The sequence below is a fragment of the Thermus sp. KWY1 genome (assembly GCF_057547025.1).
In genome coordinates this window covers 54,400-106,911 of record NZ_BAAJPG010000005.1, presented here as the reverse complement: position 1 = coordinate 106,911, position 52,512 = coordinate 54,400, and the positions used below count along the sequence as shown (strand labels likewise).

General features: G+C 65.0%; 56 protein-coding genes and 3 tRNA genes (2 of these 59 cut by a window edge). 39 read left to right on the top strand and 20 right to left on the bottom strand.

Annotation, left to right across the window (positions count from 1 at the left end):
• The 3 genes in view from AC27GT_RS01685 to AC27GT_RS01675 are tightly spaced (at most 30 nt apart) and all read right to left on the bottom strand, a layout consistent with a single transcriptional unit that may run on beyond the window.
• Positions 1–208: the 5' end (the start) of a TerC family protein gene (locus AC27GT_RS01685; protein ID WP_015716889.1), read on the bottom strand. It extends 467 nt beyond the left edge of the window; the window shows 208 of its 675 coding nt (coding positions 1–208); the start codon lies at positions 206–208; its stop codon lies beyond the left edge, outside the window.
• Positions 205–1,143 (bottom strand): alpha/beta hydrolase, encoded by a 939-nt coding sequence (locus tag AC27GT_RS01680; protein ID WP_487223433.1) that lies wholly within the window; start codon positions 1,141–1,143, stop codon positions 205–207. Before AC27GT_RS01680 ends, AC27GT_RS01685 begins: the two co-directional genes overlap by 4 nt.
• Before the next feature lie 30 nt (positions 1,144–1,173).
• Complete coding sequence (locus AC27GT_RS01675) at positions 1,174–2,010, bottom strand: DUF1517 domain-containing protein (RefSeq protein ID WP_487223432.1); 837 nt, start codon at positions 2,008–2,010, stop codon at positions 1,174–1,176.
• Positions 2,011–2,120: 110 nt separating this feature from the next.
• Here AC27GT_RS01675 and lon point away from each other — a divergent pair, with 110 nt between their 5' ends.
• Complete coding sequence (gene lon / locus AC27GT_RS01670; protein ID WP_487223435.1) at positions 2,121–4,547, top strand: endopeptidase La; 2,427 nt, start codon at positions 2,121–2,123, stop codon at positions 4,545–4,547.
• Positions 4,548–4,621: 74 nt separating this feature from the next.
• On the opposite strand, the gene bshA is transcribed toward lon, so the two are convergent.
• From bshA to AC27GT_RS01635, 7 genes are all read right to left on the bottom strand, one after another.
• Positions 4,622–5,761, bottom strand: a complete 1,140-nt coding sequence (gene bshA / locus AC27GT_RS01665) for an N-acetyl-alpha-D-glucosaminyl L-malate synthase BshA (RefSeq protein ID WP_015716893.1) — start codon at positions 5,759–5,761, stop codon at positions 4,622–4,624.
• A gap of 103 nt (positions 5,762–5,864) precedes the next feature.
• Complete coding sequence (locus AC27GT_RS01660) at positions 5,865–6,362, bottom strand: hypothetical protein (protein ID WP_015716894.1); 498 nt, start codon at positions 6,360–6,362, stop codon at positions 5,865–5,867.
• A 74-nt stretch (positions 6,363–6,436) separates the two neighbouring features.
• Positions 6,437–6,703 carry a hypothetical protein gene (locus AC27GT_RS01655; RefSeq protein ID WP_015716895.1) on the bottom strand — a complete coding sequence of 89 codons (267 nt, stop codon included), beginning with the start codon at positions 6,701–6,703 and terminating at the stop codon, positions 6,437–6,439.
• A 3-nt stretch (positions 6,704–6,706) separates the two neighbouring features.
• Positions 6,707–7,930 (bottom strand): vWA domain-containing protein, encoded by a 1,224-nt coding sequence (locus tag AC27GT_RS01650; RefSeq protein WP_015716896.1) that lies wholly within the window; start codon positions 7,928–7,930, stop codon positions 6,707–6,709.
• Positions 7,911–8,309, bottom strand: coding sequence for an HI0074 family nucleotidyltransferase substrate-binding subunit (locus AC27GT_RS01645; protein WP_015716897.1), 399 nt, complete (start codon positions 8,307–8,309; stop codon positions 7,911–7,913). Before AC27GT_RS01645 ends, AC27GT_RS01650 begins: the two co-directional genes overlap by 20 nt.
• Positions 8,294–8,596: a nucleotidyltransferase family protein gene (locus AC27GT_RS01640; protein WP_015716898.1), complete on the bottom strand. Its 303-nt coding sequence runs from the start codon at positions 8,594–8,596 to the stop codon at positions 8,294–8,296. Before AC27GT_RS01640 ends, AC27GT_RS01645 begins: the two co-directional genes overlap by 16 nt.
• Positions 8,586–9,980: a sigma 54-interacting transcriptional regulator gene (locus tag AC27GT_RS01635; RefSeq protein WP_015716899.1), complete on the bottom strand. Its 1,395-nt coding sequence runs from the start codon at positions 9,978–9,980 to the stop codon at positions 8,586–8,588. The genes AC27GT_RS01640 and AC27GT_RS01635 overlap by 11 nt, the downstream gene beginning before the upstream one ends.
• A 69-nt stretch (positions 9,981–10,049) precedes the next feature.
• Between AC27GT_RS01635 and AC27GT_RS01630 the strand changes: the two genes are divergently transcribed.
• The 10 genes from AC27GT_RS01630 (at position 10,050) to AC27GT_RS01585 (ending at position 19,787) form a co-directional block, all read left to right on the top strand.
• Complete coding sequence (locus AC27GT_RS01630) at positions 10,050–10,433, top strand: HEPN domain-containing protein (protein WP_015716900.1); 384 nt, start codon at positions 10,050–10,052, stop codon at positions 10,431–10,433.
• Positions 10,430–10,810 carry a nucleotidyltransferase domain-containing protein gene (locus AC27GT_RS01625; RefSeq protein WP_038030187.1) on the top strand — a complete coding sequence of 127 codons (381 nt, stop codon included), beginning with the start codon at positions 10,430–10,432 and terminating at the stop codon, positions 10,808–10,810. Before AC27GT_RS01630 ends, AC27GT_RS01625 begins: the two co-directional genes overlap by 4 nt.
• A gap of 46 nt (positions 10,811–10,856) precedes the next feature.
• Positions 10,857–11,399 (top strand): ATP-dependent protease subunit HslV, encoded by a 543-nt coding sequence (hslV, locus tag AC27GT_RS01620; RefSeq protein ID WP_015716902.1) that lies wholly within the window; start codon positions 10,857–10,859, stop codon positions 11,397–11,399.
• Positions 11,396–12,646 carry an ATP-dependent protease ATPase subunit HslU gene (locus AC27GT_RS01615; protein ID WP_015716903.1) on the top strand — a complete coding sequence of 417 codons (1,251 nt, stop codon included), beginning with the start codon at positions 11,396–11,398 and terminating at the stop codon, positions 12,644–12,646. The genes hslV and AC27GT_RS01615 overlap by 4 nt, the downstream gene beginning before the upstream one ends.
• Positions 12,647–12,655: 9 nt before the next feature.
• Entirely contained in the window at positions 12,656–13,723 is a 1,068-nt protein-coding gene (locus AC27GT_RS01610) for a tetratricopeptide repeat protein (RefSeq protein ID WP_015716904.1), read from the top strand.
• Positions 13,724–13,852: 129 nt separating this feature from the next.
• Positions 13,853–16,831 (top strand): formate dehydrogenase-N subunit alpha, encoded by a 2,979-nt coding sequence (gene fdnG / locus AC27GT_RS01605; protein ID WP_487223431.1) that lies wholly within the window; start codon positions 13,853–13,855, stop codon positions 16,829–16,831.
• A 10-nt stretch (positions 16,832–16,841) separates the two neighbouring features.
• A complete protein-coding gene (locus AC27GT_RS01600; protein ID WP_487223430.1) occupies positions 16,842–17,618 on the top strand; it encodes a 4Fe-4S dicluster domain-containing protein in 777 nt (258 codons plus the stop codon).
• Positions 17,615–18,391, top strand: a complete 777-nt coding sequence (nrfD, locus tag AC27GT_RS01595) for an NrfD/PsrC family molybdoenzyme membrane anchor subunit (protein ID WP_015716907.1) — start codon at positions 17,615–17,617, stop codon at positions 18,389–18,391. The genes AC27GT_RS01600 and nrfD overlap by 4 nt, the downstream gene beginning before the upstream one ends.
• A gap of 60 nt (positions 18,392–18,451) precedes the next feature.
• Entirely contained in the window at positions 18,452–19,063 is a 612-nt protein-coding gene (locus tag AC27GT_RS01590; RefSeq protein WP_015716908.1) for a formate dehydrogenase accessory protein FdhE domain-containing protein, read from the top strand.
• Positions 19,050–19,787, top strand: a complete 738-nt coding sequence (locus tag AC27GT_RS01585) for a formate dehydrogenase accessory sulfurtransferase FdhD (protein ID WP_015716909.1) — start codon at positions 19,050–19,052, stop codon at positions 19,785–19,787. Before AC27GT_RS01590 ends, AC27GT_RS01585 begins: the two co-directional genes overlap by 14 nt.
• Here AC27GT_RS01585 and tatA read toward each other — a convergent pair.
• Complete coding sequence (gene tatA, locus AC27GT_RS01580; RefSeq protein WP_038030191.1) at positions 19,777–19,941, bottom strand: twin-arginine translocase TatA/TatE family subunit; 165 nt, start codon at positions 19,939–19,941, stop codon at positions 19,777–19,779. The two genes, AC27GT_RS01585 and tatA, sit on opposite strands and share 11 nt — an antisense overlap.
• A 72-nt stretch (positions 19,942–20,013) precedes the next feature.
• Between tatA and AC27GT_RS01575 the strand changes: the two genes are divergently transcribed.
• The 7 genes from AC27GT_RS01575 to AC27GT_RS01545 all read left to right on the top strand — a co-directional run bounded on the left by AC27GT_RS01575 (position 20,014) and on the right by AC27GT_RS01545 (position 24,926).
• Positions 20,014–20,090, top strand: a tRNA-Pro gene (locus AC27GT_RS01575).
• A 1-nt stretch (position 20,091) separates the two neighbouring features.
• Positions 20,092–20,167: transfer RNA gene (locus AC27GT_RS01570), tRNA-Gly, on the top strand.
• Between the two features lie 37 nt (positions 20,168–20,204).
• Positions 20,205–20,280 (top strand) — tRNA-Arg (locus AC27GT_RS01565).
• A gap of 154 nt (positions 20,281–20,434) precedes the next feature.
• Entirely contained in the window at positions 20,435–21,904 is a 1,470-nt protein-coding gene (locus tag AC27GT_RS01560; protein WP_487223429.1) for an ABC transporter ATP-binding protein, read from the top strand.
• Positions 21,901–22,950 carry an ABC transporter permease gene (locus AC27GT_RS01555; RefSeq protein WP_135255789.1) on the top strand — a complete coding sequence of 350 codons (1,050 nt, stop codon included), beginning with the start codon at positions 21,901–21,903 and terminating at the stop codon, positions 22,948–22,950. Before AC27GT_RS01560 ends, AC27GT_RS01555 begins: the two co-directional genes overlap by 4 nt.
• Positions 22,950–23,783, top strand: a complete 834-nt coding sequence (locus AC27GT_RS01550; RefSeq protein WP_487223428.1) for an ABC transporter permease — start codon at positions 22,950–22,952, stop codon at positions 23,781–23,783. The genes AC27GT_RS01555 and AC27GT_RS01550 overlap by 1 nt, the downstream gene beginning before the upstream one ends.
• 3 nt (positions 23,784–23,786) lie before the next feature.
• On the top strand, positions 23,787–24,926 hold the full coding sequence (locus AC27GT_RS01545) for a BMP family ABC transporter substrate-binding protein (protein WP_487223427.1): 1,140 nt from the start codon (positions 23,787–23,789) through the stop codon (positions 24,924–24,926).
• Between the two features lie 156 nt (positions 24,927–25,082).
• On the opposite strand, the gene AC27GT_RS01540 is transcribed toward AC27GT_RS01545, so the two are convergent.
• From AC27GT_RS01540 to AC27GT_RS01530, 3 genes are all read right to left on the bottom strand, one after another.
• Positions 25,083–26,381: an acetyl ornithine aminotransferase family protein gene (locus AC27GT_RS01540; protein WP_487223426.1), complete on the bottom strand. Its 1,299-nt coding sequence runs from the start codon at positions 26,379–26,381 to the stop codon at positions 25,083–25,085.
• Between the two features lie 67 nt (positions 26,382–26,448).
• Positions 26,449–26,997: an NUDIX hydrolase gene (locus tag AC27GT_RS01535; protein ID WP_273104168.1), complete on the bottom strand. Its 549-nt coding sequence runs from the start codon at positions 26,995–26,997 to the stop codon at positions 26,449–26,451.
• A complete protein-coding gene (locus tag AC27GT_RS01530; RefSeq protein WP_487223425.1) occupies positions 26,994–27,380 on the bottom strand; it encodes a GatB/YqeY domain-containing protein in 387 nt (128 codons plus the stop codon). Before AC27GT_RS01530 ends, AC27GT_RS01535 begins: the two co-directional genes overlap by 4 nt.
• A 31-nt stretch (positions 27,381–27,411) precedes the next feature.
• Between AC27GT_RS01530 and purH the strand changes: the two genes are divergently transcribed.
• Genes purH through AC27GT_RS01515 form a run of 3 tightly spaced genes read left to right on the top strand, consistent with a single transcriptional unit; the run spans position 27,412 to position 29,499 of the window.
• Positions 27,412–28,902, top strand: a complete 1,491-nt coding sequence (gene purH, locus AC27GT_RS01525) for a bifunctional phosphoribosylaminoimidazolecarboxamide formyltransferase/IMP cyclohydrolase (protein WP_487223424.1) — start codon at positions 27,412–27,414, stop codon at positions 28,900–28,902.
• Positions 28,903–28,927: 25 nt separating this feature from the next.
• Positions 28,928–29,167, top strand: coding sequence for a hypothetical protein (locus AC27GT_RS01520; protein ID WP_015716926.1), 240 nt, complete (start codon positions 28,928–28,930; stop codon positions 29,165–29,167).
• Positions 29,158–29,499 carry a type II toxin-antitoxin system PemK/MazF family toxin gene (locus tag AC27GT_RS01515; RefSeq protein ID WP_015716927.1) on the top strand — a complete coding sequence of 114 codons (342 nt, stop codon included), beginning with the start codon at positions 29,158–29,160 and terminating at the stop codon, positions 29,497–29,499. Before AC27GT_RS01520 ends, AC27GT_RS01515 begins: the two co-directional genes overlap by 10 nt.
• Before the next feature lie 44 nt (positions 29,500–29,543).
• Here the strand turns inward: AC27GT_RS01515 and AC27GT_RS01510 are convergent, their stop codons facing one another.
• The 4 genes from AC27GT_RS01510 to AC27GT_RS01495 all read right to left on the bottom strand — a co-directional run bounded on the left by AC27GT_RS01510 (position 29,544) and on the right by AC27GT_RS01495 (position 32,772).
• A complete protein-coding gene (locus AC27GT_RS01510) occupies positions 29,544–30,578 on the bottom strand; it encodes a fatty acid desaturase (RefSeq protein WP_487223423.1) in 1,035 nt (344 codons plus the stop codon).
• 63 nt (positions 30,579–30,641) lie between these two features.
• The gene (gene dtd / locus AC27GT_RS01505; RefSeq protein ID WP_487223422.1) at positions 30,642–31,100 is read right to left on the bottom strand and encodes a D-aminoacyl-tRNA deacylase; all 459 of its coding nucleotides are present in this window, start codon (positions 31,098–31,100) and stop codon (positions 30,642–30,644) included.
• Positions 31,101–31,103: 3 nt separating this feature from the next.
• Complete coding sequence (locus AC27GT_RS01500; RefSeq protein WP_487223421.1) at positions 31,104–31,946, bottom strand: DegV family protein; 843 nt, start codon at positions 31,944–31,946, stop codon at positions 31,104–31,106.
• Positions 31,930–32,772, bottom strand: a complete 843-nt coding sequence (locus AC27GT_RS01495; RefSeq protein WP_487223420.1) for a DegV family protein — start codon at positions 32,770–32,772, stop codon at positions 31,930–31,932. The genes AC27GT_RS01500 and AC27GT_RS01495 overlap by 17 nt, the downstream gene beginning before the upstream one ends.
• A 99-nt stretch (positions 32,773–32,871) precedes the next feature.
• Here AC27GT_RS01495 and serA point away from each other — a divergent pair, with 99 nt between their 5' ends.
• The 7 genes from serA (at position 32,872) to AC27GT_RS01460 (ending at position 39,610) form a co-directional block, all read left to right on the top strand.
• Positions 32,872–34,437 carry a phosphoglycerate dehydrogenase gene (gene serA / locus AC27GT_RS01490; RefSeq protein ID WP_487223419.1) on the top strand — a complete coding sequence of 522 codons (1,566 nt, stop codon included), beginning with the start codon at positions 32,872–32,874 and terminating at the stop codon, positions 34,435–34,437.
• Between the two features lie 157 nt (positions 34,438–34,594).
• A complete protein-coding gene (locus AC27GT_RS01485; protein WP_015716933.1) occupies positions 34,595–35,038 on the top strand; it encodes a GbsR/MarR family transcriptional regulator in 444 nt (147 codons plus the stop codon).
• Positions 35,035–36,225: an ABC transporter permease gene (locus tag AC27GT_RS01480; protein WP_015716934.1), complete on the top strand. Its 1,191-nt coding sequence runs from the start codon at positions 35,035–35,037 to the stop codon at positions 36,223–36,225. Before AC27GT_RS01485 ends, AC27GT_RS01480 begins: the two co-directional genes overlap by 4 nt.
• A 1-nt stretch (position 36,226) precedes the next feature.
• Complete coding sequence (locus AC27GT_RS01475; RefSeq protein WP_015716935.1) at positions 36,227–36,922, top strand: outer membrane lipoprotein-sorting protein; 696 nt, start codon at positions 36,227–36,229, stop codon at positions 36,920–36,922.
• A 1-nt stretch (position 36,923) separates the two neighbouring features.
• Positions 36,924–38,120, top strand: coding sequence for an ABC transporter permease (locus AC27GT_RS01470; protein ID WP_015716936.1), 1,197 nt, complete (start codon positions 36,924–36,926; stop codon positions 38,118–38,120).
• Between the two features lie 9 nt (positions 38,121–38,129).
• Positions 38,130–38,813 (top strand): ABC transporter ATP-binding protein, encoded by a 684-nt coding sequence (locus AC27GT_RS01465; protein ID WP_015716937.1) that lies wholly within the window; start codon positions 38,130–38,132, stop codon positions 38,811–38,813.
• Between the two features lie 26 nt (positions 38,814–38,839).
• The gene (locus AC27GT_RS01460; protein WP_015716938.1) at positions 38,840–39,610 is read left to right on the top strand and encodes a hypothetical protein; all 771 of its coding nucleotides are present in this window, start codon (positions 38,840–38,842) and stop codon (positions 39,608–39,610) included.
• A gap of 4 nt (positions 39,611–39,614) precedes the next feature.
• Here the strand turns inward: AC27GT_RS01460 and AC27GT_RS01455 are convergent, their stop codons facing one another.
• Positions 39,615–40,046 (bottom strand): hypothetical protein, encoded by a 432-nt coding sequence (locus AC27GT_RS01455; protein ID WP_126165643.1) that lies wholly within the window; start codon positions 40,044–40,046, stop codon positions 39,615–39,617.
• 9 nt (positions 40,047–40,055) lie between these two features.
• Positions 40,056–41,432, bottom strand: coding sequence for a PucR family transcriptional regulator (locus AC27GT_RS01450; RefSeq protein WP_015716940.1), 1,377 nt, complete (start codon positions 41,430–41,432; stop codon positions 40,056–40,058).
• Positions 41,433–41,576: 144 nt separating this feature from the next.
• On the opposite strand from AC27GT_RS01450, the gene hpaI reads away from it, so the two are divergent.
• From hpaI to paaI, 11 genes are all read left to right on the top strand, one after another.
• Positions 41,577–42,467: a 2,4-dihydroxyhept-2-ene-1,7-dioic acid aldolase gene (hpaI, locus tag AC27GT_RS01445; RefSeq protein WP_015716941.1), complete on the top strand. Its 891-nt coding sequence runs from the start codon at positions 41,577–41,579 to the stop codon at positions 42,465–42,467.
• Positions 42,464–43,204, top strand: coding sequence for a fumarylacetoacetate hydrolase family protein (locus tag AC27GT_RS01440; RefSeq protein ID WP_015716942.1), 741 nt, complete (start codon positions 42,464–42,466; stop codon positions 43,202–43,204). Before hpaI ends, AC27GT_RS01440 begins: the two co-directional genes overlap by 4 nt.
• On the top strand, positions 43,201–44,751 hold the full coding sequence (gene hpaE / locus AC27GT_RS01435) for a 5-carboxymethyl-2-hydroxymuconate semialdehyde dehydrogenase (RefSeq protein ID WP_126205133.1): 1,551 nt from the start codon (positions 43,201–43,203) through the stop codon (positions 44,749–44,751). The genes AC27GT_RS01440 and hpaE overlap by 4 nt, the downstream gene beginning before the upstream one ends.
• A 4-nt stretch (positions 44,752–44,755) precedes the next feature.
• Positions 44,756–46,207, top strand: coding sequence for a 4-hydroxyphenylacetate 3-monooxygenase, oxygenase component (hpaB, locus tag AC27GT_RS01430; RefSeq protein ID WP_487223418.1), 1,452 nt, complete (start codon positions 44,756–44,758; stop codon positions 46,205–46,207).
• Positions 46,208–46,257: 50 nt separating this feature from the next.
• Entirely contained in the window at positions 46,258–46,707 is a 450-nt protein-coding gene (gene hpaC, locus AC27GT_RS01425) for a 4-hydroxyphenylacetate 3-monooxygenase reductase subunit (RefSeq protein ID WP_126165651.1), read from the top strand.
• Entirely contained in the window at positions 46,695–47,651 is a 957-nt protein-coding gene (hpaD, locus tag AC27GT_RS01420; protein ID WP_126165638.1) for a 3,4-dihydroxyphenylacetate 2,3-dioxygenase, read from the top strand. The genes hpaC and hpaD overlap by 13 nt, the downstream gene beginning before the upstream one ends.
• A 117-nt stretch (positions 47,652–47,768) precedes the next feature.
• Positions 47,769–48,941, top strand: a complete 1,173-nt coding sequence (locus AC27GT_RS01415; RefSeq protein WP_126165637.1) for an ABC transporter substrate-binding protein — start codon at positions 47,769–47,771, stop codon at positions 48,939–48,941.
• Positions 48,942–48,944: 3 nt separating this feature from the next.
• On the top strand, positions 48,945–49,922 hold the full coding sequence (locus tag AC27GT_RS01410; protein ID WP_038069047.1) for a branched-chain amino acid ABC transporter permease: 978 nt from the start codon (positions 48,945–48,947) through the stop codon (positions 49,920–49,922).
• Positions 49,922–51,676, top strand: coding sequence for a branched-chain amino acid ABC transporter ATP-binding protein/permease (locus AC27GT_RS01405; RefSeq protein ID WP_015716949.1), 1,755 nt, complete (start codon positions 49,922–49,924; stop codon positions 51,674–51,676). Before AC27GT_RS01410 ends, AC27GT_RS01405 begins: the two co-directional genes overlap by 1 nt.
• On the top strand, positions 51,673–52,434 hold the full coding sequence (locus AC27GT_RS01400) for an ABC transporter ATP-binding protein (RefSeq protein ID WP_487223417.1): 762 nt from the start codon (positions 51,673–51,675) through the stop codon (positions 52,432–52,434). Before AC27GT_RS01405 ends, AC27GT_RS01400 begins: the two co-directional genes overlap by 4 nt.
• Positions 52,435–52,437: 3 nt before the next feature.
• Positions 52,438–52,512, top strand: partial view of a hydroxyphenylacetyl-CoA thioesterase PaaI gene (paaI, locus tag AC27GT_RS01395; RefSeq protein ID WP_487223416.1) — the 5' end (the start) only. The gene runs 363 nt beyond the window's last position; 75 of the gene's 438 nt are visible here — the first part of the coding sequence; the start codon lies at positions 52,438–52,440; its stop codon lies off the right edge, out of view.

Genomic DNA, 52,512 nt, shown 5'->3' with positions numbered 1-52,512 from the left:
CCCACCATAGCCGGATCACGTACACGGCGAAAAGTAGGGCCAGACCCCTTAGCAGGTAGGCCCCCAGGACCCCGTAGAAGAGGGCCTTGCGGCGCAGGTGGGTGGGCAGGGGTCTGACCATCACCGCCAGGACCAAGGCGTTGTCCCCGGAGAGGAGGGCCTCGAGGGCCGCCACGGAAAGGAGCACCAGAAAGGTTTCCGGATTCATGCCTCCCCCAGCAGGTAGCGAAGCCCTGGGGCCAGGGCTTGCTTCCACGTTACCCAGTTGTGCCCCGAGGCCCTTTCCCGGTAGGCGTGGGGAACCTTGCGGTCAGCGAGGAGGGCGGCAAAGCGGCGGACTGGGGCCAGGAGCCATTCCAAGAGGCCTACCTCCAGGTAGATGCGGGGTAGGGTTGGCGCCTTTGCGTACTCCTCCAAAAGCCACTCCCGGTCCCGGTAGGCGTCGGTGCCCCCTGGGTGGGCCTTTAGGGCCGGGGAGAGGGCGAGGACCTTTGGGAAGCGGTTCGGGTGGCGCAGGGCCTGCCACAAGGAGAAAAGGCCTCCCAGGGAAGCCCCCACCAGAACGATCTCCCCCAAGGGGCCCTTGCTGCGTTCCACTTCCCCTAGCACCCGGTGGAACTCCTCCTCGTAGGCTTCCGAAAACCGGTACTCCTGGTTCCGGTCTATGGGCTCCACAAAAACCAGGCGTACCGGAGGGATTTCGCCTGCCTCCACCAGGGCCTGGGCCACCTTGTGGAGGCCCGCGGTGCGGTAGAAGGCCACCCCATCCTGGGCCACCAGGGTGGCCTTGGGACTTGTCCCGGTTTCGGCCACGTAAAAGCGCCTTTCCCCCAGGCGGTGCCGCTCCACTTTGGGTTCTTCCCTGGGCTCGGGAGGTGCTTCAAAGCGGTGCCCGGGAAGCCGGACAGCCCGGGGGTAGGTCCACCAGGGATTGTCCGCTCGCTCAGGGTTTTCGGGGTCGGGGAAGGGCCTACCCCGTTCGTCCAGGAAGGCGTATTCCACGTAAGCCCCTTCCGGGAACTCCAGGGTGACGGGGCCTTGGAGGGGGATGGGGTTCCTTTCCCAGTCGGTGAAATCCCCAATCAGGGCCCTGGCCTGGGCCGGGGGGAAGAAGGTGACGGTGCGCTTGGAAACCCGTACCACGGGAATACTCTACCCGGGCCTAGGCCGGACCTAAAGCTTCTCCAGCTCCGGGTAGAGGAGAAGGAGCTCTTCCTCCGTCAGGGCCTCGCCTTCCCTTTCGGGGGTCCAGGAAAGGTAGGCCGCCAGGAGGGTGAAGGCACTGGATCCCGCCAGATCCATGAGGGCTTGCCTGGCCCGGGACCGGGTCAAAGGCGATTGGGGAGGAAGGAGCCTGCGGTCGGCGAGGAGGAGGCTTACCACCAGATAGCGCCCGCCGGGCTCCACCCGGGCCTGGTATGCCTCCAGCGCGTGCTTCTTGCCCTCAAAGTGGCGGAAGGTTTCCTGGTACTTGCTCCGCTCCTCCAGCATCCAGGCGTCGAACCGGGCCAGGACCTCTTCCTCGGAACCCGCCGCCACCTGGTAATCCCCAAAGCGCCAGGCGGGCTCCTCCCTGAGGAGCAAGAGGGCCGCCTCGTCCAGCAGGTCGGCGAGGCCTTTGGCCGAGGTGGTGTCCGCTTCCTCGGCCAGCTGCCTTAGCGCCTTTTGCACCTGGGGGCGGGCCAGGAGGGCCAGGCGCAACCTGGCCACGCTGGCGGTGGGCCCTTCCCCCGCTTGGCGGAGCCCCCGCACCATGTAGGCGGTCACCAAGACCAGGCCTAAGACCACCAGGACGGGTACAATGCCTAGGCTTCCCCCTCCCCCGGGGTAGACCACCACCGGGCCAGGATACGAGGGATAGGAGGGGGCCGGGCTTGGGAAGACCGGGGCTGGCCCCGGGCTCATGGGTGGTGGGCTGGGGCTGTAGGGACGCCCACCTGCGCCGCCCCCGCTCTTCTGGGCCAAGGCCAGGGCCAGTACCAGAAGCAAAGCCCAGAGGAAGCGGCGCATGGCTTTAAGCTTACGCCAAGGGTGGGGCCTTTGTGCTAAAGCCCATGATGCAGTAAACTTGACATAGGTAGGCTTAGGATATGGACGAGATCAAGGAAAGGAGGGAAACCATGCTACCAGAAACCCTGCCCGTTTGCCCGGTGAGGGGCTCGGTCATCTACCCCACCATGGTGATGCCCATCGATGCCGGTAGGCCCATCTCCATCCGGGCCATCGACGAGGCCTTGGCCCGGGAGAGGGTGCTTCTCATCGTGAGCCAGAAGGACAAGGAGGTGGAAAACCCCAAGCCCTCAGACCTCTACGAGGTGGGGACCGCCTGCAACATCCTCAAGATGCGCAAGAACCCGGACGGCTCCGTCCAGGTGCTGGTCCAGGCCTTTGCCCGGGTGCGGGTGAAGGAATGGCTGGACCTGGGGGACCACCTCGAGGCCAGGGGGGAGGTTCTCTCCGATGAACCCGCTGACCCCACCTTGGTCAAGGCCCTGGTGCGGGAGGTGAAGGACAAGTTCCAGGCCCTCCTTAAGGAGGGTAAGTACCTGGCTCCCGAGGTGGCCCAGTTCGTCTTGAACCTGGAAGACCCGAGCCAGCTCGCCGATTACATCGCCTTCCACATGGACTTCCGCTTGGAGGACAAGCAGAGGGTTTTGGAAACCCAAAATGTGGCGGAGAGGCTAAAGCGGGTTTTGGTTCTCCTCGAGGCGGAGCTGGAGCTCATCGAAACGCAAAGGCGCATCCAGCAGCAGGTCAAGGAGGAGATCGACCGTAACCAGCGGGAGTACTTCCTGCGGGAGCAGATGAAGGCCATCCAGCGGGAGCTCCATGGGGAGGAGGGGGCCGAGGAGGTGGAGGAGTTCCGCAGGAAGGTGGAGGAACTCAACCTGCCCCCCGTGGTGCGGCAGGAGGTGGAGCGGGAACTGAACCGCTTCGCCCGCATGCACCCCGATTCCGCCGAGGCCAGCGTCATTCGCACCTACCTGGACTGGATCGTGAACCTCCCCTGGAACATCCGCACCGAGGACAACCTGGATCTAAACCGGGCCAAGGAGATCCTGGAAAGGGATCACTACGGTTTGGAGAAGGTAAAGGATCGGGTTCTTGAGTACCTGGCGGTGCGGAAGCTCAAGGCGGAGCGGGCCAAGCGGGGGGAAATCCCACCGGACGAGGTGAACAAAGGGCCCATCCTCCTCTTCGTGGGGCCCCCTGGGGTGGGGAAGACCTCCATCGCCAAGAGCATCGCCGAGGCCCTGGGCCGCAAGTACGTGCGGATCTCTTTGGGCGGCGTGCGGGATGAATCCGACATCCGGGGGCATCGGCGCACCTACATCGGGGCCATGCCCGGACGCATCATCCAGGGCCTGCGCCAGGCGGGCACCAAGAACCCCGTCTTCCTCCTGGACGAGGTGGATAAGCTGGGCATCTCCTACCAGGGGGACCCCGCGGCGGCCCTCTTGGAGGTGCTGGACCCCGCCCAGAACAAGGAGTTTGTGGACCACTACCTGGGGGTGCCCTTTGACCTCTCCGAGGTGATGTTCATCTGCACCGCCAACTTCCCCCAGAACATCCCCGCCCCCCTCTGGGACCGGATGGAGGCCATCGAGTTCACCAGCTACATCGAGCAGGAGAAGCTGGAGATCGCCAAGCGCTACCTCCTGCCCCGGCAGATGCGGGAAACCGGCCTCCTCGAGGGCCAGGTGGTGATCACGGAGGCAGCCCTCATGCGCCTCATCACCCATTACACCCGGGAGGCCGGGGTGCGCCAGCTAGAGCGGGAGATCGGGTCCCTTTTGCGCAAGGCGGCCCGGCAGATCCTGGAGGAAGGCAAGAAACGGGTGCGCATCACGGAGAGGGACCTGGAAAAGTACCTGGGCCCGCCCCGCTACTTGCCGGAAACCGAGGCCCGCGAGCCCCAGGTGGGGGTGGCCACGGGCATGTACTACACCCCGGTGGGCGGGGACATCATGTTCGTGGAGGTTTCCGTGATGCCCGGAAAGGGGAACCTGATCCTCACCGGGCAGCTTGGGGATGTGATGAAGGAATCCGCCCGGGCGGCGCTTTCCTACGCCAAGCGGAACGCCGAGCGCTTCGGCATCCCCTTGAAGCGCTTTGAGGAGTCCGACATCCACATCCACGTGCCGGCGGGGGCCATCCCCAAGGAAGGGCCTTCGGCCGGGGTGGCCATCGTGAGCGCCTTGGTCAGCGCCCTCACGGAGGTGCCCGTCCGCCACGACATCGCCATGACCGGGGAGATCACCCTCACGGGCAGGGTGCTTCCCATCGGGGGGGTCAAGGAGAAGGTGCTGGGGGCCAGGCGAGCGGGGATTAGGGAGGTGATCCTTCCCAAGCAGAACGAAGCCGACCTCAGCGACATCCCCAAGCCCCTGCGCCAGAACATGACCTTCCACTTCGTGGAGCATCTGGACCAGGTCCTGGACCTGGCCCTGGTGGGCGGGCTCAAGGCCTTGGAGCATAGGGCCCGGGAGGCCAAGGCCAAGGGGTCCAGGGCACGGTCCAAAAAGGAAGTGGTGGCCCATGCCTAGGGGTGGCCTCTAGCGGGTTAAGGGGTGCCCTTTCTCCCCGCCGGGCAAGCCACCCGGCGGGGCTTGGTTCCTCTTCAGGGGGAGTCCTCCAGGGCCTTTTGGTACACCTCCAGGTAGGCCTGGGTGATCCTTTCAGGGTGAAAGCGGGCGATGGCGTACTCCCGGGCGGCCTTGCGCATGCTGGGGAGCTTGGGATGGGCAAGGAGGTCCAGCACCGCCTGGGCGAAGCCTTCCAGGTCCCCAAGCTCCACCAGCCGACCCACCTCGGGCCGTACCAGCTCGGGAACCCCTCCCACGGCGGTGGCCACCACGGGAACCCCGCTGGCCAGGGCCTCGAGGGCCGCCTGCCCGAAGGATTCTTCCTCCGAGGCCAGCAGGAAAAGATCGGCGGCTCCCAGGATCTCCTCGGGATGGGGAGTGGGGGGATGGAAGGTGACCCAGCGTTCCACCCCGAGTTCTTCCGCAACCCGCTTCGCCTCCCCTTCCTCCGGTCCCTTCCCCAGAAGAAGGAGCCTGGCCTGCACCTTCCTCCGCACCTTGGCGAAGGCCCGCACGATATCCGGCACCCTTTTGATGGGGCGGAAGTTGGAGGCGTGCACCAAAAGCCACTCCCCTTCCTCCGCGTAGAGCTTCTTGCGGTCCGGCCTGGGGTAGAAGCGGTCCGGGTCCACGGCGTTATGGATGACCACGGGGCTGACCCCAAAGGCCTTCTGCGCCTCCTGGGCTAGGGCCCGGCTCACCGCCGTGGTGGCCTTGGCCCTTTGGAGGGCCTTCCGGGTGGGTCCGTGGAAGGCCGGGTCCATCCCCAGCACCGAGACATCGGTGCCGTGGAGGGTATGCACCAGGGGGAGTTCCTCGCCAAGCCCCAGGTAGGCGGCGGCGGCGTGGGGGATGGCGTAGTGGGTGTGAACCAGCTCCAGGCCGAGCCGCCTGGCCTCCCGCTCCAGCACCCCGGCCAGGGAGAGGGTGTAGAGGGGGCCGGGGAAGACAGGGTAAAAGGGCAGGTCTACGGGGATGTAGACCACAGGGCTATCCTTGGGCAGGCGGAAGGGCCTTTCCGTGGCGAAAAGGTAAACCCGGTGGCCCATCTGGGCCAGGCGGTGGGCCAACTCCGTGGCCACGATGCCGCTACCCCCGAGGCCGGGGTAGGCCACCAGGCCCAGCCTCAGCACCCTCACGCCCAAACCCGCAAAAGGGGAGAGGAGAGAACCCATCCCCCCGGACCCTTGCCCATGGGAGACGCACCTTTAGGATGTTCCCCGATTGGTTGGCCAAAGAAGGTCATGCCCCCAGTTTACCGTAGGGGACGGGGAGCGCTCAGGGCCGCCAGCCTGAGGGGCTTGCGGGATAAGGGGGATTGGCCCCGCGGGGAACCTCGAGGCGGAATAACCGCGATAGAAGGACCACGCCCCCGGTGGTTTGAGCCTGGGTAAGGGCCTGGTGCAGGAGTTGGGAAAGCTCCAGGAGGAAGCGGTCTTGCCGTTCCTTGGGCACAGGAAGGGCTCCAAAGGTGAAACAGGCGGGGTTCACCGCCGGGCAGTGGGGTTCAAGCCTTAGCTTCCCCCCCAGGAAGTAGACCCGCCAGGCCCCGAGGTCCACCCGGTATCCCGCGCGCAGGTGGTCCTGGTACTGACTGGAAAGCTTGCGCCAAAGCTCCTGGGCTTCCTTGCCCGAAGGGCCAAGGGTGTACCGCCACTCCCGGGCCCCCGCCTGGGTTAGGGTTTGGCTGCGGGTAAGCCGCCAGTCTTGGGCCAGGGCCCCAGGTAGGGCCAGGAGGGCCAGGATTGCTAGCCACCTGGATATCCGCGCGCCCATGCCTTCAGGGTGCCATGACAGGGGCAAAGGGCATGTGAGGAATGGGCCTGAGCCTTGGGATGCCCATAGCCTCCTCAGAGGTTTCTTAGAATTTCCTCCCCCTCCTCCATGTAGGCATCCCAGGGAATCAACACGTACTCCTGGCCTGAATGGGCGGCGTAGTAGGGGAGGTCCAGGCGGAGGGGTTGGCGCACCTGCTTAAGCTCCTGCACCAGGGCGGGAGGGGGTTTTAGGTAAACACGAGGACGGAGCCTTTCCAGAAGAAGGCTCAAGCGGAAAACCCAGAGGGTTTTCCCGTTCCCCTTCCGGTGAGAGGCTCCCTGGCGCTTGAGGGGCTTCATGGCTCAGTTCCTTTGGACCTTCTTGTTCAGGAAGTCCAGGAGCAGGTACCGGCCGATGTTGCCAGGGTGGGTGAGGTAGGCCTTGCCCCGGGTAATCTGGGAAAGCTTCTTCACGAAGGCCAGGAGTTCCGGTTCCCGGGCCAGCATGAAGGTGTGGATGGGGATGCCTTCCTTACGGGCCAGGGTGGCTTCTTTTAGGGTTTCCGCCAGGATCAGGGGATCGAGGCCCCAGGCGTTTTTGTAGATCTCCCCGCTGGGAAGAGTGATGGCCGAGGGCTTGCCGTCGGTGATGAGGATGATCTGCCGCATCTCCCCGCCCATCTTTTTCAAGAGGGTCCTGGCCAGCTCCAGCCCCGCCTTGGTGTTGGTGTGGTAAGGGCCCACCTGGGCCAGGGGGAGCCGGGAAAGGGGGATCTCCTCGGCGGTGTCGTGGAAGAGGACGAAGCGCACACGGTCCCCGGGGTACTGGGTGCGGATCAGATGGGCCAAGGCCAGGGCCACCTTCTTGGCAGGGGTGAAGCGGTCCTCCCCGTAGAGGATCATGGAGTGGGAGCAGTCTAAGAGGACCACGGTGCTCATGCTGGCTGTGTACTCGGAGAGGTCGATGACCAGGTCCCCGTGGGAGAGTTCCGTAAGTCCCTTGGCCATAGCCTTTTTGAGGGTTTCGGGCACGTTGAGCTCCAAGGGGTCTCCCCACTCCCACTCCTTGGTTTCCCCTGTCTTCTCCACCCCTGGGGCGTGGTGGGGGGTGGGGTGGAGCCCAGGAGCGTTTCGGCCCAGAGCCCCCAGGAGCTCCCGGAGGCTTTTAAGGCCCAGGAAATCCGAGGCCTTTTCCGTGAGCTCAAAGCGGGCCTCACCTGCCTCGCCCTTGTACCCGCTTCGGGCGGGGTTGGTGGGATCCTCTCCGGGAAGGCGGATATACCCGGCTTCACGGAGCTTTTCCATCAGGCGGGTAATGGCCTGATGGAGCCGGGTTTCCTCCTTGCGGTCGGCGAAGCGGGCTTCCCTAAGCCAGTCCTCCGGTACCAGCTCGTTTTTGAGGAGGGCCTCGAGGAGCGCATCGTAGAGATCCTCCAGGGTGGGCTGGCGCTCGGGGTCAGGGTCGTAGCGCTGGAAGGGATCGGAAAACCCGGAGTCCAGGAGGAAGTCCTCGAGGAGGCTCAGGATCTCCTCGGGGGAGAGGTCCTCGAGGCTTCCCTCGTAGCGGCTATAGCGAATGGCCTTCATCCATCCTCCTCAGCACCCGGCCCATAAGCTCCGCATAGCTTCTTAGCCTACGGAAGATGGCTTGGGCCAAGGCCTCGTTGTAGGTGTGCACCGTTAAGTTGCGGTCATCGGCCATGGCCAGGGCGAGACGGGCTTCTTCCTCCGCCATAAGGCCGGTTTCGTGGGCCAGGCGGAAGGCCCGCTTGGGGCTTGCCACCTCCAGACCCTCCCTTTCCCGCAAGAAGGCTTGGAGTGCCTTCCAGAAGGCCTCATAGGTGTACTCAAACCGCTGGATGGCGGCATCCCGCTCTAGGGGGCTCGGCTCCTCCAGGTAGGCCACCTCCTCCAGCGTCCTGAGAGCCCGTCTGGCTACCTCAAGGCGTTCTAAAACTCGGCCCATACCACCCCCTCCCGCAGGACCCTTTCCCGGAAGGCGGGGTCCACCTCCCCTAGGTCCACCAGGTCCACCCGCCTTAGCACGGGGGCCTCCTCGAGGGCCTCCCTGAGAAGGGGAAGAAGCTCCCCAAGAGGCTTGGGCCCGAGGAGGGCCAGGTCCAGGTCCGAACCCCGCCCCGCCTCTTGCCGGGCATGGGAGCCGTAGAGGATAAGCTTTACCCCTCGCCCCTGAAGGTAGGGTGCCAGGGCTTGGAGCACCGCCTCCTTGTCCCGCTCCAGGCTAGTTGCCATAGCTCCGCGTCCTCTCCGCTGCCTGGTAGCTCATTTCTCCCCGGGCGAGCTTCCTCCTCCCCACGAGCCCCTCCAGGACGAACTCCGCCGCCGAAAGGAGCACCTCAGACTCCTGGCTTTCCGCCAGGCTCCTTGCCGCCTCCAGGAGGCCCGGCACCTCCTCCATGGCGTTTAGGGCTTCCTCCACGCTTCCCTCGGGCAGGGTGAGGAGGTTTCCCTCTTCAAAGTAGGCCACGATGGTGTCGGTCCGCGGGCGGTAGCGGGGGAGGACCATGCCAAAGGCCCTTTGCACCAGGTCCCGGGCCACCTTTTCCGCCCCTTGGAGCTCCCCCTCGTACTCCAGCTCCAGCTTGCCGGTGATGGCGGGAAGCCCCGCATAGAGATCCAGGGGGCGGGCCACAGGCCTGGTGCCCTGAATAAGAGCCCGCCTTTCGGCGCTGGCGGCCACCACCTCCAGAAGGCTTATGGAAAGGCGCTGGGAAACGCCGGCCGTCTGGTCCACCCGGCGGTCCTCCCGGGCGGCGAAGGCCACCGCTTCCACGGAAAGGCGGATCCACTCGGGGAGTACCACCTCTTCCGGCACGTAGGCCTCCTGGGCACTGATCCTAAGGCCCTCCTCGAGGGTTTTGGGGTAATGGGTGCGGATCTCGCTGCCGATGCGGTCTTTGAGGGGGGTAACGATCCGTCCCCTGGCCGTGTAGTCCTGGGGATTGGCGGTGAACACCAGCCAGACATCCAGGGGAAGTCGGATGGGGTAGCCCCTTATCTGCACGTCTCCTTCCTCGAGGATGTTGAACAAGGCCACCTGCACCTTGGGGGCTAGGTCGGCCAGCTCGTTCACCGCAAAGATCCCCCGGTTGGCCCGGGGCAGAAGGCCAAAGTGGATGCTTTCCAGGTCCGCCATCCCCGTTCCCTTGCGGGCTGCCTTAATGGGGTCCATGTCCCCCAGGAGGTCGGCCACGGTGGTGTCGGGGGTGGCCAGTTTCTCCACATAGCGCTCCTCCCGGGTTATCCAGACGATGGGAGCCTCGTCTTTGGCCTCCTCCAGAAGCCGTTTCCCTTCCGGCGAGATGGGTCTTAGGGGGTTGTCCCTAAGCTCGGTGGCCAGGGCGGGGATCTCCTCGTCCAGAAGGTTAACCAAGCTGCGAAGGATGCGGCTTTTGGCCTGGCCCCGGGTGCCCAGGAGGATGAAGTTTTGCTTGGCCAGGATAGCCTGGACCAAGGCGGGGATGACGGTGTCCTCGTACCCGTGGATGCCCGGGAAAAGCCGCTCTCCTTTGCGGAGCTTTTCCTTAAGGTTTTCCCGGGCCTCGTCCTTGACGGTGCGCTTAAGCTTACCCAAGGGATAGGTGCGCCGGAGTTCGCCGAGGGTCTTGGCCTTCACCCCTCCAGTTTAGGGCCAGAGGGAGTTAGGGATTTGTGGCGGAGGGTGGCAAGGGATTAGCATGGGGGCGTGAACCGGGCGAGGGACTGGGTGGAGCAAGCCAGGTACAACCTGCGCCATGCCATAGGAAGCCTGGGCCTCGAGGACTACGCCTGGGCTTGCTTTGCTTCCCAGCAGGCTGCGGAAGCAGCGCTGAAAGGGCTCCATCTCGCCCGAGGCCAAGTGGCTTGGGGACACTCTATTCAGGATCTCCTGGCCGGGTTGCCGGGGGAGATAGAGGTGCCGGAAGAGCTCTTGGAGGCGGCCAAGGTTTTGGACAAGTATTACATCCCCACCCGGTATCCCGACGCCCACCCCGCAGGACCCGCCGCCAGGGCCTATACCCGTGGGGAGGCGGAGGAGGCCATCCGCTTGGCAGAGAAGGTTCTCAGGTTTGTGGAGGAGGTGTTGTGATGCGGATTTTCACCTTTGATCCGCAGGCCCGCCGTGCGGAGTTGGAACAGGCGACAGCCAGGTTGGCTGAGCGGCCGGAGGTCCTGGCGGTGGTCCTCTTCGGCTCCTTAGCCCGGGGGGAGGCCACGGCCATGAGCGACGCGGACCTCTTTGTCCTTTTGGAAAGCTCCCCCCTGCCTTTCCCCGAGCGCCTGGTCCTCTACCGGCCGGAGGGGATCCGGGGGGTGGAGGTCTTTCCCTACACCTGGGAGGAAGCGGTAAAGGGTCTTTCGGAGGGGCATGGCCTGGTTCATGCGGCTTTGAAGGAGGGTATTCCTCTTTTCGAACGGGAGGAGGCCTGGGCTCGCCTGAGGGGGCTGGCATCCTTCCCCTCATAACCCTCGCCTAACGCCCTTCTCATCCCCTAGGGGTAAGGTGCCTCTCGTGGAGATCCATGGCACTACCATCTTGGCCGTGCGCAAGGATGGGGTCACCGCCTTGGCCGGGGATGGCCAGGTTACCTTCGGCCAGACCGTTCTCAAACGGGGGGCGGTGAAGGTGAGGCGCCTCGAGGTGGGGGAGGGCATCCTGGTGGGTTTTGCCGGTGGGGTGGCGGATGCCTTAAGCCTCCTGGAGCGCTTTGAGGAGAAGCTCAAGGAGGCCAAGGGCAACCTGCTCAAGGGGGCGGTGGAAACCGCCAAGCTCTGGCGCACCGACCGGGTGTTGCGCCACCTCCAGGCCATGATCATCGCCGCCGACCGGGAGGGGATGGTGCTCCTCTCCGGGAGCGGTGAGGTCATCACCCCGGAAGAACCCCTTTTGGCGGTGGGGTCTGGGGGTCCCTACGCCTTGGCGGCGGCCAAGGCCCTCTACCGGCACTCCAGCCTTTCCGCTCGGGAGATCGCCGAGGAGGCCCTTAGGATTGCGGCTGAGGTGGATCTTTACACCTCGGGCCAGGTGACGGTCCTCACCCTGGGGGAAGCATGAACCTCACACCTGCGGAGATCGTCCGGGAGCTTTCCAAGCACATCGTGGGACAGGAGGCGGCCAAGCGGGCGGTGGCCGTGGCCTTAAGAAACCGGTACCGCCGGAAGAAACTTCCGCCCGAGGTGGCCCGGGAGGTGACCCCCAAGAACATCCTCATGATCGGGCCCACGGGGGTGGGCAAGACGGAGATCGCCCGCCGCCTGGCCCGCCTGGCGGGGGCTCCTTTTGTCAAGGTGGAGGCCACCAAGTTCACCGAGGTAGGCTATGTGGGCCGGGATGTGGACGCCATCGTGCGGGACCTGGCGGAGGCCAGCTACCAGCTGGTGATGGAGGAGATGAAGAAGAAGGTGGAGGAAAAAGCCCTGGCCTTGGCCGAGGAGGAGCTGGCCACCCTTCTGCGCGCCTCCGTGGCCGAGGTGCGTGCGGGGCGGCTGGATAGCCTCTCGGTGGAGGTCCAGGTGGAGGAGGAGATGAGCCTGCCCTTCATGGGCGTCCTTGGGGGTGAGGGCTTTGGCGGCATGGGGGAGATGCTCAAGGGCCTTCTTCCCAAGCGGCCGGTGCGCAAGCGCATGACGGTGAAGGAAGCCCGGGAGGTCCTCAAAAACCAGCACGCCGAGCGCCTCATCGACAAGGAGGAGTTGAAGGAGGAGGCCAGGAGGCGGGCCCAGGAGGACGGAATCGTCTTCATCGACGAGATCGACAAGGTGGCCCGCCGGGAGGGTACGGTGGGGCCGGATGTATCTGGCGAGGGGGTCCAGCGGGACCTCCTGCCCATCGTGGAGGGCACGGTGGTTTCCACCCGCATCGGTCCGGTCTCCACAGAGCATGTGCTCTTCATCGCTGCGGGAGCGTTCCATGTGGCCAAGCCCTCGGACCTGATCCCCGAGCTCCAGGGCCGGTTCCCCATCCGCGTGGAGCTTTCTCCCTTGGGCCCGGAGGAGTTTTACCGCATCCTGAAGGAGCCGGAAAACTCCCTGATCCGCCAGTACACGGAGCTTTTGAGGGCAGACGGCACGGAACTCGTCTTTCACGAGGACGCCCTAAGGGCCATTGCCGAGGCGGCCTACCGGGCCAATCAGGAGCTCGAGGACATCGGAGCCAGGAGGCTGGCCACGGTCTTGGAGCGGGTGCTGGAGGAGGTCAGCTTCCAGACGGACCTGGGCCGGGTGGAGATCACCCGGGCCTACGTGGAGCAAAGGCTGGAGGCGGTTTTCGCTTCCCCGGACCTGACGCGGTTTGTGCTCTAGGAGGGAAAGATGCGCTGGATCCTTTTGGCTTTGGGTTTACTGACTGTACCTAGTCTAGCCCAGACCCCCCCACCCCCGTCCAACCAGGTGGAGAAGCAGGATGCGTTCCGGCTTGGGGTGCAGCTTTACGCCCTGGGCCGGTACGAGGCGGCCTTGGAGCTCTTTGAGCGGGCCTTGAAGGAGAAGCCCCAGGACCCGGATGTCGTCTACTGGCTGGCCCGGGCCCAGCTCAAAGTGGGGCTGCTTAACCCCGCCTTGGAGAACGCCAAGGGGCTGGTGGCCAGGAACCCCCGGTACATCGGGGGGTACATGGTCCTCTCCGAGGCCTACGTGGCCCTCTTTCGCGCCTCGGAGGATCGGGAGAAAGGTAAGACCTACCTGGAGCAGGCCCTTACCGTGTTGCGCGATGCCGAGCGGGTGAACCCCCGTTACGCTCCCCTGTACGCCCAAAGGGGTTTGGTCTACGCCTTCCTGGGCCAGGCGGACAAGGCGGAGGAGGCCTTTAAGAAGGCCCTTAGCCTGCAGGATTCCGCAGAGGTGAGGGCGGCTTTGGCTGAGCTTTATCTGGCAGCAGGCCGCTTGGATGAGGCCCTGGAGCAGTACGGCAAAGCGGTCCAGCTTTCACCCCAGGATGGGAATCTAAGGGTTCGCTATGCCTCGGCCCTCCTGGTGAAGGGCCGGGCGGAGGAGGCGGCGAGGGTTTTGGAGGAAGGCCACCGCCTCAAGCCCTTGGACGCCGAGGGCTGGTACACCCTGGGCCAGGCCTATTTCGTCTTGGGCCGCCATAAGGAGGCAGGGGTGGCCCTGGAGAATGCGGTGGCCCTGGCTCCCTTGCGCTTCCCGGTGGCCTACTACTACCTGGGTCAGATCTACTTGGCCCTGGGGGATGCCCAGAAGGCCAAAAGCCGTCTTACGGTGGCGGTGCGCCTCGAGCCCAAGCGGGCCGAGTACCGATACCAGCTCTGCTTGGCCAACGAGAAGCTGGGGGACAAGGAAGGTGCCCGCTACCAGTGCCAGGAGGCTTTGAAGCTGAAACCCGGCTACAGGGAGGCGGAGGAGGTGCTTAAGCGCCTTTAGGGGGTATTGCCAACCTGGTAGTGAATGAAATCACTTAAAGGGCATCCCGGACGGGGTGCCCTTTAAGGACTTTTGCCCCTGGACAGCCTAACGGGGCGGGGGTATAAGGGGTGAGAAGGAGGTGAAGAAATGCTCACCCGCCGCAAGTTTATCGGCTTGGCGGGCGCGGTCACGGGAGGGGCCCTTTTCCTCGAACGGGGGATGGCCCAAGGTGCCCGGCCTGTGTTGCGCAAGCCCATCGGGGAAAAACCTCTTATCTGCCCCTACTGCGCCACGGGTTGCGGGATGATCGCAGCGGTGCAGGGGGGGAGGTTAGTAAACCTCGAGGGCGACCCCGACCACCCCATCAACCAAGGGGCCCTTTGCTCCAAAGGCCAGGCGGCCCGGGGGTTTGTGCAAAGCCCATACCGGGTCACCAAGGTCCTCTACCGTGCCCCGGGCTCGGACCGCTGGGAGGAGAAGGACTGGGAATGGGCCCTGGGCAGGATCGCCCGCTTGATCAAGGACACCCGGGACCGGGGCTGGGTGGAGGTGGACGACCAAGGCCAGGTGGTGCGGCGTACCGAGTCCATCGCCACTTTGGGCACCAGCGTGGGCTCCAACGAGGAGGCCTACGCCATGAGCAAGCTCTTCCGGGCCCTGGGCATCGTCTACATTGAGCACCAGGCCCGCATCTGCCATTCCTCCACGGTTCCCGCTTTGGGCACCAGCTTTGGCCGCGGGGCCATGACCAACCACCCCATTGACTTCAAGAATGCCGATGTGATCTTGGTGCAGGGTGGGAACCCAGCAGAACAGCACCCTCTCACCTTCCGCTGGATCCTCGAGGCCAAGGAGCGGGGGGCCAAGCTCATCGTGGTGGACCCCCGTTTCAACCGCACGGCCTCCAAGGCCGATATCTTCGCCCAGATCCGCCCGGGCACGGACATCGCCTTCATGGGCGGCATGATCCGCTATATCCTGGAAAACAAGCGCTACGACGAGTTCTATGTCAAGCACTACACCAACGCCTCCTTCCTGGTGAACCCCGAGTTCAAAACCGCCACCGAACTGGATGGGCTCTTCTCTGGGTACGATCCGGAGAAGCGCACCTACGACACCAGCACCTGGGCTTACCAGGTGGACGAGAACGGCCAGGTCAGGACCGACCCCACCCTGCAGGATCCCCACTGCGTCTTCCAGCTTTTGAGGAAGCAGTACGAGCGCTACACCCCCGAGGTGGTATCCAAGATCACCGGGATCCCCGTGGAGAAGCTCTTGGCCATTTACGACCTTTACTCCTCCACGGGCCGCCCGGACCGGGCCGGGACCATCACCTACGCCATGGGGGCCACCCAGCACACCTATGGTACCCAGCACATCCGCACCTACGCCATTGTGCAGCTTCTTCTGGGCAACATCGGCCTGCCCGGGGGTGGAGTGAATGCCCTCCGGGGCCACTCCAACGTGCAGGGCAGCACGGATTTCGCCCTTCTTTACCACGATCTCCCCGGATACCTGGGCCTGCCTACCGGGGACAAGCCCACCCTGGAGGAGTGGATTGCTTCCAGGGTACCCAAGGCCAACTACGCGCCTTCCGCCAACTGGTGGCAGAACTATCCCAAGTACTTCATCAGCCTGCTCAAGGCCTGGTGGCCCGAGGTGGATCCCAAGGAAGCCTACGGTTACCTGCCCAAGCTTTCGCCTCACAAGGGAGGGATTCCGGATAAGAGCGCCGATTATTCCCACTACGCCATTTTCCACGCCATGTTGGCCGGGCGGATCGAAGGGCTCATCGCCATTGGTCAGAACCCGGCCAACTCGGCGGCCAACGCCAACCTGGCCCGCAAGGCGCTGGACAGCTTGAAGTGGCTGGTGGTGGTGGACCCCATGGAAACCGAAACCGCTGCCCACTGGAAGCGGCCCGGGGTTAATCCCAAGGAGATCCAGACCGAGGTCTTCCTTCTGCCCTCGGCGGTGTGGGCGGAGAAGTCCGGGAGCATCACCAATACCGGCCGCTGGGCCCAGTGGTACGACAAGGCTCTGGATCCTCCGGGTGAAGCCAAGGAAGAACTCTGGATCCTCACCGAGCTGGTACAGCGCCTGAAGAAGCTCTATGCGGAGGAGGGTGGGCCCAACAAGGAAGCCATCCTGAACCTCTCCTGGTGGGAGCACTCCGAGCATATGGCGGAGGAGGTGGCCAAGGAGTACAACGGCTACGACCTCACCACCGGTAAGCTCATGGCCAAGTTCGCCGACCTCCGGGACGACGGCACCACCGCCTGCGGCAACTGGCTTTACTGTGGAGCCTTCACCGAGGAGGGGAATAAGATGGCCCGGCGCGATCCCAGGGATACCCATCCCCTGGGCCTGGGGCTCTTCCAGAACTGGGCCTACGCCTGGCCCGCCAACCGGCGAATCCTCTATAATCGGGCTTCCACCGACCTTAAGGGCCAGCCCAGAAACCCTGCCAAGTGGCTGGTGCGTTGGAATCCCAAGGAGGAGAAGTGGGAAGGGGATGTGCCCGACGGCGTAGCCCCGCCCGATAAAGCCCTTCCCTTCATCATGCTTCCCGAGGGGGTGGGGAGGCTCTTCGCTGCCCAGCTTAAGGACGGCCCCTTCCCCGAACACTATGAGCCTTGGGAAAGCGCCTTGGCTAACCTGATCTCCGGCCAGGACAAGAACCCGGTGTGCAAGGTCTGGGTGGGCGACCTGGACGTCTACGGCACCCCCGAGGAGTACCCCATCGTGGCCACCACCTACCGCCTCACCGAGCACTGGCACACGGGGATGATGAGCCGCAACGTCCCCTGGCTTTTGGAGATCCAGCCTGACCCCTTTGTGGAGATGGACGTGGAGCTGGCCAAGAACCTGGGGGTCAAGAACGGGGAGTGGGTGCGCATCAAAAGCGCCCGCGGCGAGATGAAGGCGGTGGCCCTGGTCACCCCCAGGGTCCAGCCGGTGAAGGTGGGGGACAAGACCCTGCACCAGGTGGGCATCGTGATCCACTGGGGTTACCAGGGCGGGAACCCCGGCGACTCCGCCAACCAGCTCACGCCCCAGGCCCTGGACCCCAACAGCTTTATCCAGGAGACCAAAGCCTTCCTGGTGAGGATCGAGAAGATCTAGGAGGTGGGGGATGCCTAATCCGAAGGACTATGCCATTTTGTTTGACGCCAGCCGCTGTATCGGCTGCAAGGCCTGCCAGGTGGCCTGCAAGCAGTGGAATGACCTCGAGGCGGAAAAAACGGAGAACCGGGGAAGCTACGCCAACCCCCCCAGGCTTACGGCCCATACCTGGATCTCCATGCGCTACTACGAGGGCTTGAGGCCGGATGGCGACCCCTATTTTGACTTCATCCGCGGGTCTTGCATGCACTGCACCCACGCCCCTTGCGTGGCGAGCTGCCCCACCGGGGCCATGGCCCACCGGGAAGGTGGGGTGGTCACGGTGGACGAGGAGACCTGCATCGGCTGTCGCTCCTGCGTTCAGGCCTGCCCCTATGAGGCGGTCCACTTTGACGAGGCTCGAGGGGTGGTCCACAAGTGCACCATGTGCTACGACCGCATCTCCAATGGCGACCAGCCGGCCTGCGTCAAGGCCTGCCCCACCGATGCTCTGACCTTTGGGACGTACCAGGAGATCCGGGCTATGGCGGAAGAAAGGGTGCGGGTGCTCAAGGAGCGGGGTTATGCCAGGGCCAATGTTTACGGGCTAGCGGAGCTTGGAGGCACCCACGTCCTCTATGTGCTCACCGAGCACCCGAGCCAGTACGACTTACCTAAGGCGGTCCGGGAGGCGGAGAAGCGGGCGGCTACGGGCTGGCTTTCTGCTGGCATCGCCGCTGCGGCCCTGGGGGCGGGGCTTAAGTTTATCGTGGAGCGGCGCGAAGCCCTCAAAGGAGGCGGTCAATGATCACCATAAACCTTCCTAACCCTATGGGCGAGGAGCACTGGGGTCTTTGGATTGCCCTTTACTTCTTCCTAGCGGGAACCACAGGGGGGGCTTACCTGCTCAGCGTCCTCTTCTACGGAAAGGACCAGGGCTTGGTGCGTCGTAGCGCCCTGTGGGCGTTCCTGGGGGTGGCGGTGGGCGCTGGCTTGCTGGTCATAGATCTAGGCCAACCTTTGCGGTTTCTCAACCTTCTTTTGAACGGCTTTCACCCGGCCTCGGTCATGTGGCTGGGCAGTTGGTTCTTGGTCTTGGCTGGGGCTGGGCTTTTGTGGGTCTACCTTAAGCCCACCTCTAGGGGAGTGCAGCAGGGAGTGGCGGTGCTGGTGGCCTTGGTGGTGGGGTACACTGCGGTGCTCCTGATGCAAACCGCCAAGCCCTTCTGGAACGCCTCCCCCCTGCTCCCCTGGCTCTTCTTAGCCTCGGCCGCCACGGCGGGAGGGGCGCTCTTGCAGCTTTGGTATCCCCATGAAAAGCTGAGCCGTTTGGTCATTGCCTCCGCCCTCGTGGAAGGGGCAGTCTTGGCCTTGCACCTCATCTGGACGTATCCGGCTGCGACTCCTGGCGTTTTGGCCCTCCTGGTAGGTCCTCTGGCTTGGGCCTTTTGGGGGTTTGTGGTAGTAGGGTGGGGTCTGCCCCTCTTCTTGGAGCGGAGGAACGTGGCCCTGGCGGCCCTTCTCACCCTGGTAGGGGCTTTCCTGCTCCGCTACTTCGTGGTGATGGCAGGCCAAGTGTAACCTTAAAGCCCCCGCCCCTTTAGGGGCGGGGGTATCCTTTACCCTGTAGGAGGTAAGCCCGTGGAAACCCTGGAGGCGGTGCACCGTAGGTTGAGCCAGCTTGCGAGGCGCCGCGAACCCTGGCCGGAAGCTTTAAAAGAAGCTCTGTTGGATGTGCAGCAGGCGGTGGAGCAGGTGGCCCCGGGTCTACTTTCCGGCGTGCGGCTTCCTACCCAAGACGAACTCTTGCAGGATGCGGAGCGCTTGCGAAGGGGTGAGGTTCCGGAGGATCCAGCTTATGCTTTTTGGCTTCACCAAGCCTTGCGGCTTATCTCCTGGCCGGAAGAGGGGGATGGTGGCCTCCCGGGAAAGGATTGGGCGGAGCGTTGCCCTGCGTGTGGAGGTTTTCCAGATGTGGGATACCTCGATGCGGAAGGGCGTCGCTTTCACGTCTGCGCCTTTTGCGATACGAGCTTCCGGGCCTTGCGCTTAGCCTGCCCTTACTGCGGAGAGGCTCGAGCGGACCACCTGGTGTACTATGAGGAGGGTCCTTACCGGGTTTATGTGTGCCGTTCCTGCGGGGAGCGCTTTGTGGTTCAGGACCTGAGGCTGAAAGCGGAGCTGGATCTACCTGTCCTTAGGGCCCGGGCTGCTTGGTACGCCCTGGCGGAGGAAGAGGATGTGGAGGTTTGAAGGGGGCCGCTTTCAGGAGGAGGCCTATTCCTTGCCGGAAGAGGAGCGATTCCTCCTCTTGGTGAACGGCAAGCCCTGGGCTTCCTTCAGCTATACCCCTGGGGATGAGGTCTACCTCGCCCTAGGCCATCTCTTCCTGAGCGGGGTGCTTTCGGGCCTCGAGGGGGTGCGGTGGCTGGTGGGCGAAGGGGTGGTGGCCGTGGACCTACCCGGGGATCCCGAGAAGGGGGTGGGGGTGCGGGATAGCGGTTGCGCTGCGGGGCTACGCTACGGTGAACCCAGGCTTTCCCCCTTGCCGAAGGTACCCCTGGATCCCGAACTGCCCCTGGAGCTCATGGCCCAGCTGCGCCAGCATGCGGTGCGCTACGCCCGGACCCGAGGCATACATGGAGCGGCCCTCTTTGACCTTTCCGGACGGCTTCTCTACCTCAACGAGGATATCGGCCGCCACAACGCCGTGGACCGCCTGGCAGGGTACATGCTCCTGGAGGGCGTGAGGCCTCCCGTGCTCTTGGCAGTAACCGGCAGGGTAAGCCAGGAGATGGCGGGTAAGGCCATTGGCATGGGAGCGGTGCTCCTGGCAAGCCGCACGGGGGCAACTGCCCCTGCGGTGAGCCTAGCCCAGCGCTACGGCCTAGCCCTGGCGGCCTACGTGCGTCCAACAGGCTACCGCCTCTACGCCCCAGGCGGTATGCCGGTGCCCGAGGGAGTCCTCAGGCCTTAGGCTCTTCCTTCTTCTCCTCGCCTTCCTGGAGGCCCTTTTTGAACTCCTTGGCCGACTGGCCAATGCCCCGGGCCAGCTCGGGAAGCTTCTTGGCGCCGAAGAGGAGGAGGATGACGAGAAGGATGAGGAGGATTTCCACCGGACCTAAGCGCATGGGGCCATTGTAGCACGCCTTGACCCTCTTGAGGTCAAGTGTTATCGTGGCCTCTGGGGTGGCCTTAGGCCCCGGGGCGTAGCGCAGGCCGGTAGCGCACCTGCTTTGGGAGCAGGGGGTCGCCCGTTCAAATCGGGCCGCCCCGACCACGCGGGAGTAGCTCAGTTGGTAGAGCATCGGCCTTCCAAGCCGAGGGTCGCGGGTTCGAGTCCCGTCTCCCGCTCCAGATGGCCGGGGTGAAGTTTCACCCCGGCTTCGCTTATGGGCCCGTAGCTCAGGGGACAGAGCAGCCGCCTTCTAAGCGGTAGGTCGGGGGTTCGAATCCCTCCGGGCCCGCCAGTTCCAGGACGCAATGCTTTACCCCCCGGTAGCATGGCCGGGGGGTCTTTGGTACGGTTGGGGTACTGCTTTTGCCGGCGGTTCCCCTTGCCGAGGGGGCCGGGAAGGGGTCTCAGGCGTGGTATCCTCAAGGCCGGCCCTTGTGGCCCGGTCCATGCTGAAACTGGAGAACATCACCAAGCGCTTTGGTTCCGTGGTGGCCAACCGCCGGATCACCCTCGAGGTGGCCCGGGGGGAGGTCCTGGCCCTTCTGGGGGAAAACGGGGCGGGGAAGACCACCTTGGTGAGCATCCTCTACGGCCTTTATGCCCCGGATGAGGGGAGGATTTTGCTGGAGGGCAAAGAGGTGCGGATCCCCTCCCCCAAGGCCGCCCAGCGGCTGGGCATCGCCTTGGTGCCCCAGCATCCTGAGCTCATTGAGGCCCACACCGTGGCCGAGAACCTGGCTTTGGGCCTGGACCTGCCCCTGGCTTTTTCCCGCCGGGCGCTGGTGCGGCGGCTTGAGGCGCTTTTGGAGGGGCATCCTTTGGGCGTGGACCTCGAGGCGCCCGTGGCCCGTCTTTCCGCAGGGGAGAAGCAAAGGGTGGAGCTCCTTCGCGCCCTCCTTAACCGCCCCCGGGTGCTCGTCCTGGACGAGCCCACCAGCGTCCTTACCCCCAAGGAGGTGGAGGGGCTCTTCCAGGAGATCCGGCGCCTCAAGGCCTTGGGCCTGGCGGTGATCTTCATCAGCCACAAGCTGGAGGAGGTCCTGGCCATCGCCGAACGGATTGCGGTGCTTAGGGCCGGGGAGAAGGTGGGGGAGGTTTGGCGCCAGGAGGCGGACAAGGACCTCCTGGTGCGCCTCATGGTGGGCCGGAGCCTGGCCCCGCCCCCCAAGGTGCCCCCGCCCCGGGAGGAAGTGGTCCTCGAGGTGGAGGACCTTCTGGTGCCCCGGCACGGTTTCCCCGTCCAGGGGGTTTCCTTCGCCTTGCGGGCAGGGGAGGTGCTGGGGATTGCGGGGGTGGCGGGAAGCGGGCAGGCGGAGCTCGTGCAGGCCCTGGCGGGTCTCAGGCCCCACCAGGGCCGGGTGCGGTTCCTTGGCAAGCCCTGGCCCCGGGACCCCATGGGCCTCTTCCGCCAAGGGGTGGCCCATATTCCCGAGGAGCGGAGCATGGGGGTGGTGGGGGGCATGAGCGTGGCCGAAAACCTGGCCCTTAGAACCTACCCTCGCTTTGTTCGCAGGGGCTTGCTGGATTACCGGGCCATGGAAATGGAGGCGGAGGGCTTGATCCAGCGCTACGGCATCCGCACCCCCTCCCCCCGCACCCCGGTGCGGTTCCTCTCGGGAGGAAACGTGCAGAAGGTGATCCTGGCCCGGGAGCTCCAGGGGGGGCCTCGCCTTCTCTTGGCCATGCACCCCACCTACGGGCTGGATGTGGGGGCCACCGAGGAGGTTCACGGGCGTATCCTGGAGCTTGTGCAAGGCGGTGCGGCCGTGCTTTTGGTCAGCGAGGACCTGGACGAGATCCTGGCCCTCTCCCATAGGGTGGCGGCCCTGTACCACGGGCGCTTCGTGGGGCCCGTTCCCCGGGAGGAGGCGGACCGGGAGCGGCTGGGGCGGATGATGACGGAGGGGCGGGTATGAGGTGGGAGCTGGATCCTAGCCCAAGCCCCTGGAAGGTGTTCTTGGCCTATAGCCTGGTCGTGGCCCTGGCCTTGTTGCTTTTAGGCCTTCTTTTCCTCCTCTATGGGGTATCCCCGCTAAAGGCCTACGGGCTTCTTCTCTCCCCTCTGGGGGATTCCTTGGGCCTGGCCGAGGTAGGGCGGCGCACCATCCCCCTCCTCCTTATCGGGGCAGGCTTGGCCCTGGCCTTTAGGGTAGGGTTTTTCAACATCGGGGCGGAGGGGCAGCTTCTCATGGGGGCGGTGGGAGGAGGCTACGTGGCCCTTTTCCTGCCTCCCGGACCCTGGACCCTGCCCCTCATGTTCCTTTTGGGGGGCGGTCTGGGGGCGGTTTGGAGTGGGCTTGCCGCCTGGCTTCGGGTGCGCTTTGGGGCCAACGAGATCCTAACCACCCTCATGCAGAACTACCTGGTCTACTACCTGGTGGTCTACCTGGTGGCGGGACCCTGGAAGGGGCAGATGGTCTTTGGCTTCCTCTACACGGACCGGTTTCCCCCGGAGGCCCAGCTTCCCCGCCTGGGGGATACCCTGGTGCACTGGCCCACCCTGCTTCTTGGGATTGCGGCGGCCTTGGGGCTTCAGCTCCTGCTCTTCCGCACCCCCTTGGGCTTTGAATGGCGCATCCTGGGGGAAAACCCGGAGGCTGCCCGGTACCTGGGCCTTAAGGGGGGCAGGCTGATCCTCTTGGCGGCGCTTCTTTCCGGTTTCCTTGCGGGCCTGGCGGGGGTGGGGGAGGTGGCGGGCATCCACCTGAGGCTTTTGGAGCCCGCCCAGATCTCCCTGGGGTACGGCTTCACCGCCATCCTGGTGGCCTGGCTGGCCCGGGGAAGGCCCCTTTGGGCGCTCTTTACCGCCCCCCTTCTCGGCCTCATCCTGGCCGGGGGGGATGCCTTGAAGCTTGCCCTTTCCATGCCCTTTCGGGTGGTGGACGTGGTGGCGGGGCTTTTGCTCCTCAGCCTCATCGGAGCCGAGGCCTTGAGCCAACGTCGCTTGGTCTGGAGGCGCTGATGGAAGAGGCTCTGGTGCGCGCGGTACTTTTCGGGACGCCCATACTCTTGGCCTCCCTGGGGGCCCTTCTTTCCGAGCGGGGAGGGGTGGTGAACCTGGGGGTGGAGGGCATGATGGCGCTTTCTGCCCTGGCCGCCTTTGCCGCGGCCCTCGAGGCCGGGCCGGTTTGGGGGGTTCTTTGCGGGGTTGGGGTGGGTTCCTTGCTGGGCCTTTTCCTGGGCGTCTTCGCCGTGTTTCTCCGGGCCAACCAGTTCGTGGCGGGGCTTGCCCTGGCCGCCTTGGGCCTTGGGGCCTCGGGGCTGTTGGGGAAGCGGTACGAGGGAACCCCCTTGCCCGACCCCCTGCCGGAAGGGGTGTTGGCCGGGCTGGCTTTGACCCTGGCCCTGGGCCTCCACCTCCTCCTTTCCCGCACCCGCTATGGCCTTTACCTGAGGAGCGTGGGGGAGAACCCCAAGGCGGCGGACCTCTTCGGGGTGAGCGTGGATGGGGTGCGGTACCTGGCCTTGGCCCTGGGGGGCGGGATGATCGGCCTGGCTGGGGCCTACCTTTCCCTGGCCTACCGCCCCTCCTGGACGGACGGCATGACCTCGGGGCTGGGCTGGGTGGCCATCGCCCTGGTGATCCTGGCGGGCTGGCAGCCTTTAAGGGCCGTGCTGGGGGCTTACTTTTTTGGCCTCCTGTTCTTCCTGCAGTTCCGTTTGCAGGGCAGTGTACCTATACCGTCGGAGGCCTTTGCCGCCATGCCCTACCTTTTGGTTATCCTGGTCCTGGCCCTCTCGGGCCGCGCCCGGGCCCCCAAGGCCCTGGGCCAGCCCTTTGACCGGGGGAGGTGAAGGATGAGGAGGATTCTGGGTTTGCTGCTATTGGCGTTGGGGTTGGCGTGGGCCCAAGGGGATAAGCTCAAGGCCTGCTTTATCTACGTGGGGCCCATCGGGGATGCGGGCTGGACCTACGCCCACGATCAAGGGCGGAAGAAGGCGGAGGCCGCCCTTCCCTGGCTGGAAACCCGGTATGTGGAAAGCGTGCCCGAGGCCCAGGCCCTTCCGGTCATCGACCGGTTTGTGAAGGAGGGGTGCCAGGTGATCTTCGCCACCAGCTTCGGGTACATGGAGGCGGTCCTCGAGGGGGCAAAGAAGTATCCGAACGTCATCTTTGCCCACGCCACCGGGATCAAGCGGGCTCCCAACGTGGCCACCTACATGGCGGACTTCTACCAGGTCTACTACCTGAACGGCCTGGCCGCCGGGGCCCTTTCCAAGACGGGCAAGGTGGGGTACGTGGCCGCCTTCCCCATCCCTGAGGTGAAGCGCCACATCAACGCCTTCACCCTGGGGGTTAGGGCGGTGAACCCCAAGGCCCAGGTGCTGGTGCGCTGGATCAACGCCTGGTACGACCCGGCCAAGGCCCGGGAGGCCACGGAGGCCCTTCTGGCCCAGGGGGCGGACGTCTTCGCCTTCACCGAGGACACCCCCACGGTGATCCAGACGGCGGCCAAGAAGGGGGCCTACTCCTTCGGCCACTACACCCCCATGCTGAAGTTCGCTCCCGACCACGTGGTCTCCGGCCAGATCGTCCACTGGGAGGTGATCTACATTGACTTCCTCAAGAAGGTGAAGGAGGGGGTCTACACCGCCAAGAACCTGGAGAATGTGGATTACTTCTGGCTCCTCCAGCACAAGGCGGTGGAGATGGGGGCGGACTACGGGGTGCCCATAAACCCCAAGCACGTGCCCCTGTTGCAGAAGGCGGAGATGACGGTGGGCGGGAAGAAGGTGAGCGTCTACGACCGCATCATGAGCCTGCTTAAGGACATGCAGAGCCCCAAGCCCACCTTTGACCCCTTCACGGGTCCCATCCAGGACCGGAAGGGAGTGGTGCGGATCCCGGCGGGGAAAAAGGCCACCCTCCAGGAGCTCCTCACCATGGAGTGGGCGGCGCCGGGGGTGGTGGGGGACTGGCCCGGGGAACCCAAATAGAACCCGAAGGTTTGGGGCCAGGGAGGTCCTTCCTGGCCCATTTTCCATCTCCTGGCCTTTGACCGAACCGCTTCGCTGGGTATTGCGCCCTGTAGCCCTTCCAGTATGGTCCCGGAGAAGGGTCTTCTGGACCCCTTGCCCTGGGGCAGGAGGGCGCTAGAGCGCCTGGAAGACCTCCTCGAGGATCTCCAGACCCAGGGCCGCCTCCGGTTCCGTGAGGATGAGGGGCGGGGCGATGCGGAGGGCGGAAGGCCCGGCGGGGAGGAGGAGAAGCCCCTTCTTGAAGGCCAGCTCCACCGCCTTGTCCCTGAGGTCGGGCCGCTCCTCCGTTGGGGTGCCGAAGTCCAGGCCGATCATGAGCCCCCTCCCCCGCACATCCCCCAGGAAGGGGAAGCGGCCCTGCATGGCCTTGAGCTCCCTGAGGAGGTAGGCCCCCACCTGCCTGGCGTTTTCCATGAGGCCTGCCTCCAGGAGGTCCAAGGTGGCGTGGGCGGCGGCGGCGGCCACCGCCTGGCCGCCGAAGGTGGTGCCGTGGGCCCCGGGGCGCCAGCTTGCGAGCTCCTCCCGGAAAAGAAGGGCGCTCAGAGGGTAGCCGGAGGCCAGGCCCTTGGCCAGGACGTAGACGTCCGCCTTGACCCCCTCGTGCTCGAGGGCGAAGAAGAGCCCGGTGCGGCCAGCGCCCGACTGCACCTCATCCGCCACCAGGAGGATGCCGTAGCGTTCCAAAAGAGCCTTGAGCTCGGGGATGAATCCCGGCGGAGGCACCAAATATCCCCCTTCGCCCTGGATGGGCTCCAGGAAGAAGGCGGCCACCTCCTCCGGGGGCACCACGGTGCGGAAAAGGTGCTCCAGATGTTCCAGCACCGCTTTCCCCACCTCTTCCGGCCTTGCCCCCAGGGGGGGGCGGAAGGGATTGGGGAAGGGGACGTGCACCACCCCGGGAAGGAGAGGGGAGAAGCCCTTGCGGTAGGCGCTTTTGCTGGCGGTGAGGGAGAGGGCGCCCAGGCTCCTGCCATGGAAGGCCCCGGTAAAGGCCAGAAGGTAAGGCCTTCCCGTGTGGTGGCGCACCAGCTTGATGGCGGCCTCGATCCCCTCGGTGCCGGAGTTGCCGAAGAAGACCCGATAGCCTCCGCCGAGCCTCCGCACCAGCCTTTCCGCCAGGGAAAGGGTGGGCTCGTGGGTGAAGTCGGAAAAGCACACGTGGGCGAAGCGCTCCGCCTGGGCCCGCACGGCTTCCAGCACCCTGGGGTGGGCGTAGCCGGTGGTGTTGACCGCTATCCCCGCCATGAAGTCCAGGAAGATGTTCCCATCCACGTCCTCCAGGAACACGCCCTGCCCCCGGGCGGGGACAAAGGGGTAGGGGCGGATGTAGGAAGGGGAGAGGACCGCCTGACCCCTTTCCAGGAGGGCCTTGGCCTTGGGACCGGGAAGCGGAGTGTGGATGCTGGGTTTCATACGGGGCCAGTCTACCAAGCCCCTGGCCCCTTTCCCAGGCACACTTTATGCAGCAGAAGATGGCTTTTTACAGGAGGCCTTCGGCTTCCAGGTGGGGGCGGGCGTAGAAGAGGGTGAGGGCGGTGGAGGCGTCCTGGATCTCCCCGGCCTCCAGGAGGCGGTAGACCTCGGGAAGGGGGAGTTCCACGGTTTCCAGAAGCTCCCCGTCCTCGAGGGCCGGCTTGGCCACCACCTCCGCCTGAAGGGCCAGGAAGGGGTGGAAGACCACCGCGGTGAAGGAGGGCTGGGGGTGGAAGGGGGGAAGGGGGAAGAACCGCCTGGCTTCGGCGCCCACCTCCTCCAGAAGCTCCCTTTGGGCGGCCTCCAGGGGGGTTTCCCCGGGATCCACCTTGCCCGCAGGGATCTCCAGGAGGAACTTGCCCGTGGGGTGGCGGTACTGGCGGATGAGGAGGGCGGTGGCCTTGTCGGTCACGGGAAGGACGAAACTCGCCGCCACCGGCCCCGGGCGGTAGATGTAGGTGAGCTCCTTGCCGGTGTGGGTGCGCAACCTTTCCCGCACCAGCCTTACGGGCTCGGAGAGGATTTCTTCCAGCTCGAGGCGCTTCCAGGGGCTCATCTCGCCAAGCGCTCTATCACCCGGCGCACCTTCTCCCCGGGGGCCCTGGGGCCCAGGGCCTTGGTCACCACGCCTATGGCCGCTAGGGGGGTCTTGAACTGGGACAGGTCTATGTTTTCCCGGATCCAGGCCTCGATCTCCTCCTCGCTCATCTCCTTGGGAAGGAAGCGGTCCAGGAACTCCACCTCAAAGGTGTTGCCCTGCTCCAGGGCGATCTCGCGCAGGGCCTTGAGCACCTTCACCGCCTCGGCATCGGGCAGGGGTTTGCCATCCCCTTTTCGGTCCAGCTCCGCCTTCACCACCCGGGCGAAGTCCAGGGTCTTCTGGTCCCGGGCCTTCATGGCCTCCTTGATGGCTTCCTTGATGGCCTCGTAGATGCTCATCCCCCTTAGTGTAGCCGGTAGAATGCGCCTTATGTGGGCGCTTCTTTCCGTTTCCGACAAGAGGGGGCTCGTGCCCTTCGCCCAAGGGCTTTTACGGCTGGGTTATAGGCTCTTGGCCACCGGGGGTACCCACAGGGCCTTGGTGGAGGCGGGGCTTCCCGTCACCTACATCTCGGACTTCACGGGTTTTCCCGAGGTCCTCGAGGGCCGGGTCAAGACCCTCCACCCCAAGGTGCATGCGGGGCTTCTCGCCCGGCCCGACCAGGAGGAGGAGCTCAAGGCCCTGGGCTTTGAGCGGATCGGGGTCCTGGCGGTGAACCTCTACCCCTTCCGGGAGACGGTGGCCAGGGGGGCGGATTTCGCCGAGGCCCTGGAGCAGATCGACATCGGGGGCCCCGCCATGCTCCGGGCGGCGGCCAAGAACCACATGGCGGTCCTGCCCGTGTGCGACCCTGAGGACTACCCTCGGGTGCTTCAGGCCCTCGAGGAAGGCCCTTCCCTTGAGTTCCGCAGGGAGCTTGCCCGCAAGGCCTTCGCCCACACCGCCAGCTACGACGCCGCCATTGCCGAGTGGCTTGCCGGGGAGAAGTTCCCCCCCGAGAAGTTTTTGGTCCTCAGGCGGGAAAGCCCCTTGCGCTACGGGGAAAACCCACACCAGGAAGCGGCCCTTTACCGGGTTTATGAGGAAAGGGGGCCTCTTTTGGAGGCCCGGGTCCTCCAGGGCAAGGCCATGAGCTTCAACAACTACCTGGACGCCGAGGCCGCCTGGAACCTGGTCTCGGAGTTTGAGGGCCCTGCCTGCGTGGCCATCAAGCACCAGAACCCCTGCGGGGTGGCCTTGGGGGAAGGTCCTTTGGAGGCGTACCGGAAGGCCTATGAGGCGGACCCGGTTTCCATCTTTGGGGGCATCGTGGCCTTTAACCGGGAGGTGGACGGACCCACGGCGGAGGCCATGAGGGAGGTCTTTTTGGAGGTGGTCCTGGCCCCGGGCTTCACCCCGGAGGCCCTGGCGGTCTTTTCCCGCAAGAAGAACCTCCGGCTCCTCGAGGTGCCCTTCCCCGCCCAGGGAGCCTACCTGGACTTGAGGCGCCTTAGGGGTGGGGTGCTTCTCCAGGATGCGGATACCCTGGATCCCATGGAGCCCAAGGTGGTCACGCAAAAGGCCCCCACCCAGGAGGAGTGGCAGGACCTCCTCTTTGCCTGGAAGGTGGTGAAGCACGTGCGGTCCAACGCCATCGTGGTGGCCAAAGGGGGCCAGACCCTGGGCATTGGGGTGGGGCAGACCAACCGCTACGCCTCCGCCAAGCATGCCCTGAAGACCGCCAAGGAGAAGGCCAGGGGGGCGGTATTGGCTTCGGATGCCTTTTTCCCCTTTGACGACGTGGTGCGCCTGGCGGGGGAGTTTGGCATCAGCGCCATCATCCAGCCCGGGGGAAGCGTGCGGGACGAGGATTCCATCCGGGCGGCGGACGAGCTGGGCATGGCCATGGTGTTCACCGGGGTGCGGCACTTTAAGCACTAGGCGCACATGGAGTATGATGTTACGTGTGAAAGCCCATGTGCGCTACACCATAAGCCTGGATCCTATCCTGGCGCAGTACGTGGAGGAGATGCGCACCCGCCTGGGCCTTACCAGAAGCGAGGTGTTCGCCTTGGCCCTGAAGCGTTTGAGAGAGGTGGAGCTTGCCCAGGGGTACCGCGACCTAGCCAAGGATGCTGATTTTCTCCAGGATCCCCTCCTGGACTCCGGCTTGGAGGAAACCCTGGCAGAGACCTCGTGGAGCTGAGAAGGGGCGACATCCTCCTAGTAGACTTTGACCCGGGAAGTCCCGGGGAGGCCGCCAAGGTGCGGCCCGCCATCCTGGTGACCAACGATGTGGCCAACGCTTACTCCCCGGTTCTGGTGGTGGTGCCCTTAACTTCCAACATTTCCCGGATTTATCCCTTTGAGCTATTCCTTCCTGCAGACCGCACCGGTTTGGACCGGGACAGCAAAGCCCAGGTCCAGCTCATCCGCCATGTTCACCGCAGAAGGGTTAGGGCGCACCTGGGGACGCTTCCTGGGGATCTTCTAGAGGCTTTGGACATTCGGATTCGGGAGCATTTGGGTCTTGAGTAACCAAAAAGGAGCCCCGCAGGGCTCCTTTAAACCCAAGGGAGCGCTTAGTAGGCCTTCTTGCCTTGGGCTTCCCGCAGGCGCTGGTGAGCCTCCTTAAAGCCCACCAGCTTCCGGCTTTCCTCATCGTAGAGGTGCATGTCGGCGAAGGCGATTTTGAAGGCATCCTTGAGGGTAACCGTGGGGGCCACCTTCACGAGGTCCACCTCCTCCTGCACCTTGGGCAGGAGGTAGTTGGGGATCTTGGGGGCCAGGTGGTGGATGTGGTGGAAGCCGATGTTCCCGGTGAGCCACTGGAGGACCCTGGGAAGCTTTAGGTAGGTGCTCCCCTCCATGGCGGCCTTCAAGTGCTCCCAGCGAGGGTCGTGCTCCCAGTAGACATCCTCAAACTGGTGCTGCACGTAGAAGAGGAAGATGCCGATCATTCCCGCCAGGTACTGGATGGGCAGGTAGACGAAGAGGAGGGTCTTAACCCCGAAGAAGACCACGATTCCCGCCAGCAAGAGGGCCAGGAAGAGGTTGGTTAAGGCCACGGAGTTGCGCACAGAAGGCTTGTCCGAGCCGTAGCCCAGAGGAAGCCGGTAGGAGAGCATAAAGACGTAGATGGGCCCCAGGAAGAACATGATCCAGGGGTTCCGGTAAAGGCGGTACTTGAGCCTGTCCCAGGGGCTGGCCTTGAGGTACTCCTCCAGGGTCATGGTGTAGATGTCCCCCACCCCCCGTTTGTCCAGGTTGCCGCTGGTGGCGTGGTGCCGGGCGTGGGATAGCTGCCAGTGGTGGTAAGGAACGAGGGTCAAGACCCCGGCGAGGAAGCCCAGGAGGTCGTTCATCCACTTCCTGGGGAAGAAGGAGCCGTGGCCGGCGTCGTGCTGCAGGATGAACAGGCGGACCAGGAACAGGGCGGCTGCGAAGTCCAAAAGGAGGGTCAGGGCCAGGGAAACGGAAAGGGCCTTGTGGGCCAGGTAAAAGAGGAGGAGAAGGGGAAGAAGGGTGTCCGCCACCTGGCGCAGGCTTCTTAGGGTGTTGGGCTTGGCGTAGGGCTTGATGAGGGGGATCCAGTCTTTGGGTTCTATCTTTTTCATCTTTACCCCGTGCCCGGGAGCACGCCCCATTCTCCCCGGGGCCAGGGTGAGAGGGGTGAGAGGCTACCTCGGCCTAAGGCGCTCCTCCGAGTCCAAAAGGAGGGTGACGGGGCCGTCGTTCACCAGGTGGACCCGCATGTGGGCCCCGTAGATGCCGGTTTCCACGTGGACCCCCTGCTGGAGGAAGGCCTCTATGGCGGCCTCGTAGAGCCTTTTCCCCACATCGGGGGGTGCGGCCTTGAGAAAGGAGGGGCGGTTTCCCTTACGGGTGTCCGCGTAAAGGGTGAACTGGCTCACTAAAAGCACCTCCCCCCCCACCTCCTTGAGGGACCGGTTCATCTTGCCGGCTTCGTCCTGGAAGATGCGCAAGCTTACGATCTTGCGGGCCAGGTAGTGGGCGTCCTCCACGGTGTCCTTTTGCCCCACCCCCAGGAGGACCAGAAGCCCGAGGCCGATCCTGCCCACCTCCTCGCCTTCCACCTCCACGAAGGCCTCGGAAACCCGTTGCACCACCGCCCGCATGCTTCACCCCCTGGGCCCGGCGAAGAGGGCCACGGTGCCCGGGCCTGCGTGGACGCTCACCGCAGCCCCTGCCCGCAAGGTGCCCAAGACCTCCACGCCTTCCGCCCTCACGGCCTCGCCCAAGCTCCTGGCGCCCTCCGGGTTGCCCGCATGGGCCAGGTAGACGGGGCCCCCATCCGGGAAGTCCCGGCGGAAGAGCTCCACCAGCCTGCGCAGGCCCTCCTTGAAGCCCCGCACCCGGGGGCCAGCCAGGACCCGGCCCCCCTTGACCTCCAGCACCGGAAGGATGCTGAGAAGCCCGCCCATGAACCTCTGCAGGCCGGAGATCCGCCCGGAGCGGTGCAGGTAGATAAGGGTTTCGGGGAGGACATAGCCCCGCACCCTCTCCCGGTAGGGGGCAACGGCTTCCTCCAGGTGTTCCCAGGCCACCCCTCTTCCCAGAAGCCGGCGGGTTTCCTCCAGCACCAAGAGGAGGCCCCCGTTCAGGGACCAGGAATCCAGCACCTTGACCCTTTCCCCGAACTCCCGAGCCACCGCCATGGCGGTGGCCACGGTTCCCGAGAGGTGGCCGGACACGTGGACGGAAAGCACCCGCTCGTGGGTTTGCAGAAGGGTTTCGTAGGTGGAGCGCAGGTCCTCGAGGGCCACCTGGCTGGTGGAAAGCCGCTCCCCTCGGCGCAGGAGGTCCAGGACCTCCTCGTCGGTGATGTCCAGCTGGTCGCGGAGGGTTCTATTCCCCCAGATCACCTGCTGGGGCACCACGTGAATACCCTGTTTTAAGGCCTCTTCGGAGCTCAGGCCTAAGGTGGAGTCGGCCACGAAGGCTACTTTAGAGGCTGTAGGCATAGAACCCGTAGGTGCCGGGCCCGGTGTGGCTGGCGATCACCGCTCCCAGCTCGCTCACCAGGGCTTCCTCCACGGGAAGGCTCGAGGCCAAAACCATCTCCTTAAGCTCCCTTACGGCGTTTTCCTCAGCGCTATAAAGGAAGAAGGCCCGGATGTGCTCCCTTCCCCTGGCCCAGGCCTGGAAGTCCTTGAGGATCTCCTCCCTGGCTTTCCTTTCCCCCCGGGCCCGGCCCGCCGCCTCCACCCGGCCTTCCTTCAGGGTCAGGATGGGCTTGATGCCCAGGAGGGTGCCCAACAGGGCCTGGGCTCCGCCGATGCGCCCCCCTCGCTTCAAAAACTCCAGGGTGGCCACGCTGAAGCGCACGAAGTGATCCTGGCGGATGCGCTCAAGCTCGCGGATGACCTCCGGCAGCGCCTGGCCTGCTTGCAAGAGCTCGTGGGCCCGCAGGACCATCATGCCTATCCCCAAGGAAGCGGCCTGGCTGTCAAAGACGGTGATCCGCTCGGGAAAGTTTTGTGCCGCAAGAAGGGCGGACTGCACGGTGCCCGAGAGCTTGGCCGAGATGTGGATGGAAAGCACGTGGTCGGCCTCCTGCAGGGCCTCCTGGTAGGCTCGCTGGAAGTCCTCAGGGGAAGGCTGGCTGGTGGTGGGAAAGGCCTCCCCCTCCCGCACCTTCTTGAAGATCTCCTCGGGGGTGATCTCCTCCCAGTCCCTGTAGATGCGTCCTCCCAGGTTCACGTAAAGGGGCACCACCCTTACCCCCAGGCGTTCCCTTAGGGGCCTGGGTAGGTCAGAGGTGGAGTCGGTGATCAAGGCTACCTTCATATCTCCTCCTTATGCTCCCGGACAAGATACCACAGGCTTGTGGTGTAGTGTAGCGGGCTTGTTGCTCTTAAAGGGGCTTTCTGCTAGGGTCAAGGGTATATGTGGCGGGTCTTGGTGTCCGACGAGATGCGGCTTGGGGATGTGAAGTACCCAGGGGTGCTTTTGGACTACCGGCCGGGGATCGGGCGGGAGGAGCTTTTGGAGATCATCCCCGCCTACGATGCCCTCATCACCCGGAGCCGAACCCAGGTGGATGCCGAGCTACTGAAGCGGGGCAAGCGGCTCAAGGTGGTGGGACGGGGCGGGGTAGGCGTGGACAACGTGGACCTCGAGGCGGCAAGCCGCCTGGGCATCCTGGTGGTGAACGTTCCCGAGGCCAACACCCGCTCGGCGGCGGAGCTGGCCTTTGGTCTTCTCTTGGCGGCGGCCCGGGGCATCGCCCTTTCCGACCGCAAGATCCGTGCCGGGGAGTGGGACCGGAAGTTCCTGGGCCTGGAGCTTAAGGGGAAAACCCTGGGCATCATCGGCCTGGGAAGGATCGGAAGCCAGGTGGCCCGCTTCGCCAAGGGGTTTGAGATGCGGGTCTTGGCCTACGACCCCTACATCCCCCGGACCCGGGCGGAGAGCCTGGGGGTGGAGCTCCTGGAGGACCTTTCCGACCTCCTTCGTCAGAGCCACTTCCTCACCGTCCACACTCCCCTCACCGAGGAAACCCGGGGGATGATCGGGCGGAGGGAGCTCTACCTCCTCCCCCGGGGGGCGGTGGTGGTGAATGCCGCCAGAGGGGGCATCGTGGACGAGAAGGCCCTGTTGGAGGTGTTGGAGGAAGGCCACCTGTTCGCCGCGGGCCTGGACGTGTTTGTCCAGGAGCCTCCCCCCAAGGACCACCCGCTTCTTAACCACCCGAAGGTGGTCCTCACCGCCCACCTGGGGGCCAACACCTTTGAGGCCCAGGACCGGGTGGGGGAGGCGGTTTTGGAGCGGGTGGTGCGCACCCTGGAGGGGGATCTTTCCTATGCCCTGAACACCGGGTTTGATCCCGAGGCCCTCGAGGCCCTGAGGGGGTTCCTGCCCCTGGGGGAGGCGTTGGGGAAGCTTCTTGCCCAGATCACCCGGGGCCGGCCCGAGGTGCTGGAGGTAAGCTTCCTGGGCCGGTTTGAAAAGGACCCCGAGCCCGTGGCCAGCGCCGTGGCCAAGGGCTTCCTCTCGCGGGTGCTGGGGGAGGAGATGGTGAACCTGGTTTCCGCCAGGCCCCTCCTTAAGGACCGGGGCATCCGGCTTGTCACCCGCAGGCAGGAGGAGGCGGGGGAGTACACCAGGCTTCTGGAGGTGCGCCTTGCCACCGACCAGGAGGAGCGCCGGGCCCGGGGGGTGGTGATGGCGGGTAAGCCCCGCCTGGTGGGGATTGACGACTATGCCCTCGAGGTGGTGCCGGAGGGGTACATGCTGGTCTGCATCAACTACGACCGCCCGGGGGTGGTGGGCCAGGTGGGAACCCTCCTGGGCGAGGCCGGGGTGAACATCGCCGGGATGCAACTGGGCCGGGATGTGCCGGGGGGAAGGGCCCTTTTTGTTCTCACCGTGGACGAGAAGCCAAGCCCGGAGGTCCTGGAGGCCCTTAGGGCCTTGCCGGTGCTGGAGAGGGTGGATCTGGCGGAGCTTTAAGCGCTGGATGGGAATCCTGCGGAGATGGGTGCAAGAGGAGAGAGGTAGCACAAGCGATTTTAATCGTGAAAAATAGTCCATACATGCTTAGATCTCAGGGTCTGAACACCCAAAGTTCTGACTTTACAGAACAAGCCGATCAAACTATCCTAAGGCTATGGACTCTGCCCTGAAGCGCTGGGTGGAGGAAACCGCCCTCCTTTTTGAATCGGCGGGCCTTCCCCGGATGGCGGGCCGGGTCCTCGCCTACCTCCTGGTGGCCGAGCCCCCGGAAAAGAGTGCCAGGGAGATCAGCGAAGCCCTTTCCGCCAGCAAGGGGGCCCTGAGCCCTGCTTTAAACCTTCTTGTCCGGCTACACCTGGCGGAGCGCCTGCGTCGTCCAGGGGAGCGTGCAGACCGCTACGCCGTGCACCCCGGGGCCTGGAAGCGGCTTCTTATGGAAAAGGCCCGGGCCCTTGCCCTCTACAGGGAGCAGGCGGAAAAGGGACTGGCCCTGGTGGGGGAGGAAAGGGGGGTAAGGCTTAGGGAGATGCGGGACGTTTATGCCTTCTTTGAGCGAGAGCTTCCCAAGCTTTTAGAGAAGTTTGCGGAGGAGGCATGAGCCTTCTTAAGCTGGCCTGGCGCAACGTGCTAAGGCAGCGGCGGCGCACGGCCCTCTTGTCCCTGGTGGTGGTCTATGTAACTGTGGCCGTCCTTTTTTTGTTCGGCTTTCTGGATGGGTACGGGGAAAGCCTTGTAGAGGCTTACGCTCGATATGTGGAGGCCCCGGTGGTGGTGGCCAAGGCGGCCTGGTGGGAGGATCCCGATCCGGAACATGGGCTTGAGGACTTTCCCGACCTTACCCATCCCTGGGTCCAGGCGCAAAGCCCCAGGTTTTCTCAGTACGCCCTTCTCCGGTCCCCTTACCGCCTGGAGGGAGGGGTTTTCCTGGGGGTGGATCCCGAAGGGGAGAAAAGGCTTTCCCAGGTACCCTACAAGGTGGTGCAAGGGCGCTGGCTTCAAGGGCCGGGAGAGGTGGTTCTGGGCTACCGCCTGGCGGAAAGGCTGGACGTCCGGGTTGGGGAAAGGTTGGTGGTGGAAACAGGGAAGGGGGCCTTGGGCTTCAGGGTGGTGGGCCTGGTACGGGCCGGGGTGGGCAACGTGGACTTCACCGGGGTTTACGGCCACCTGGAGGATGCCAGGCAGCTTGCGGGGAGGAAGGTCCAGGCCACCCACCTGGCGGTGGGAGTTCCTAAGGGCAAGGAGGAGGTCGCGGCCAAGGCTTTAAACCGCATCCTGCCCCAGGACCTCTTGGCCAAGGGGGTTTGGGACCTTATGGGGCCTATCCGGGCGGACTACGAGGGGAGCCGCCTCTTCTATGTACCCTTGATGGGGCTTTTCATGGTGCTAGCGGCCATCGCCGTGGTGAGCACCACCTATGTGAGCGTACGGGAGAGGCTGAGAGAGTTCGCCGTGGCGGAAAGCCTGGGCCTGACCCCGGCCCGATTGGCAGGGCAGGTGGCCCTCGAGGCGGCCTTGACCAGCGGCGTGGGCTTGGTTGCCGGGCTCCTCCTCGGCTACGCCCTTCTTTGGTACACGTCCACCCACGATGTCTTTGGCCCCCTCATGCGCCTTTCCGTGGAGCTTTTGCCTGAAGCGGGCCTTTCCGAGCACCTGTACACCTCCCTCAGGCCCGTCTACGCTCTTTACGCCAGCGCCCTGGTGGGAGTTTCCGCCCTTTTGGCCCTCCTTTTCCCGGGTAGGTTGGTCCTGCACCTGGATGTTTCCCGGTACGTGAAGGGGGAGTGAGATGAAGCGGATGGCTTTCCCGCTCCTGATCCTAACCGCCTTGGCCGTGGCGCAAGGCCCGCTGGAAAAGTTGAAGCTGGCCCTGGACCACCTGCGGGGGCCGGCCCATCAAGGGGTGTACCTCTTGCAAGTGGAAAGGCCCGGCTCGGTGCGCACCTACCGGCTTAAGGTTTACGCAGATGGCGACAGGGCCCACCTACGGGTCCTGGAGCCCAAGAGCGAGGCAGGCCAGGCGTTCCTTTCCCTGGGGGAGGACCTCTACTTCTACGACCCGCGGTTAGGGCGGACCTTGCGCCTGCCCCCCACGGGCCGGGGTGAGCGGTTTTTGGGTTCGGACCTCACCTACCAGGACCTCTTGGGTCGGGACCTGGAGGAGCTATTCCAAGTGGGCGAGGTCCAGGGGGTATTGGTGCTTACGCCCAAACCCACAGCCCCTACCCCTTACGGCAGGGTGGAGGTGTACTTAAAAGACAGCTTGATTGAACGCATCCTCTACTATGACCAGCGGAACCAGGCGGTACGGGAGCTGAAGCTTTCCGCCTATCACCGCCTGGACGGGGCCTACCTCCCCAGGGAGATGGAGTTACGGGATCTGCAGAGGCCCGGGTATCGCACCCTCTTGCGGATCGCCGAGGTCCAGGCGGGGCCCGTGCCGGAACGGTGCTTTAACCCCCTTTACCTGGAAAGGGGGTGTTAGGGTGCTGAGATTGGCTTGGCGGAACCTCCTCAGGACCCCGGGGCGGAGCCTGGTCACGGGGGGTGTGGTGGCCCTGGTAGTCTTCTTGTCCTTGGTCTTCCTCTCCGTGTACGCCGGGGCCTTTGACGCCTTCTACCGCCTGCTCTTGGAGAGAACAGGGCACCTGGTGGTGCGGGTGGAGGGGTACAAGGAGAAGGAGGATCTGGAAGGCCTGGCCTTTTTCCCGCCGGAGCTACCCCTACCCGCCGGGGCCAGGGTGGAGGGGGTGATGGAGGGCGGGGCCCTTCTTATCGCCGGGGAAAGGAGCCGGGCGGTGGTCCTGACAGGGCTGGAGGCCGAGGGCCTTGCCCGGCAAAGGTCCCTGCTCCGGTCGGGGCGCCTGCCGAGGGCTTCGGGGGAGGCCCTTTTGGGCGAGGCCTTGGCCAGGGCCCTCAAGGTGGGGTTAGGGGATGAAGTGGTGGCCTATGCCCCTGGGAGCCTGGGCCTCGGGGCCTATGCCTTCCGGGTGGTGGGCCTGGTGGACCTGCCGGAAACCCACCTCGAGGCCCGGACCCTTTTGGTGCCCCTCAAGGACGCCCAAGCCCTCCTGGCCCCGGGCCGGGTCACCCGGCTGGAAATCCGGCTTTCCGGGCTGGGGCTTTATGACCTGAAACCCCTGGAGGAGGTCAAAGCGTCCCTTAGCCCGCACCTGGAGGGGCTTTGGGTGGAAACCTGGCTGGAGGCCAACCCCATTTACGCCGCCCTCCTGCCCCTATACGACGCCATTATGGCCGTGTACGTGGGCATCTTCTTCGTTCTAGGAGGGCTTATCCTCCTCAATGCCCTTTACCTTTCCCTGGTGGAAAGGGTGCGGGAGTTTGGGCTTCTTGCGGCCTTGGGGCTTGCGGGAGGGCGGGTCATGGGCTTGGTCTTTTGGGAAAGCCTTCTCCTGGTGGGGGTGGCGGGCTTGGTGGGGATGGGGTTGGGGCTCCTTATGCATTTGGAGCTGGCCGATGGTTTCCGCCTGCCCCTGCCCCAATGGATCCTGGAGCAGTACCGGGAGTTCGGCTTGCCGGAGGTGCTTTACGGGCGGCTTGGAGTTAGGGAGATCCTTCTCACCTGGGCCTACGCCGTGGGGGTGGGCATCTTGGCCGCCCTGTGGCCAGGGTATCTGGCCTCGAGGCTGGAGCCTGTGGAGGCCATGCGCTATGTGCCTTAGGAGGAGGGTATGCCCATCATAGAGGCCAAAGGGGTTTGGAAGGTATACCGGGGCGACGGGGTGGAAACCGTGGCTCTGAGGGGGGTGGACCTGGCGGTGGAGGCGGGGGAGTTCACCGCCTTGGTGGGACCTTCAGGTAGCGGCAAGAGTACTCTTCTTCACCTCCTGGCGGGTCTCGACCTGCCCACGGAAGGGGAGGTTTGGCTTGGCGGGGTCCTGCTTTCCCGGCTCTCCCGGGGTAAAAGGGCCCGGATGCGTCTGGAAAAGATTGGGCTAGTCTTTCAAGCGTACAACCTTTTGCCCGTTCTCACCGCCCTGGAAAACGCCGCCTTCGTGTTGGAGCTTAGAGGGGTTTCCCGGGCCGAGCGGGAGAGGAGGGCCCTGGCAGCCCTGGAGGCTCTGGGCCTTAAGGATAAGGCGGGCCGCTTTCCCCGCCAGCTTTCGGGAGGCGAGCAACAGCGAGTGGCAGTGGCCCGCGCCCTGGCGGCGGAGCCCCTCATCGTCCTGGCGGACGAACCCACGGCCAACCTGGACTCTAGGAACGGCTTGGCCTTGATTGAGCGCATGAAGGCGTTAAATCAGGATCGAGGGATAACCTTTCTCATCTCCACCCATGATCCCAGGCTTTTGGAGCACGTCAAGCGGATCGTGCACCTGGAGGATGGTTCCATCATAGGGGAGGAATGGCGTTAGGCCTAGGGTCGTTAGGCATAGGGTCCATGCGTAGCCTTTGGTTACTTTTTCTCCTATCCTCCGCCCTTGGCCAGGGTCTGGAGCTCGGGGCGTTTGGTCTGGGGGGCCATCCCCCTACCGCCTACGTTCGCCTTTCGGGGCAGGCGCTAGGGGAGCGGATGCGCCTAAGCTATGCTATAGCCCCTTACTGGCGGTTTGGGCTTGGGGAGGGGGGTATTTCCTTGGAGCAGCTTTATCTGGTTGTGGAGGGAGAGGACCTCGACCTTACCCTAGGCCGCCTTCCCTTGACTTTAGGTGAAGGGCGCCTCTTCCCCTTCTCCTGGGACCGCTTGGGTCCGGCGGCCGGCATGGAGGGAGTCTGGGGGGTTTTCCTCACCGGCTATGGGGAAGCCAGATGGCGGGTTGGGTACTTCCTGGACCAAGGGGTTTTGGCCGAGGTGGCCTTGCCGGACCTCCGGGTTTTTGCTTTTTCCCATGGCGTGGGGGTGGCGGGCAATATTCGCCTGGGGGCAGGAGTAGCCTACGGGGAAGCCCTCCTGACCAGGTGGGAGCCAAGAGGGCTTGTGGGCATTACCTGGGCCCTAGAAGAAGGACAACTCCTGGTTGAGGTTGTGTATCCCTGGGCCTGGGGTGGGCGCTGGCTGGGAGGGAGTGAAGGCGTACTTTACTGGCTACAATTCATCTACCGGGAGGGCTTGGGATGGGGGGTGGGTCTTGAGCTGGAGGGACTTAGCCTGAGCATGGGGGGTGGGGAAGGGCTATGGTCCTGGCAGGTGGCCTGGCGGGGGGAGTTTTAGGAGCTTAGCGCTTCTTACCGAACCCGTAGACCAGTTCCTCCCCCTTGCGCACCACCAGGAGGATGGCGGACCGGCCCAGGCTGTCCTTGAGGAGGTAAAGGCTTCGCACCTCCCCGTCTATGGTTTTCTCTTCCTGCCTCTCCACGAAGTAGCCCGCGGCGGCGAAGCTGGTGAGCACCTGCTGGACGAAAGCAGCGTGGAGCCTGCTGGCGATGCCTTTGGCCACGAAGGCCTCGAGGGCATACCCCTTGGCCTCGGGAAAGCGAAGGAGGAGGGGTTCAGGGTTTTTGGCCTTGTAGCTTCCCGTAGGCAGGCGCACCGCTGGGTCCAGGCTGGAGGCCAAGGCCACCACGGCGGTGGCCTCCAGGAGGGTCTGGGCAAAGCCCACGCCGCCCAAAAGCAGGAGGACCAGGAGAAGCACCCTGGGCTTTGGCATATAGGGATCTTACCCCATCAGGAGGTCTCGGGCCTTGAGGGCCAGGTGGACCTGGGCCAGGACCTCGGGTCGGGACAGGGAACCCAGGGCGGCTTCGATCCGCTTGAGGCGGTAGCGCAGGGTGTTGGGGTGGATGTGGAGGGAAGAGGCCGCCTCTTCCACGCTGCCCGTGGCCATGTACACCTCGAGGGTCTTCAGGAGCTTCGGGGGAAGGGGTAGGTAGCGCTCCACCAGGGCCTTCAGGTCCTCGGGGGATTGCTGGAGGAGCACAAAGGCCACGGGATCCAGGCCGCTGAAGGAAAGGGCCTCCCCCGCCCGGGCCGCCTTGAGGGCGATGAGGGCCTCGCGGTAGGCGTTTTGCACCTCCTCGCCAGCGGCGTGCACCGCGGAATACCCCAGCCGGCTCCCCGGGGGCAGGGCAGAAAGGAGGTCTTGCGCCTCCTTCTTGGGGTTGTGCACCTGCCACATGGCCGCCAGGCGGTTTCCCCGGGTGGTGAGGAGGTAGGGCACGCCCAGCCGGTCCAGGAAGGTGCCGGCCCGGCGCCTTAGTTCCAGGGTGGCTTCCCGCCTCTGCTCCTCCGCCAGCCGGTGGCGGCCCGGTACCGCCTTGGGTTCCACCAGGGCCAGGACCCACTCCACCCCCTCGGTAAAGCCGAAGGCAAAGAGCCGGTCGGGTTCCGCTTCCCCCAGGATGAGGCCCTCCAGGAGCGCCCCGCCCAGGGATTCCTCCCGCATCCTTTCCAGGGAGCGTTCCAGGGCCCGCACCCGGAGGAGCCGGGCGGCCACCTCCAGAAGGCCCCGGGCCTGCCGTAGACCCTCCTCCTCCCCGTAGGCCACCAGAACGCCCTCCCCTGCCTCAAGGGAAAGCCATCCCCGGCCTTCCCCGGGCTCCTTGGGGTGCTGGGGAGGCACGGGGCCGGCAAATCCCAGCACCTCTCCCCAGGGGGCTACCCGGGCCAGGGCCAGGCCCGTGGCCTGGTAGAGGACTTCCAGGAAGGGCCTTTCCGGAAGCCTCAACAGGAGGTCCAAAAGCCCGGCCATCCCCAGGCCCGAGCCCAGGTGGAAGAGGCGCAGGGCCACCGCCTTGGCCAGTTCCTCCCGCTTCAGCCAAGGAGGGTAGACCGCTACCCCCAGGCCCTCCTTCCGGGCATACTCCAGGAGTTCCGGGTCCGGGGCCGGAAGGAGGAAACCGGAGGCGGTGCGGTAGCGCCAGAGGTTTCCCTCGGGACGGGTGAGGAGAAGGGCTCCCTCCAGGGGCAGGAGGGGCTTGGCCTCCTCCAGGAGGTAGAGGACCGGCCTATAGGAAGGGACCAGGACCTCGAGGCCCAGGTCCTGGGCCAGATGGAGGAAGGTAATGGAGGTTTGGCTAAACTCTGGCATGGGCATTGTTGGTTTGCACAATATACCCGCCTCGACCAGGGTGCAAGGGGGGTCGTTTTGTACCAAGGAACAAATACGGGCGCAATCTTGTGCTCCCTACAGTTGCCCTCCCGGCCCGCGAGGGCCATCCTAAGGGGCGAAAGGAGCAGCATGTTCCGCGGGTCCATTCCTCCCTTACCCACACCCTTTCGGCGGGGCCGGATCGACGAGGAAGCCCTACGGGGTTTGGTGGAGCGGGTTATCCAAGGGGGTTCCCATGGCCTTAGCGTGGGGGGCACCACGGGCGAGCCCGGCACCCAGACCCTGGAGGAGCGAAAGCGGGTGATCGAGATCGCCCTGGAGCAGGCGGCGGGCCGGGTTCCCGTCATCCCCGGCACCGGTGCCCTCAGGCTTGAGGAAACCCTCGAGCTCACCCGTTTCGCCAAGGAAGCAGGGGCCCAGGGGGCCATGGTCATCGTCCCCTATTACGTTAAACCCAACCAGGAGGGACTGTACCGCTACTTCGCCGAGGTGGCCCAGGCGGTGCCCGACTTTCCCATCCTCATCTACAACATCCCGGGCCGGGCAGGGGTGGAGATCGCCCCCAGGACCGTGGCCCGCCTCAGGCGGGACTTTCCCAACATCGTGGGGCTGAAGCACTCCTCCAAGGACCTGGAATACCTCTCCCAGCTCTTCCAGGAGGTGGGCCAGGACTTCCTGGTGTTCTGCGGCTTGGAAAGCCTCACCCTGCCCATGATGAGCCTGGGAGCGGTGGGGACCATCGCCGCCACCGCCAACTGGCTTCCCAAAGAGGTGGCGAGGCTCACGGAGCTGGCCCTGGCGGGGGATTTCCAGGGGGCCAGGGAGCTCCATTACTACCTCCTCGAGGCCAACGAGGCCATCTTCTGGGACACGAACCCCATTCCCCTGAAGACGGTGCTCTCCTGGATGGGCCTTTTGGAGAAGGAGTGGCGCCTCCCCTTGGGTCCCACCACCCCCGAGGTGGAGGAGAGGCTAAGGGCCATGGCCCGGCGCTACCGCCTGATCGGGGAGGAGGCATGAAGCTCTGCCGTTTCCTGGCTAAGGGAAGGCTCCATCACGGGGTGTATAGGGAAGGCGTCCTCCTGGACGAAGCTGGGGAGGCCCATGATCCCGAGGGGGTCACCTGGCTCCTTCCCTTCACCCCCGGCAAGGTGATCGGGGTGGCCCTGAACTATGCGGACCATGCCGAGGAGCTGGGCCTTTCCCGTCCCGAGGAGCCCGCGCTTTTTTGGAAGCCGAACAATAGCCTCCTTCCCCATAAGGGCGTGGTGCGTTACCCAAAAGGGGCGGAGTACATGCATTACGAGGTGGAGCTGGCGGTGGTGGTGGGCCGGCCCCTGCGCAGGGTGAAGGCCAAGGAGGCCCTGGACTACGTCCTGGGATACACCATCGCCAACGACCTGGTGGTGCGGGACTACGTTTCCAACACCTTCCGTCCCCCCATCCGGGCCAAGGGACGGGATACCTTTGGCCCCCTTGGGCCCTTTCTGGTGGTGGGGGAGGTGGAGGATCCCCAGAACCTTACCCTGAGGGCCTATGTGAACGGGGAGCTTCGTCAGGAAGGGCACACCTCGAGGATGCTCTACAGCGTGGCGGAGCTTTTGGAGTACATATCCGAGTTCATGACCCTGGAGCCCTACGACGTCATCCTCACCGGGACGCCCAAGGGCATAAGCCGGGTGCTTCCCGGGGATGTGATGCGGCTGGAGATCCAAGGGCTTGGCGCTTTGGAAAACCCCATAGAGGAGGAGGCATGAGGTACCAGGACCAGGTGGCAGGGATTCCCTGGGAACGGATCGAGGCCATTCGAAACGCCCTAAAGGGGTGGACGGCCCTCCACTTCATCGGCGGGGAGTTCCGCCCCTCGGAAAGCGGGGAGGTCTTCCCCACCTTGGATCCTTCCACCAACGAGGTGCTCTCCCATGCGGCCCGGGGCGGGGAGAGAGAAGTGGACCGGGCGGCCAAGGCGGCCCACGAGGCCTTCCAGCGGTGGAGCCGCACCCCGGCCCGGGAGAGGAAGCGCTACCTCCTGAGGATCGCCGAGCTTTTGGAAAAGCATGCGGATGAGCTGGCGGTGGTGGAGGCCTTGGATGCCGGGCAGGTGCTGCGGATTGTCAAGGCCCAGGTGGCCCGCTCCGCGGAGAACTTCGCCTTCTACGCCGAGTACGCCGAGCACGCCATGGAGGACCGCACCTTCCCCGTGGACCGGGACTGGCTTTACTACAGCCTGAGGGTCCCGGCTGGGCCGGTGGGCATCATCACTCCCTGGAACGCTCCCCTGATGCTTTCCACCTGGCGCATCGCCCCGGCCCTGGCCTTCGGGGACACGGTGGTCCTGAAGCCCGCGGAGTGGAGCCCCTTAACCGCCAGCAAGCTGGCGGAGATCGTGCAGGAGGCGGACCTTCCCCCTGGGGTCTTCAACCTGGTCCAGGGCTACGGCGAGGAGGCGGGGGCTGCCCTGGTGGCCCATCCCCTCGTTCCCCTCATCACCCTCACCGGGGAGACGGAAACCGGGAAGATCGTCATGCAAAACGCCGCCCGCCACCTTAAGCGGCTCTCCCTGGAGCTTGGCGGGAAAAGCCCGGCCTTGGTCTTTGCTGACGCCGATTTGGAAAGGGCTTTGGACGCGGTGCTCTTCCAGATCTACTCCTTCAACGGGGAGCGGTGCACAGCGAGCTCCCGCCTCCTGGTGGAGGAGTCCATCTTTGAAACCTTTGTGGAGAGGGTGGCGGAACGGGCGCGGGCCATCCGGGTGGGCCATCCCCTGGACCCCGAGACCGAGGTGGGCCCCCTCATCCACCCCGAGCACCTGGAGAGGGTTTTGGGGTATGTGGAGGCGGGCCTTAAGGAGGGGGCAAGGCTTCTCGTGGGCGGGAAGAGGGCCACCACCTCCTTCCGCGGGGAGGATCTTTCCCAGGGGAACTACCTGGAGCCCACCCTCTTCGTGGGGGAAAACCACATGAAAATCGCCCAGGAGGAGATCTTCGGGCCCGTCTTGGTGGCCATTCCTTTCAAGGACGAGGAGGAAGCCCTTAGGAAGGCCAACGACACCCGGTATGGCCTTGCGGCCTACGTGTTCACCCGGGACTTGGAAAGGGCCCATCGCCTGGCCCTGGAGCTAGAGGCGGGCCTCGTTTACCTGAACAGCCACAACGTGCGCCACCTGCCCACCCCCTTTGGCGGGGTGAAGGCCAGCGGGGAGCGGCGGGAGGGTGGCCTTTATGCTCTTGAGTTTTACACCGACCTCAAGGCCGTGGGGCTTCCCCTGAGGCCCCCCCACGTGCCCAAGTTCGGAAAGAGGTGAGAGGATGGCGAGAACAGGAGCGGAGTATCTGGAAGCCTTGAGGGAGCGGCCCCCCAACCTCTGGTACAAGGGGGAAAAGGTAGAGGACCCCACCACCCATCCCGTCTTCCGGGGCATCGTGCGCACCATGGCGGCCCTCTATGACCTGCAGCACGACCCCCGGTACCGGGAGGCCCTCACCTACGAGGAGGAGGGGAAGTTGCACGGGATGAGCTTCCTCATCCCCAAGACCAAGGAGGACCTGAAGCGGCGGGGCCAGGCCTACAAGCTCTGGGCCGACCAGAACCTTGGGATGATGGGCCGTAGCCCGGACTACCTGAACGCCGTGGTCATGGCCTATGCCGCCAGCGCCGAGTACTTCGGGGAGTTTGCCGACAACGTGCGGGCCTACTACCGCTACCTCCGCGACCACGACCTGGCCACCACCCACGCCCTCACCAACCCCCAGGTGAACCGGGCCAAGCCTCCCTCGGCCCAGCCCGACCCCTACATCCCCGTGGGGGTGGTGCGTCAGACGGAAAAGGGCATCGTGGTGCGGGGAGCCCGCATGACCGCCACCTTTCCCCTGGCGGACGAGGTCCTCATCTTCCCTTCCACCCTGCTTAAGGAGGGGCCGGGCAACGAGAAGTACGCCATTGCCTTCGCACTGCCCACCTCCACCCCGGGCCTTCACTTCGTCTGCCGCGAGGCCTTGGTGGGGGGGGATAGCCCCTTCGACTACCCCCTTAGCAGCCGCCTCGAGGAGATGGACTGCCTGGTGATCTTTGACGATGTGCTGGTCCCTTGGGAGCGGGTCTTCATTTTGGGGAACGTGGAGCTCTGCAACAACGCCTATGCCGCCACGGGGGCCTTGAACCACATGGCCCACCAGGTGGTGGCCTTGAAGACCGCCAAGACCGAGGCCTTTTTGGGGGTGGCGGCCTTGATGGCCGAGGGGATCGGGGCCGACGCCTACAGCCACGTGCAGGAGAAGATCGCCGAGATCATTGTCTACCTGGAGGCCATGCGGGCCTTCTGGACCCGGGCGGAGGAGGAGGCCAGGGAGAATGCCTTCGGCCTGCTGGTACCCGACCGGGGGGCCTTGGACGGGGCGAGGAACCTGTACCCCAGGCTCTACCCCCGGCTTAGGGAGATCCTGGAGCAGATCGGGGCCAGCGGCCTGATCACCCTGCCCTCGGAGCGGGACTTCAAGGGCCCCCTGGCCCCCTTGCTGGAGAAGTATCTGCAGGGGGCTACCCTCGAGGCCAAGGAGCGAGTGGCCCTCTTCCGCCTGGCCTGGGACATGACCCTCTCGGGATTCGGAGCCCGGCAGGAGCTTTACGAGCGCTTCTTCTTCGGGGATCCGGTGCGCATGTACCAGACCCTCTTTAGCGTCTACGATAAAGAGCCCTACAAGGAGCGGATCCGTGCCTACCTGAAGAGGGCGCTTTCCGTGTTTGCGGAGGTGGAGGCGTGACGGGTGCCTTCCCTGAGGGGCCTGCGGGTTTGCCCAAGCCGGACGAGGCCTTGAGGGAGGCCTTCAAGGAGGCCCTAAGCCGGTTTGCCGCCGGGGTGACCGTGGTGTCCGCCCGGCTGGGGGAGGAGGAGCGGGGCATGACCGCCACCGCCTTCATGTCCTTGAGCCTCGAGCCTCCCCTGGTGGCCCTGGGCATCCACGAAAAGGCGAGGCTTTTGCCTCTTCTGGAGGCCTCCCGGGCCTTCACCGTTAGCGTTCTGAGGGAAGGGCAGGAGGCGGTCTCCCAGCACTTTGCCGGCAAACCCCAGGAAGGGGTGGGGTTGGTGGCGGGCAGGGTGCCAGGGGCCTTGGCGGTGCTGCGCTGCCGCCTGGAGGCGGCCTACCCCGGGGGGGACCACCGGCTGGTGGTGGGCCGGGTGGAGGCGGTGGAGCTGGGGGAACCCGGCCTTCCCTTGGTGTACTTCGGCCGGGGTTACAGGAGGTTGGTATGGCCATCGTGAGGGTGGGGTTCATAGAGCTTTGGGTGAGGGACCTGGAGAAAAGCCTGGAGTTCTACGAGGGGCTTTTGGGCTTCCGCCTGGAGCGCAAGGAGGGGAAAAGCGCCTACCTCCGGGGCTACGAGGAGCTGGAGTGGAGCCTGAAGCTCACCCAGGCGGAACTTCCCGCGGTGCGGAGCCTGGGCTTCAAGGTGGACGAAAAGGGGATGGAAGAGGCCCAGGCTTGGGCGGAACAGGAGGGGCTTCCCCACCGGTTGGAAGCGGACTGGGGTAGGCCCAGGATGCTCCGCGTTCAGGACCCCTTCGGCTATCCCCTGGTCTTCTACGCGGGGGCGGAGAAGCTTCCCCGCATGTTGCAGGAGTACCACCTCTACCGGGGGCCGGGGATTTTGCGCATCGACCACCTGAACCTCTTCTCCCCCGAGGTGGAGCGGGCCACCCGCTATTACCAGGAGAGGCTGGGCTTCCGCCTCACCGAGTACACGGAGGACGATGAGGGGAGGCTTTGGGCCAGCTGGCTCCACCGCAAGGGGAACGTCCACGACGTGGCCTTCACCAACGGGGAGGGCCCGAGGCTCCACCACTTCGCCTACTGGCTTCCTGACCCCATGGCCATCCTGAAGGCGGCGGACATCCTGGCGGGAGCCCGCAGGACGGACCAGATCGAAAGGGGGCCCGGGCGGCACGGGATCTCCAACGCCATGTTCCTCTACCTCAAGGACCCGGACGGGCACCGCATCGAGCTTTACACCTCCGACTACCTCACCGTGGACCCCGACCTGCCCCCGGTGCGCTGGAGCCTGAACGACCCCAGGAGGCAGACCCTTTGGGGGCACAGGACCCCAAAGAGCTGGTTCCTGGAGGGAAGCGCCCTTGTGGACCTCGAGGGGAAGCCCTTGCCCACGCGGTCCTCGCCCCTTGTCGGCATCCCCGAGCACGTGACCTAGCTTGACGGGACAGAAGTCCCTGGTTAAACTGGAAGGCAAACGATCGTTAGTTAGACCCAATCCGGGTCTCGCCCGGTGGGAATAGGCGGTGGGAAAGAGACGAAGGAGGGGAAGAAGATGAAGCGCTGGTTGGTAGCCCTGTTGGTTTTAGGCCTTTCGGCCATGGCCCAGGAGGCACTCAAGATGGGTGTGGTGGTTTCGGCCACCGGCCCTGCCGCTTCCTTGGGCATTCCCGAGCGGAACACCTTCCTCATGCTCCAGGAGATGCTGGACCGCACGGGGGGCGTGGCTGGGCGCAAGGTGCAGTTCGTGATCCTGGACGATGCCTCGGATACCACCCAGGCGGTGCGGAATACCCGCCGTCTGGTGGAGGAGGGAGTGGTGGCCATTATCGGCACCACCACCACCCCGGCTTCCTTGGGCATGATCCCTGTGGTGGCCGAGGCCAAGGTGCCCATGATCTCCCTGGCGGCCAGCAAGGACATCATCTACCCCGTGGACGCCCAGCGGCACTGGGTCTTCAAGACCCCCCAGACGGAGGAGCTCATGGCCCGGGCCATCGTGGCGGACATGGTGGCCAGGGGGGTCAAGACCGTGGCCTACATCGGGTTTAACGACGCCTACGGGGAGGGCTGGGCCCGCTTCTTCGAGGCGGAGGCCAAGGCCAAGGGCCTGCAGGTGGTGGCCAGCGAGCGCTACAACCGGACGGATACCTCCGTAACCGGCCAGGTGCTGCGCATCATCGCCCGGCGGCCCGATGCGGTCTTGATCGGGGCCAGCGGCACCCCCGCCGTGCTTCCCCAGCGCACCCTGAAGGAGCGGGCCTATGCCGGCCTCATCTACCAGACCCACGGGGTGGCCAACCCCGACTTCCTGCGGGTGGGGGGCAAGGACGTGGAGGGCACCCTTCTCCCGGCCGGGCCCATCCTGGTGGCGGAGCAACTTCCCGGCACCTTCCCCAGCAAGCGGGTGGCCCTGGACTACATCCAGCGTTACGAGGCCAAGTACGGCATCGGCAGCTACTCCACCTTCGGCGCCCATGCCTGGGATGCCTGGCTGATCCTAAAGCCGGCCCTGGAGCGGGCCTTGAAGCGGGCTGACCCGGCCAAGGACCTCGCCGCCTTCCGCGCTGCCTTGCGGGACGAGATCGAGGCCACCCGGAACCTGGTGGCCACCCACGGGGTCTTCACCTTCAGCAAGGAGGACCACCTGGGCCTGCGCTTTGAGGATGCCGCGGTGATGGTCCGGGTGGAGAACGGCCGCTGGAAACTGGAGCGCATCTTCCGCTAAGCCATGGACGCCACCATCCTCAGCTTCCTCCTCTTGGACGGATTGCAAAACGGGGTGGTCTACGGCCTTCTGGCCCTGTCCCTGGTTCTGGTCTTTGCCGTCACCCGGGTGATCCTGGTGCCCATCGGGGAGCTTCTGATGTTCGCCCCCCTTTCCCTGGTGTGGCTCCTCGAGGGCAAGCTCCCCGGCACCCTGTGGCTGGCCCTGGCCCTGGGAGGGGCCTGGGCCCTCATGGCCCGGGGCCGGGGAGCCCTTCTGCCCCTTGTGGGCGGGGTGGGGCTTTTCCTCCTCTTCCTTCTAGCTAAAGGGGTTCCTCCCTTGGCCTACCTGGCGGCGGTGCTCCTCGTGGTGTACCTGGGGGTGGCCACCTACCGGGTCTTCTTCCAGCCCATGCGGGGGGCCACGGTGCTTTCCCTCCTCATCATGGCCGTGGGCCTCCACGTGGCCTACCAGGGGTTGGGCCTCGTCTTCTTCGGTCCCGAGCAGTTCCGTCCCGCCCCTCTCCTTTCGGGAGAGGTGGTGGTGGGCCTCTCCTGGCAGGGGGTTCTGGTCCTCCTCTTCGCCGCTTTGAGCCTGATGGCCCTTTACCTCTTCTTCCGTTTTTCCCTTTTCGGAAAGGCGCTTTTGGCGGCGGCGGAGAACCGGCTTGGGGCCAGGCTCTTGGGGATACGCCCGGAGGAAGCGGGGATGGTGGCCTTCGGCATCGCCAGCCTCTTGGCGGCTTTTTCCGGGCTTCTCTTGGCCCCCCTCATCAACGCCGCCTACTTCATGGGCTTCATGCTGGGGCTTAAAGGGTTCGTGGCCGCCATCCTGGGGGGGCTTGCCAGCTACCCGGTGGCCTTTTTGGGAGCCCTCCTTGTGGGCTTCTTTGAGAGCTTCACCAGCTTCTACGCCAGCGCCTACAAGGAGGCCTTGGTCTTCCTGCTCTTGGTGCCCGCTCTCTTCTACCAGAGCCTGCGGGCGCGAACGGTGGAGGAGTGATGCGCTACCTCTGGTTTTTGTTGCTCCTGTTGCCCCTGGCCCTGTCCCCCTTCCCCTACTACCTCACCCTCCTGAACTTCTTCGCCCTCTCCGCCATGGTGGCCCTCTCCCTCTACGTGCTCACGGGTCTGGCAGGGATGACCAGCTTCGCCCAGGCGGCCTTCATGGGCATGGGGGCCTACGCCACCGCCCTCCTCACGGTCAAGGCTGGGCTTTCCCCTTGGCTTGGGCTTGGGGCCGGGCTCCTCTCCGCCCTTCTTTTGGCTTTGCTCCTGGGTGCCCTGACGGTGCGGCTTAAGGGGCATTTTCTTCCTCTTTCCACCATCGCCTGGCAGGTGGCCCTGTACATCCTGGCGGGGAACCTGGTGGGGCTCACCGGGGGGCATACGGGGCTAACGGATCTTCCCCCGATCCACCTCTTCGGCATCTCCCTGGACACCGGCTTCCGCTACGCCTTCCTCACCCTTTTCCTCCTGGTCCTCCTGGTCCTGGCCCTTTACAACCTGCGCCAAAGCCGTATCGGGCGGGCCCTTTTGGCCCTGAGGGGGGATGCCCTGGCGGCGGCCAGCTTCGGCGTGGACCCGGCAGCCCTCAGGCTCAAAGCCTTTTTGCTCTCGGGGGTTATAGCCGGCCTGGCGGGTTTCCTGTACGCCCACTTCCTGCGCTTCGTCAACCCCACGCCCTTTTCCCTGGAGGCTTCCATCAAGTACCTGGTGATGGCCGTGGCCGGGGGAGTGGGGAGCATCCCCGGGGTGATGCTGGGGGCGGCCTTTTTCACCGGCCTCGAGGACTGGCTAAAGGATCTCCTGCCCCTCCTCTTGGGGCAACAGGGCAACTACGAGACCATCGGCTATGGCCTCATTCTGGCCCTGATCCTCATCCTGGCCCCCAAGGGCCTCTGGCCCATGGTGGAGCGGTACCTGCCGAGCCGGGACCCAGGGCTACCCAAGGCGGAACCCCTTTCCCTCAAGAGCCCCGACGGCCCCCGGGGTGAGGTGGTTCTGGAGGTCCAGGACCTGCAGAAGTCCTTCGGGGGACTGATGGCGGTGGCAGGGGTTTCCTTCAACCTGAGGCGGGGGGAGATCCTGGCCTTGATCGGCCCCAACGGGGCGGGGAAGAGCACCACCTTCAACCTGGTGGCGGGGGCCTTGCTCCCCGACCGGGGCCAGGTCCGTCTCTTCGGTAAGGACATCACGGGGCTTCCTCCCTACCGGATCCACTCCCTGGGTCTGGGGCGCACCTTCCAGCACCCGCACCTTTTCCTGGAGCTCACGGTGCTGGAAAACGCCGCTTTGGGCACGTACAGCCGTACCCGGGCGGGCTTTATCCAGGCGCTGCTGGGCCTTTCCCGGAAGGAAGAGGAGCGGGCCTTGGCCACCGCCTACCGGGCCTTGAAGCGGGTGGGGCTGGAGTCCTTGGCCCTGGAAAAGGCGGAGCGCCTTTCCGTGGGCCAGCAGCGCTTGCTGGAGATCGCCCGGCTCCTGGCCTCGGGGGCCGAGGTGCTCCTCCTGGACGAGCCGGCCGCGGGGCTCAGGGCCCAGGAGAAGCGGGAGCTTGCCTCCCTCCTCCGCTCTCTGGTCAGGGAGGGCTACACGGTGCTCATCGTGGACCATGACATGGACCTCATCATGGGCCTGGCAGACCGGGTGGTGGTGATGAACTACGGGGAGAAGATCGCCGAGGGCACGCCCAAGGAGGTCCAGAGGAACCCCTTGGTGCGGGCGGCCTACTTGGGAGAGGAGGAGGTGGCATGAGTCTCCTTTCCGTTCAGGGTCTCACCGTGCGCTACGGGCCCCTCGAGGCGGTGCGGGAGGTGAGTTTCTCCCTAAAGGAGGGGGAGGCCCTTACCCTCATCGGCCCCAACGGAGCGGGGAAGACCAGCGTCCTGAGGGGGCTCTTGGGCTTGGCCCAGGCGGAGGGGAAGGTCTTCCTGGACGGGGCGGAGGTGCGGGGGCGAAGCCCGGAGGCCCTTCTTTCCCGGGGTCTGGTGCTGGTGCCGGAGGGCCGGGCCCTTTTCCCCGGGCTTTCCGTGGAGGACAACCTCCTCCTGGGAGGCTTTACCCGTTTTCGCCGCAGGGAGAACCTGAGGCCGGACCTGGAAAGGGTCTACACCCTTTTCCCCAGGCTTTTGGAAAGGAGGAAGCAGCCCGCCGGCACCCTTTCCGGTGGGGAGCAGCAGATGCTGGCCATCGGGCGCGCCCTTATGGCCAGGCCCCGGCTTCTCCTTCTGGACGAGCCCTCCCTGGGCCTGGCTCCCCTGATGGTGCAGGAGATCTACCGCATCCTGAGGGAGCTTAAGGGCCAGGGGACCACCCTCCTGGTGGTGGAGCAAAACGCCAAGGTGGCCTTGGCCTTGGCCGATCGCGGGCTGGTGCTGGAGGCGGGGGAGATGGTCCTCGAGGGGCCCGCGGAGGCTCTGAGGCAGGATCCCCGGGTGGTGGAGGCTTATTTGGGGCTTTCCCAGGAGTCGGACGTGGCGGTTACGCCAAGCGAGCACCTGGAGGAGGGGTAGGGAATGGGGCAGGCTGCTTCCCAGGGCGAACGCCTGGAGGATGCCTTCATGCGAACCTTGGGCCTTCAGATTCAGCAC

What these genes read in the sequence shown, in the direction of transcription:
- AC27GT_RS01675 (WP_487223432.1), bottom strand. Translation starts at nt 2,010, where the DNA reads ATGCGCCGCTTCCTCTGGGCTTTGCTTCTGGTACTGGCCCTGGCCTTG.
- lon (WP_487223435.1), top strand. Translation starts at nt 2,121, where the DNA reads ATGCTACCAGAAACCCTGCCCGTTTGCCCGGTGAGGGGCTCGGTCATC.
- bshA (WP_015716893.1), bottom strand. Translation starts at nt 5,761, where the DNA reads ATGGGTTCTCTCCTCTCCCCTTTTGCGGGTTTGGGCGTGAGGGTGCTG.
- AC27GT_RS01660 (WP_015716894.1), bottom strand. Translation starts at nt 6,362, where the DNA reads ATGGGCGCGCGGATATCCAGGTGGCTAGCAATCCTGGCCCTCCTGGCC.
- AC27GT_RS01655 (WP_015716895.1), bottom strand. Translation starts at nt 6,703, where the DNA reads ATGAAGCCCCTCAAGCGCCAGGGAGCCTCTCACCGGAAGGGGAACGGG.
- AC27GT_RS01650 (WP_015716896.1), bottom strand. Translation starts at nt 7,930, where the DNA reads ATGAAGGCCATTCGCTATAGCCGCTACGAGGGAAGCCTCGAGGACCTC.
- AC27GT_RS01645 (WP_015716897.1), bottom strand. Translation starts at nt 8,309, where the DNA reads ATGGGCCGAGTTTTAGAACGCCTTGAGGTAGCCAGACGGGCTCTCAGG.
- AC27GT_RS01640 (WP_015716898.1), bottom strand. Translation starts at nt 8,596, where the DNA reads ATGGCAACTAGCCTGGAGCGGGACAAGGAGGCGGTGCTCCAAGCCCTG.
- AC27GT_RS01615 (WP_015716903.1), top strand. Translation starts at nt 11,396, where the DNA reads ATGAACCTCACACCTGCGGAGATCGTCCGGGAGCTTTCCAAGCACATC.
- AC27GT_RS01610 (WP_015716904.1), top strand. Translation starts at nt 12,656, where the DNA reads ATGCGCTGGATCCTTTTGGCTTTGGGTTTACTGACTGTACCTAGTCTA.
- fdnG (WP_487223431.1), top strand. Translation starts at nt 13,853, where the DNA reads ATGCTCACCCGCCGCAAGTTTATCGGCTTGGCGGGCGCGGTCACGGGA.
- AC27GT_RS01600 (WP_487223430.1), top strand. Translation starts at nt 16,842, where the DNA reads ATGCCTAATCCGAAGGACTATGCCATTTTGTTTGACGCCAGCCGCTGT.
- nrfD (WP_015716907.1), top strand. Translation starts at nt 17,615, where the DNA reads ATGATCACCATAAACCTTCCTAACCCTATGGGCGAGGAGCACTGGGGT.
- AC27GT_RS01585 (WP_015716909.1), top strand. Translation starts at nt 19,050, where the DNA reads ATGTGGAGGTTTGAAGGGGGCCGCTTTCAGGAGGAGGCCTATTCCTTG.
- tatA (WP_038030191.1), bottom strand. Translation starts at nt 19,941, where the DNA reads ATGCGCTTAGGTCCGGTGGAAATCCTCCTCATCCTTCTCGTCATCCTC.
- AC27GT_RS01560 (WP_487223429.1), top strand. Translation starts at nt 20,435, where the DNA reads ATGCTGAAACTGGAGAACATCACCAAGCGCTTTGGTTCCGTGGTGGCC.
- AC27GT_RS01555 (WP_135255789.1), top strand. Translation starts at nt 21,901, where the DNA reads ATGAGGTGGGAGCTGGATCCTAGCCCAAGCCCCTGGAAGGTGTTCTTG.
- AC27GT_RS01550 (WP_487223428.1), top strand. Translation starts at nt 22,950, where the DNA reads ATGGAAGAGGCTCTGGTGCGCGCGGTACTTTTCGGGACGCCCATACTC.
- AC27GT_RS01545 (WP_487223427.1), top strand. Translation starts at nt 23,787, where the DNA reads ATGAGGAGGATTCTGGGTTTGCTGCTATTGGCGTTGGGGTTGGCGTGG.
- AC27GT_RS01540 (WP_487223426.1), bottom strand. Translation starts at nt 26,381, where the DNA reads ATGAAACCCAGCATCCACACTCCGCTTCCCGGTCCCAAGGCCAAGGCC.
- AC27GT_RS01535 (WP_273104168.1), bottom strand. Translation starts at nt 26,997, where the DNA reads ATGAGCCCCTGGAAGCGCCTCGAGCTGGAAGAAATCCTCTCCGAGCCC.
- AC27GT_RS01530 (WP_487223425.1), bottom strand. Translation starts at nt 27,380, where the DNA reads ATGAGCATCTACGAGGCCATCAAGGAAGCCATCAAGGAGGCCATGAAG.
- purH (WP_487223424.1), top strand. Translation starts at nt 27,412, where the DNA reads ATGTGGGCGCTTCTTTCCGTTTCCGACAAGAGGGGGCTCGTGCCCTTC.
- AC27GT_RS01510 (WP_487223423.1), bottom strand. Translation starts at nt 30,578, where the DNA reads ATGAAAAAGATAGAACCCAAAGACTGGATCCCCCTCATCAAGCCCTAC.
- dtd (WP_487223422.1), bottom strand. Translation starts at nt 31,100, where the DNA reads ATGCGGGCGGTGGTGCAACGGGTTTCCGAGGCCTTCGTGGAGGTGGAA.
- AC27GT_RS01500 (WP_487223421.1), bottom strand. Translation starts at nt 31,946, where the DNA reads ATGCCTACAGCCTCTAAAGTAGCCTTCGTGGCCGACTCCACCTTAGGC.
- AC27GT_RS01495 (WP_487223420.1), bottom strand. Translation starts at nt 32,772, where the DNA reads ATGAAGGTAGCCTTGATCACCGACTCCACCTCTGACCTACCCAGGCCC.
- serA (WP_487223419.1), top strand. Translation starts at nt 32,872, where the DNA reads ATGTGGCGGGTCTTGGTGTCCGACGAGATGCGGCTTGGGGATGTGAAG.
- AC27GT_RS01485 (WP_015716933.1), top strand. Translation starts at nt 34,595, where the DNA reads ATGGACTCTGCCCTGAAGCGCTGGGTGGAGGAAACCGCCCTCCTTTTT.
- AC27GT_RS01480 (WP_015716934.1), top strand. Translation starts at nt 35,035, where the DNA reads ATGAGCCTTCTTAAGCTGGCCTGGCGCAACGTGCTAAGGCAGCGGCGG.
- AC27GT_RS01475 (WP_015716935.1), top strand. Translation starts at nt 36,227, where the DNA reads ATGAAGCGGATGGCTTTCCCGCTCCTGATCCTAACCGCCTTGGCCGTG.
- AC27GT_RS01465 (WP_015716937.1), top strand. Translation starts at nt 38,130, where the DNA reads ATGCCCATCATAGAGGCCAAAGGGGTTTGGAAGGTATACCGGGGCGAC.
- AC27GT_RS01460 (WP_015716938.1), top strand. Translation starts at nt 38,840, where the DNA reads ATGCGTAGCCTTTGGTTACTTTTTCTCCTATCCTCCGCCCTTGGCCAG.
- AC27GT_RS01455 (WP_126165643.1), bottom strand. Translation starts at nt 40,046, where the DNA reads ATGCCAAAGCCCAGGGTGCTTCTCCTGGTCCTCCTGCTTTTGGGCGGC.
- AC27GT_RS01450 (WP_015716940.1), bottom strand. Translation starts at nt 41,432, where the DNA reads ATGCCCATGCCAGAGTTTAGCCAAACCTCCATTACCTTCCTCCATCTG.
- hpaI (WP_015716941.1), top strand. Translation starts at nt 41,577, where the DNA reads ATGTTCCGCGGGTCCATTCCTCCCTTACCCACACCCTTTCGGCGGGGC.
- AC27GT_RS01440 (WP_015716942.1), top strand. Translation starts at nt 42,464, where the DNA reads ATGAAGCTCTGCCGTTTCCTGGCTAAGGGAAGGCTCCATCACGGGGTG.
- hpaE (WP_126205133.1), top strand. Translation starts at nt 43,201, where the DNA reads ATGAGGTACCAGGACCAGGTGGCAGGGATTCCCTGGGAACGGATCGAG.
- hpaB (WP_487223418.1), top strand. Translation starts at nt 44,756, where the DNA reads ATGGCGAGAACAGGAGCGGAGTATCTGGAAGCCTTGAGGGAGCGGCCC.
- hpaD (WP_126165638.1), top strand. Translation starts at nt 46,695, where the DNA reads ATGGCCATCGTGAGGGTGGGGTTCATAGAGCTTTGGGTGAGGGACCTG.
- AC27GT_RS01415 (WP_126165637.1), top strand. Translation starts at nt 47,769, where the DNA reads ATGAAGCGCTGGTTGGTAGCCCTGTTGGTTTTAGGCCTTTCGGCCATG.
- AC27GT_RS01410 (WP_038069047.1), top strand. Translation starts at nt 48,945, where the DNA reads ATGGACGCCACCATCCTCAGCTTCCTCCTCTTGGACGGATTGCAAAAC.
- AC27GT_RS01405 (WP_015716949.1), top strand. Translation starts at nt 49,922, where the DNA reads ATGCGCTACCTCTGGTTTTTGTTGCTCCTGTTGCCCCTGGCCCTGTCC.
- AC27GT_RS01400 (WP_487223417.1), top strand. Translation starts at nt 51,673, where the DNA reads ATGAGTCTCCTTTCCGTTCAGGGTCTCACCGTGCGCTACGGGCCCCTC.